Below are 57,671 nucleotides of genomic sequence, written 5' to 3'. Positions count from 1 at the left end.
ACTTCTGAAATGACGGTAGGAGCGAGACGGTGCGGTGCCGCCGCGATGACGGCGTTGGCTTTTTCGAGCGCATATGCCGGCGGGATCGACCACAAGGTCGCTCTGGATCAGAGCGGCATATGGAACCGCAACGTTCAGCTCGGACTTGAATATGCCGTGATCGCCACGACGGTGGGCGGATCTCTGTGGCTGGGGAACGACAGCGAGCTGGGCCATACCTTCTGGCAAACGGCCGACGCTACGGCGATATCGGCTGTCGCTGCACAAGGCATGAAGTACGCATTCGGTCGCCAGCGGCCCAACGCGGGCCAGGGACCTAACCAATGGTTCAGCGGCGGACAGAGTTTTCCAAGTGGCGAGGTCACCCTTCAGGCGAGTTTCGTGACGCCGTTCATCGTCAACTATGGTCGGCGTGACCCGTGGGTATGGGGACTGGAATTGTTGCCGCTCTACGATTCGATTGCACGCGTGAAAAGCCAGGCACATTGGCAGACGGACGTTCTCGCTGGCTGGGCGCTCGGCACGGCGGTCGGATACCTGAGCACGACATGGCAGACACCCTTGTTCGTCCAGATTCTCCCGCACGGTTTTACAGTTGGCTTTGCGAAGCGGTTCTAGCCCGGGCTGTGAATCGGCCGAGTGGTGTGCAAGTGAAAGCTCGTATTCTTCGCCTTCTGCCAGGTAGAACTTCTGCGGGCGCTGTCACGTTGGTGCGGTGTTCGCGTAACACGCAGCTACGAGACGATCCGCCGCTGGTGCGATAAGTTTGGCGCGCGCTTTGCCCACCGGGCGAAAGCGGCGCGCCACAAGCCGGGCAGCAGGTGGCACCTCGACGAGATGTTTGTCACCGCGAGTGGTGAACCGTACCCTGCTGTGGCGCGCCGTCGACGGGCACGGTGTGGAACTCGAGATCCGGCAGTGAACAGCCATCAACCCACCCGGGAGCGCGAGCGGCGCATCCGAGGCTCTCGCGATGCATCTCGTCGCTGTAAATTGACGGCGCCTTTCTGACCTGCCCCGTGGCTGACGGGAACTCTGTTTTGGCTAATGACCTTTGAGTGATGGTCTTCACTTACAGGAAGGCGTCCAGTGGGGCGACATACCTTCGCTGTTGGGGGTTCGCAGCCGGCATTCGACGGCGACGAAGTTTTGACAATGCATGGAGTGTCGCTTTGAAACGTCTGTTCGTTGTCACTAGCGGTCTTGCGAACTCCGGGAAACCTTCATACCTTGCCACGTAGTGCGTTGGCTGATCTGGTGCATTCGGTATCCTATTGATAGGTCTAATTCCAGCCCGCAACGTGTTTGCTTTGAAACAGATCGTCAGGAGAAACGTCATGCGTAAGATGCTCATCGTCGCTGTCGCAGCCGTCTGCATTGCGTCGTTTTCGCATGAAAGTCGTGCGTCTGGTGATGATGACTTCCCACAAGGACGTTGCAAGTTGCCACAAGGTACGGTCGCATTGGTGGAAAAGCAGTTGAGTACGGTAGTCAATCTGGCCGATGGCAATGGGGGGATCTTCAAGCCCAATCGGATGTGGGCGGCCATTGTCGATCGGGAAGGGCACCTCTGCTCGGTGATCGTGACCGGGGATGCCTGGCCGGGTAGTCGGGCTATCGCGATTGCGAAGGCCTACACTGCGAACGGTTTCAGCAACGATGCACTCGCTCTATCGACGGCAAACCTCTATGCGGCCACGCAGCCGGGCGGGTCTCTATACGGGCTGAACAATTCGAATCCTTTTGACGCGCGCTTCCTCGAACAGGGCAGCGGCATCGGACGCACGCTTGGTGGCGTCATTACCTTTGGCGGCGGTGTCGCACTTTATGCGGGCGGGAAAGTCATAGGAGGACTAGGGGTGAGCGGCGATAGCGCCTGCGCCGATCATGCGATCGCATACCGCATGCGCAAGCTGGCGGGGCTCGGAACTGTACCCGGCGGCGAAGGCCCGAATAACACGGATAACATCGTATATTCAACAAGCGGGTCTCCGATGGGCTTCGAGCACCCTCATTGCTTTCCGACCGACCTGAGCGCCGCTGCCATTGAGAACACACATTAGTCAACGTGTTGACCCGCTTGAATCGGTTGGCGGAGCGACTCTCACTGACGACGGCAATCATCGACTCGCGGCTGGGTCTGGCGAGCGAACGGGAACGGCACTAGTGAAAATCCGGCGCGCCGTGGCCGTGGTGCGGTTGGCCATCCCACGCTATGGCCAATTGCAAGGGCATCAGCAACGTATTGACTGGATGCAACTGGTCGGCTTCTCGCCGAGTGGTGTTGACATCAGGTTCGCATCCAGCCGGTGCTGATCGTTTCCGCCGGCTTGCCACATAGCTCGCACAGCCGACCGCTCATCATCTACCAGTTCGATCACGGCGCGTTGTCGCGCATCAACGCCCGAAGCACTGAAGCGCAGCGGTCCGAACTTTTACTTGACCTGCATCGCGACCACCTGCGGAGCGCCGTGCTGTGTACAGAGTTGCAGATGCGCTGCACGATACATCGATCAGTACGCGAATCACGGGTCCCAGCGCAAGCTATGATGAACTACGATGAGCTGGATGGGTCGTTGGTCGATGCGCTCATCGCGAAGCATAAATCTAAGCTGTCTGCGGCAAAAGAAAGGCAACAGGATCTTGTCGCGCGAGCTGCGCTCAACGATCTTCAAAAACGCGAACAAGCGCAGTCATTGCGCCGCAGCCTGCGGAGAATGGACTGCAATGAACTGCATCAGTGATCGTCGCGCGAAAGCTCGGAGACTGGCTGCATGACGTCTGGCATCGGTGCGGATCGGGCGGTATGCGCGTTGCCTGCCTCCGCGCCAACCGGTTCGTCTTGTACGCGGACCCGGCTAAGGAACGCGAATGCCGCGAGCGCGCACAACAGCGTAACGACCGTGAGTCCGTCGAGCAGACGGCCGAACGCCGCGTGATAGCTGGCCTCGAGCGTCGCGCGCGCAACGTCCGGCAGCCGCGCCGCGGCGTGCGCGAGGTCGCCCGTCGCGAGCCGTGCAGCCGCATCGGCGATGGCCGCCGGTTCCGCGTGCGGGACCGCCGCGCGCAGGCGAGCCTGCGCGAGCGCCGCGAGCAGCGCGCTCACCACCGCGAGCGCGACGCCTTCGCCCGCGACACGCGTCGTGCTGAAGATGCCGGTCGCCATTCCCGCGCGCGATTTCGGCACTACGCTCACCGACAGACCGTCCATCAGCCCCCACGGCATCCCCGCGCCGATGCCGATCGCTAGCATCGGCCCGATCGCGCTCGCCCCCGCACGGGTGCGCAGCGCGCCGGCGAGCGCGTACAGCCCCGCCGCTGCGATGACCAGCCCGATCCCCGAGATCGCGCCCGCCGACATCCAGCGCGTGAGTGTCGCTGCGACGAACGGCACGATCAGCATCGGAACAGACAGCGCAAGCATCAGCCAACCCGCGTGAACCTCGTCATAGCCGTCGACGCCGATGAAGCGCAGCGGCAACACGACGAGCAGCACGATGTAGCAGTAGCAGGTCGCGATCGGCAGTACCTGGACCCCGACGAAGCGCGGATAGCGGAACAGCGACAGATCCAGCATCGGTCGCGCGACGCGGGTCTCGACGATGACGAAGGCGACGGCGAACGCGACGCTCGCGGCGAGCAGCCCGACCACGGCCGCCGAAGTCCAGCCGCGAGACGGCGCCTCGATGACACCGCACGTGAAGCACGTGAGCGCGGCCGTGAACGTCACGGTGCCAACCCAGTCGAGCTGACGCGCGTGCGGATCGCGCGACTCGCGCATCCGCGGCACGCCGAACCCGAGCGACAACGCGCCCGCGAGCGCACCGGTCGCAAAAATCGCGCGCCAGTCGAACTGCGCGATCAGCCAACCGGCCAGCACCGGGCCGAACGCGAGGCCGATTCCGAACGTCGTGCCGAGCGCACTGAACGCGCGGGTTCGCGCGTGGCCGTCGAATTCCTGTACGAGCGCGGCGGTGCCGCCCGCGAGTGTCGCAGCGGCCGCCACGCCCTGAGCGGCACGCAGCAGATCAACGACCACGATCGACGGCGCGAAGCCGAGCGCGAGCGAGGTCAGTGTGAAGCCCGCGACGCCACACGCGAACACCCGCTTGCGGCCGAACCGGTCCGCGAGCGTGCCCGCCGCCATCAGCAGGCTGCCGAACCCGAGCATGAACGCGTTGGTGATCCAGTTCATCGCGACGGGGCCGCCGCCCAGATCGCGGCCGATCGCGGGCGTCGCGACTGCGCCTCCGGAGAAGGCGAGCGGCAACGCGAGCGCGGCCATGCAGATTGCGGCGAGCACGACGAGCCGCCTCGTCGAGTGGGGAGAATTCGTAGAGTCCATCGTCACTCCTGATGAGATACCGATGCCTGACGCATCCGGCCGAGCGACAAACGATATTCCCGATTCAATGTGCGAAAAACAACGTGCCTGTCCGCAGATACCGGAGGTAAATTCCTTAATGAATCAACTCATCAAGGATCGAACCGGCATGGACAACCTGAACGGCATCGTCGCGTTCGTGCGCACCGCGGAGACGCTCAGCTTCGTCGCGGCCGGACGCAAGCTCGGCATCTCGGCATCGGCGGTCGGCAAGACGATCGCGAAGCTCGAGCGTGGGCTCGGCGTACGGCTCTTTCACCGGACTACGCGCCGAGTCACGCTGACCGAAGAGGGACAGCGTTTCCACGAGCGCTGTCATTGGATTCTCGAAGAGTTGCGCGATGCGGAGGCCATGCTGTCGAAGGCAACGCAGATGCCGCGCGGCCGGCTGCGCGTGAGCCTGCCCGTGATCGGCTATCGCTTCCTGTTGCCGGTGCTGCCCGCGTTTAATCTGCGCTATCCGGACGTCGAACTGGATCTCGACTTCAATGACAGGCTGGTCGATGTCGTCGATGGTGGTTTCGACGCGGTGATCCGCAGCGGTACGCTCACCGATTCGAGCCTGGCATCGCGTCGGCTCGGACCGTTCCGATTCGTGCTGTGCGCGTCGCCCGGCTACGCCGCACGCGCGGGCCTGCCGCGCACGTTGGCCGAGTTGGCCAGGCATGGCTGCGTGCGCTACCGGTTCCCGACCACTGGCAAGCTGCAGTCGTGGACACTCACGGCGGACGGCGGCGAACCGCCGGGTCTGCGCGCCGTCATGACCTGCAACAACATGGAGGCGCTGCGCGGCGCACTGATCGCCGGCTTCGGCATCGGCTTTGTGCCGGATTTCCTTGTGCGCGACGCGCTCGAGCGTGGCGTGCTGGTCACGGTGCTCGACGATCACCCGATTGCGCCTGGCCAGTTCTCGATCCTGTGGCCGTCGAGCCGACAACTGTTGCCCAAGTTGCGCGTATTCGTCGACTTCATGTGCGAGCACCTGTTTCCGGCGTTGTGAAAATCGCTGTTCCATAACGCCGAAGCCGACGCGCGCTGGATCGTGGACGACACCGGCCAGGAAATTGCGTCGTGCTGCTTTAACGCGACCTTGAGAGACTATGCGCGCTTTGCGTTAATGCTTGCGCATGACGGATTCTTCAATGGCCGTCAGATCATTCCGCGGGAGTGGGTACTGGACGCAACGAAACCTGCCAGCCCGGGATCGTTTCTCGCGCTAGGTAAGGGAGACCACCCGATGCTGCGCTGGCAACTGGCGCAATGACCCGGGCGGATGACCGCGGCAAGCCCCGCGGCGTTCGCCGTATCACTGCTGATCCCGTTCGTCGTCCACTAGTCACGCCCACGGTACCGTCGCTCGGTTGCGTTCGCACTTCGGAGCCTTAAGCTCCGATGCCTCGCTCCGGTGCGCCGCGCCGGTGTTGAACAAAGGCCTTTCCTTATCTCTCTAACTGCATGGAGGTGAAAGTCATGGTCAGACGATTGGCGATATTCGCGCTCGGGGCGGACATCGCAGGTAACTTTAGGTAGCCCCGCGGTAGAACCACACGTATTGTGCGCCTCCAGTATTGGACCGATGGAGAGGACAATGACTCTGATCAGATGGACGCTGACGATTGGCCTGGTATGCGGATGCGGCCTGGCCGGTACGGGCAATGCAGCATCAAACGACCGGCTTTTAAAGCTGCTGCAATTGCAAACCTTGAATCGTCTGCAATCGGAGAGCGCGCCGACGAAGAAGAACGCTTCGGGCGACAACAGTGCGCGCCAGGATCGTGGGGCAAACCGTCCGGGAGCGCAGTCACAGCCAGACAATCGAGGCGTGCCCGGCAGCGAGCCGACGCGAAAGCCATAACGTGCGATTAAAACGTCGGCCCCGGACGGTCGGTCGCGACGCGCAATTGTGGCTTGCAAGGTGATCCGCAATCGCCCTAGGGCGCCTTCGTGCCGTTTCGGGAATGGGTCGGCCGGGTACACGGCTTGCTGTCGGTAATGCAACTCTGCCCATGCACTCCGAGGCTCGCATGATCGCGTTGCAACTCGTTCGCGTTACTGTGAATTTCCATAACGCTGCGGGTGGCTGCCAGGCATGTACTTAGAGATGCTGTGCATTTCCGCCTGGATCACTCATGCTTCCCCTGTCGAATCTTATCGAAATCTGAAGAACGACAACCGGTACCGGGGAAAACGATAAGGATCACTGTTTAACGAAATGCCTAAGCTATAGCAGCGTCCATTATTTCTTCCGGCACGCGCTCGAGGTAGGTCTATTCCGACGACGATGAGGGGAGGTGTACGATGCCGAGACACATCTGGACGAATGCATTGGCGACATCTGCGGCTATCGCGATCGCAGGTTGTGGTGGTAGCGGAGATCATCTCGACGTTAGCGGGCCGCGTCATGTCGCGGACATCGCCGTCCCAAACATCACGGCAGGCGTGAACTTCTCATTCGATATCGGTGCCGTTTCGGGTAGCCGATACTTTTTCACCGACAGGAATAACGCATCTCTGGATGAAATCGACATACCGTCGAAGAGCTTCGTCAAGACCATCCAGGGAACCGGTCCTCTCGCGTTCACGGGGCTTGGCCCCGGGCCGAGTTCGCAGACCGGTCCGGACGGCGCGACCCCTGTCGGCAACCTCATCTACGTGGGCGACGTGAACTCGGTGAAGGTGGTCGATCCCGCTGTTGGCGTCGTGACAAGCAAAATCACGGTCAGCACGACGGGCGTGCGCGCAGATGAAGGGTGTCTGGATCCCACGCACGGCATGTTTATGATCTCGAGCCCCGAAGAGACGCCCCCGTTCGCCACATTCATCAACACGGCGACGCAGACCGTCGTCGCCAAAGTGACGTTTACCGACAGCGCAGGCAAGCCCACCGCGGGCCTCGAAGCCTGCCGGTACGATGCCGCCAGCGACAACTTCTATGTGAACGTCGACGGAAGCACCGCGAATCCTCATGGCGAACTGGTGAAATTGCCAGGGGCATCCATTCGCGCGATACCGAACGCCGGCACGCAGAACTACACGACCCTTGCGGGCGTCGCGATGTACCCCGAAGGCAATTGCGATCCTACTGGGCTGGCACTCGGACCGGGAAACGATATCGCGGTTGGCTGCCGGGAAGGGACGACCGGCGCGCCCTTGCTCATGCAGATTCTTGACCGTTCGAACGGCGCGCTGGTGGCGTCCCTGAACGCGGGCGGCGGCGATCAACTCGAATATGATCCGTCCACCAATCGCTATTACAACGCGGCGAGCCGTTGGACGTCTTCTGGCAATGCGTCGACGAACGGCGCCTGCTCGGCGGCATCGCCATGCACGCCCGTGTTGACTATCGTCGACGCCAGCAACCGCAGTGTCGTTACCCGCCTGAACACGGGCAATAACGCGCATTCGGTTGCAGTCGACCCGGCGAGCGGGCTCATCTTCCTTCCCTACTCTTCGGCGACATCGCCGGCGGGGTGTCCGAGTTGCGCGGCAAACGGGTTCGTCAACGGCGGGGTGTCGGTATTCGCCGCTAAGTGAGGCGCAGATCCGCGTCGACCACGACAAGGTCGACGTCGGCCGGCTGAACGCCGGCTGCGGCAAGGCGCGCCAGGTACCGCGTATCGAGTTGGTGGAACACGGGGTTCGGCGGTCGACGCTCGCCGTTGCCGGCACCCGTGTCGATGACGATTGTTTTGCCACCCTCTGCACAATCCAGCTGTGCACGCTCAGGGCGAGCGTCTCACCGTCTTGCGAGACGTTCTCGCGGCCGATCCATGGCAGCACCAACGCAACGCTGTCCAACCTCGCCGGCGGTCAGCTCGGCACGGACGCGGACGGCAGTTTCTTCCTTGACGCTCCCTCGTCGCCAACCGGAGGCGGCAACCAGATCCAGCTCGTCTCTGGAGCCGCGTCTGTCTTCGCGCGCGATACGATCAACGAATGGGGAGTTCGACCGTTCAACAGTCTGGCGATCAAACGGACCCCGTCCTTTGCGGCGACTTCGAGCGTGGCGTTCGACGGCACCAATCTGGCCAGGTCGCTCGGCAATACGTCGCTCGAATTACGCGGCGGCGTGACGACAAAGTGGACGAAGAACATCGCCACGTATCTGTCCGTGAGCTACGTGACGAAACTTGGCGGACCGACGGCTCACGGCGTGGGCGGGATGGGCGGGATGGGCGGGGTCCGCATCCGGTGGTAATCAAACCTCATGGCAAACGGCTGCCTTTGGGGCTATGTCGGATTGAAAAGAGCGACTCTCGAGGACCGAGACGCCACCGATGCGAACCTCGCGGGATCCTATTCGCGATTGCCGGGAGGAACGATGCTTGCTGCTCCTGCGAAGTGACGTGCGTCGAAGGAGAGCATTTTCCACATGCAGCGGCAAAGGTGCGCACCACGAGTTGGTTCACGGCGCGGCGCAGGGAAGGAGACGTACCATGAGAAATCGGGCTACAACGCAGTCAATACTTCCTGCTTTGGGGATTTTGCTCGCCGGCTGTGTCGCTGGTGGCGTACCGTATGCCGGGCCGCACCTCACTTCGACAGAGTGCCGCGACCTGGCGGCGCTCAAGACAAACGCGCCCCCTACGATGGCGCAGCACCAAAGCGAACTCGCTGCGTTGAGGAAAGCGGGCTACGACCCGTCACCGTGGTCTGATGATCCGTATTACCCGGATGATCTGCAAGCGGCACAGCGCCTGGTCGACTATTGGTTCCAGACGGAGTGCCCGCATGTTCAACCCGGCTGAGATAGAGAGACCGAGGACCGGCCCCTTTCCAGCTCTATCGCCCCGAATCCGGCGCGAGCGCCACGAGGAGCGCATCCAGGCGCGCGTCAAAACGCGAACCGGAAATAAGCGTTGATTGAACCGCAACCGTTCATCGAGTTCGCGGCGTCGGCGGTAAAGCACAGTGACCGTGTTGGAGACATGCTGCTTGGATCGCAGTGAGGTCGGCGTCGGCGGCGTTATGCCAATCAGTTGTCGTCGCTTCGGATCGGCGGATGCTGATGGGGGACAGGCTCCGCGGAGTCTGCATCGGGAAGTTCGTCGTCCGCAGGTCTTGCCGGCCCCTCTGCGCCGGTGCTGGGCGCTCCACTGGGCGGGGAGTGCGTGGGGTCGGGAGGAGGTTTGTTAGTCGGCTCAGCGGATGGATCGGAGGACACGGCTTGCTCCTGCGAAGGGGTGTGTCTACCATGATAGACCCAATCCGCGCAGCGCCATTCAAAGACGGCGTTAACCTGTTGCAGACGGGCGGCGTTGGCGCGATTCGCCGCATCGGGCGCTTCATGCTCGCAGATCATGTGCCGGCGATCGGTGTCGCCCATTTTCGACTCGGTTCATCGACGGCTCACGTTCCGATCGACACATACAAGAGCACCATTGGCGCCTTCGAACCATTTGGCGTCGGTGCGCGTAATGGCACGCCGTAAGTGCAGCGCAAATCCAGAAATCTCGACCATTGGACGCGCACCCCCGCGCCGACGCTCGCGAGCAGACCCGGGTTATTCTCCGCTGGCTGGTCGATGGTGGTCCATACGCGGCCGGCATCGAAAAAGACAAAGGGTTGCACGACCGCGTTGCTCGCGCCGAGTGACACCGCAGGCGTGCGCAGCTCGGTCTGGATGTTCCAGCCGCGATCGCCCAGCGCGACGTATGGGACATAGCCTCGCACACTGGTCTCGCCGCCGAGCCCCATCTCCTCGCTCGGCAATAACGTGTTCGGGGTCCACTGAAACGTTCCGCTCGTCATCAGTGCGAAGCCAGCGCCAAGCGCGGTCGCGCGTGACGCAGTCAACTGCATGTAGATGTAACGGGCCGTCGCGCCCTGCCGCGCGGCCTCGAATGCCGCGTCGTTGTTGTTGCCGTCCAGTCCGCCCGGACTTGCGACGAAGCTCGCGGCAGCGTGCGCCGTGCCAGCATCAGTCGGCTTGCTGATGTCATAAAGCAGCAGGAACTGATGCACGTGGGTATTCGAGCTGAAAACCTGCGAGCCGCCAAATTCCAGATCGTTGTTGCTCCGCTTGAAGTCATATCCGATCTGGATCAACTGCGTCGTGTCCCTGATCGACGGCAGACGTAAGTCGTAGCGGAAACTGAGCTGCTCGGAAATGCCCGTTTGACCGTACGTGTCGGGCAGCCGTGGCGTGCTCTGTGCGTAGACGCCGAACAACTCGATACTGTCGAGCCACGGCAGGGGCGCCGTGTAGCTCAGCGCGTGAGCGGTGAAGCGAGCGCGGTTCGGGCGGCCTTCGATATCCGGATTGCCGCTGAAAAAGTCGTTGCTGGCCGTGAATTGATAGGCGATCTGCTGATCGAGACCAAACAGGTTGCCGTAGCCGATGCCTGCAAAAAACCGATCACGGCCGAGGTCCGGTACGCCTTCATTGTCGTAACCCGCGCTGACGCGCAGTGGCAGACGGTCTTCGGTTTGCAGTACGACGTCGGTCGTGTTCGCCGTCTCACCGGGTGCGAAAACGACATCGACGTGTCGATAAGGATTCGCGTTGAGCACGGCGAGTCCCGACGTAACTGCCGCTTGCGGTATCGGTGCGCCGGGTTCCAGCGGCATTTCGCGTTCGAGGAGCCGGCTCGAAAAGTGTGTATTGCCACTTGCATGAACCCGGCCCAGTCTGAATTCGGCGACGTCGATACGCACGATACCTGAACTGACATCCTGTTCGGGCACGTAGACGTCGACGAGCGGCTTACCCGCAGCCCGATAACGCTCGACCACGGCGCGGCGTATTTCGGCCAGGCGGCCGAAAGTCAGGGGCTTGTCGAGGTCTGCGTTGAACCTCTGCAGGAAGTCGGCGTCGAGGACCGGCAGTCCTTCCGCGACGATGCGTGCTCGCGGCATCGGCGAGGCTGCAGTAGAGGCGTGTGCGGGTGCGAAGACGAGCCCGGCAAGTCGTTCGACGGCGATCCGTGCGGACGTGGCCTCCGTCTCGGATGTCGAGGGTGACGACGCGCTTCGCGGCGCCTGCGGTGCAGGTTGCGGTGCGAGGTCGCGCCACGCTTGTGCCGCCACCGGCGGCGACTGCATGACGGCCGCAATACACGATGCGATCGTCAGGCGGCTAATGCGGTTGGCGTATCGCGCCTTCATCCCTCGCCTGGATAGAGTGCGCTGCGCCTATTGACCGGCAGGCACAGCGATAGAAATACCGGGAAATCCATGGCACGCAGAAACGCTCGCGCTTAGGCGGTATTGTCGCCGATGACTTCAACAGACAAGTAGTGCGGTGTCCCTGCCGCGCGTCAACACTGTGGGCCTAAATATCCCCACAATCGGCCATGATTTTTCGCAAGGTGTGGATATTTCCTCGCCGAATGACCGGTCATCGTCGATCGCCGGCAAACGGCGGCACAGGTGTGCGTCGCCTCAGGGCGCAACGACGAACGATGTATGCATGCCCATTTCATAGTGCCCCGGACGGTTGCAAATGAGCACGTAGCGTCCCGGCGCGAGCTTCAATGACAGGCGCTTGGTCGAACCCTGCGTCAAGTCCTCCACCTCGCCCATCTTATGGAACCGGCTTTCGGTGACCATGCCTTTGTGGACAGGTAGATGCGCGTCGTCCATGTCTGTCTTCAGCACCACGAACTCGTGTTCGGTATTGCCGTTCGCTGCGTTGTTCACCTCGAACGTGACGCGTCCGGCCTTCGCTGTGCCGGGATCGAGTTGAATCGTGTTGTCCGTGAGCTTGACATGGATCGTTGCGTCCGCATGACCGTTCAGCGGCACAACGCCGAGCGCCAGCGCCGCCAGCGCGAACGCAGCACGGTTTCTGTCGACCATGATGTTTCTCCTCGAAAAGGCCGCGTTGCCGCAACATGCGTCGAACCACGGTGCCGAGTTCGCGCTTCCCTTCACGCAACGGCGCAAGCAGGCTTGCACGCGTTGGGCGCGTGAATTCATCGCGAATGAAGGACCGTGGTCGCCAGTGCAGGCGAACCTCGGTAGTAGAACGACAGTGGGCTGCGAAATATTCCGCGCGATGGAGTTGCACATCCCGTTTTTTAATCGTCTTGGGCGAATGACGCGGCATTGCCCGACGGAGATTTGTCATGAAAGAGCGTATCGACACGAGCCGTCGCTGGGCTGCGATCTTACTCGTCATTCCTTTGATGGTCGCGATTACGGCGGCACTGGCCGTCCATCACAGCGCGACGGCTGCTGGCACTCCACTCACGGTCGACCTACCGTTGGCGCACGTCGCCGACATCCCGCTGCCAGGTCGCGCCACCCGGCTCGATTACGAAAGCTACGATCCTGAGCGGCATCTATTGTTCATCGCACATCTCGGCGATAGCGAAGTAATCGTCTTCGATACGCAAAACTCACGTGTTGTGGCCCGCATTGGCAACATCGCCGCCGTTCATGGTGTCCTGGTGGTGCCGGCAGACTCCCGCGTGTACGCGTCGGCGACCGGCACGAACGAAGTTGTTGCCATCGACGAGGCAACCCTGAAAATCACCGCACGTATGCAGGGCGGCGTTTATCCGGATGGAACGGCATATTCACCGGACACCCGGAAACTCTATGTATCGGACGAGACAGGCCGCGCGTCACGCCGCTTCGGTGAGCACACCACTGGTCTGCAGCACGCTGGTCTTAGAGCATGCTGAATTTCCCTGGACGATCCGCAAGTCGATCCATCGTTTCCACCTGCTCGGCTTCGACTTGCGCAGTTTCAGGTGCTGGCTCCGGGCGTGACTTCAGCCAAAGCCCGAAGTCGCGCATGACCTCGACGACGGGTATTAGCCTTTGGCCGTCCTCGGTGAGCTGATACTCCACTTTCACCGGCACTTCGGCAAATACCGTCCGTTGCACCAAGCCGACCTGTTCGAGCGCTCGCAAATCAAGCGTCAACATGCGCTGCGATATCCCCGGGACATCCCTGCGAAGATCGTTAAATCGCTTCGGCCCGTCTAGCAGATACGACACCAGCAGCAGACGCCAGCGACCACCCAGCAAGCGCATTGCCTCTTCAACCGAACATCCTGTCGCACTTCTTTTCATTAGCTTGTTCCGCCCAAGTATATTTTTTGTACCTATATCACAAACTTCTGCCTTCTTCATTTCTCATCCCTGTTGGGCGATATTAGCTGCCGCACCATAAAGATCACGGAACATGTTTTCGACCATGAGGAAAATGCCATGAAGCTATATCACGCAGCCGGTAGTTGCTCGCAAGCGATTTGCATTGTCTTGCAGGAAACCGGATTGAATGCGGAAATCATTAACGTCGATGCCCGTAGGCACCTGTTGAATGACGGGACGAGCTACTACCGGGTTGCCGAGCTGGGGTACGTGCCGCTCTTGCAACTCGATGACGGAACGTTTTTGCGCGAAGGACCGGTTATCGCACAGTACCTTGCCGATCAGCGCCCAGAATCGGGATTGGCGCCAGCTCACGGTACGATGGAACGCTACCGGTTGCTGGAATGGCTCAACTTCCTGACTTCGGAAGTTCATAAAGGATTCATTCCGTTGCTCTATGCGGTTGCAGCGGGAAAATATGTCGATACAGCGAGGTCGAAGCTCGAAAGCAGATACGAATGGATTGATCGACAGCTAGGCGGTCGGCAGTTTCTTATGGGCAGAGACTTCTCTATCGCTGACGCCTATCTGTTCGCGCTAACCGGTTGGGGCAAGGCGACATGGATGAAGTCTGTTTACAACGCAAACATTGACTTCAGTTCGCACCGTCATCTTCAGTCGTGGTACGAGCGCGTTAGGGATAGACCATCGGTGCAGAGCGTGCCGAGTGCCGACGTTTGAGAGGCACTGAAAAATGATGCCAAATGTTCTCGTGCGGCGACGGTCTACCGTCGGCAGCAACGGCGCAACGTTCACAACGGATGCACGGTATGAGAGGCGGCGATCACCGAATTGGCCCTTGCCACGGCCGCCAGCATCTCGTCGGTGCTGTTGACGATGAAGATTGCCACGCCCCCAATGGCGGTGGCGGCCGTGGTGCCGCTGCACGCAGCGGCCTCACATGGGCCACAGGAACACGTCGTGCACATGCGATGACGGGGCGATATCGACGTCTCGCCGCTTTATCTTGCCGTTGTAAGTAGCCGTCACGCTGTACCGGCCATGCGGTAGCGACGCCAGCAGGAACGGGCCCGTGGTGGTCGTCTTCAGCACCGTATGGCCGTGCATGTCGGAGACCTGCACCGGTACATTTGCAAGGTAGTCGTTCCCACTTGCCGTTTTACCCGCGAACTCTAGCGTGAGCGGATATGTCGGCATGACTTCCTTGATAGCCGCTGACTGGCCGAGGCCGATTCCGCCGGTCAGGAAGGTCACCTCTCCCTCATGTTGTACCGCGGGTAGAGCTTGAGATGCCGCGAACGCGTATTGAACGCTTGCGGCCAGTGCCAGAGCAGTAAAGCCCACTTTCACGACTGAAGTCCGTTTCATTTCGAGCTCCTCAAGATATGCGGCGGCGACATGTGTGTGCCGCCACCGCTCTGCTAACCCATGTCGATGGTGACGAACCTGCGTTGGCCATGACGCTGGACCAGCAGCGCAAGCGCATTACCGCTGTTGCCGACTTTCTGTCGGAACTGTGCGGGACTTGACACGTGCGTGCTGTCGACCATCAGGATGATGTCTCCCGGTTCGATGCCGGCGACCGCGGCGGGTCCCGTGCTCTTCTCTACGCGGACGCCACCTTTGACACCTGCGTCGCGTTGCTCCTGCGCCGTCAAGCCACGCACCGTCAATCCATCCTCGGCACTTGTCTGCGCGGTTGCCCCAGCCCCAGCAGCAGCGGCATTCAGACGGCCGAGCGTGACTGTTGTGGCACGGGTGGTGTTATTGCGCCAGTACACGAGTTGAACGGGCGTGCCCGGTTTGAGATCGGCTACGGCGACGGGCAGTTGAGTCGAATCGGAAATATCAGCCCCGTTCATCTTCAGGATGACGTCGCCTGGCTCGAGACCCGACTTCGCGGTCGGTCCTTGCGGATCGACCGAGCTGACAAGCGCGCCCTCCGGTTTGCTTAGACCGAACGATTTCGCGAGCGGCCAGCTGACATCCTGAATCGTGACGCCAAGGCGTCCGTGTTCAGCCTTGTGGTCGAGCCGCAGCTGTTGTACGACTTTCATTGCCTCATCGATCGGCAGTGCGAACGCGAGTCCTCTAACGTTGCCGATCTCGTTGATGACGGGCATTTCAATACCGATTACATTGCCATTCAGACTGAAAATGGGACTGCCTGCATCGCCGACATTTTCGGTCATGTCGGTCTGAACAAGCGGTGCGTATGACACGCCAGGCAGGGACCGCGCCATGTTGCTGATGATGCCCGCGGTCACTGTGTTGTTCAGTCCGTAAGGGGAGCCGATGGAGGCGACCCACTGACCGGCCTTGTTGTCCGACCGTGAGCCAATCTTGACGGTCGGCAGGTTCGCCGCGGGAATCTTGAGCAATGCGATGCCGCTGGCTGGATCGTTGCCGACCACTGCGGCTTTGAACTCGCGGCCGTCGGTCAGCGTCACTTTGATTCGGGTCGCACGGGCCACCACGTTCGAGTCGGTGAGAATATAACCGTTGCCGTCGATGATGAATCCGGAGCCGCTGCGCCGCGAAAGCGAACCTGTCGCGCCCGGGAGTAGTCCAGAGGAGAACTGCCGGAGCAGTGGCGCAAACGGATCGTCTTCGCGCCCGGCCGGGGGCCACAGAGGGGTGAGGGCCGCAGCGGGCTGTGCGGCTGTTGCGCTGATATTGACGACCGCTTTGCCGTTTTCGCTGACGAGGCGCGAGAAGTCTGTCGCTAGCGTTGGCGCCTCGTCTCGCCCAGGTGGTCTGCCACCGGGCAACGATGCGCCAGAATCGGCATTGTTGGGAGCGGTTTGCGCCATGCAGCCCGCGGACACCACTGCGGCCAGACATTCCGCGAGCAGGAGACGCTTAAAATTATCGCGTCGCATCACATTACCCTCTACACGAGCAGCTGAGACGGGTTCACGCGCCTGTGCAGTGCGTGCTCCACGCTGCTGTGAATTCAATCTAGGTCGGTACTTTTAAAACAACCTTAAAAGCACTGGCGGATTGAATTGCGATTCCGCTAGCGGTTACGGCCTTTGCGTCCTATAACGTAAAAGCAGCAAGGTCTTATTGGTTAGGCTTTACAACGTCCTTTCACCAGCGCACTTATTGCGCATCCTTCTGCCCCGCCCGGTACCAGCCTCGCGTCATTACCCACGCAGTCATCGAATAAGTCCGGCTTTGGGCACCCACGGTGCAACAAGCCAACTTCGCATGTGCTCGGCCATGCAGCGTCAGAGACGGTGCTGTATGGCATTTGGCGCAGCGAAAGCACGAATCAGCAGGAGCGAAAAAGTGTAATGCGACCGTCGCTCGCGCGTGGGGATGCCAATCCCCTCGTTATTCCGGGGTCGTATTGTTCGCAACGTTGACGAAAAAGAGGTGACGAAATGAAAGTGCAACTTTTAACTGTACTCAGTGCGGTATCCCTGTTCGCGGTGACCGGCGCCGCCCACTCGCAGCAAATGCAACCGTCGGGCACAACTGACCCGTCGTCTGCCCAGCAGTCCATGACAACTGCTCAGCCGGCCACCACTATGGATCGCACTCCTGACATGGGATACGGACCCCAGCCCGGCGGAAGCAGCGGTAGCGGCAAAGCCAGAAACGGTGCCCCATGCGTGGTGGGCCTGTCCTGCGATATCTATGAGGGCAGCTAGCACGCCTGAGGTCGCCGATGTGAGCTTGCCTGCTATTGGCCAGTTCAAGATTCCAATCCAATCGAACTTTGTGGAGTACATAGAGATGAAACCGCTAAAAGTCGCGGCACCCATCGCCGCGGTTCTCGCATTCGGATACGTCCAGGCGCAAGATATGGCCCCTGCAACCCAACCCGCAAATCCCACCGCGTCTTCGACAGACTCTGTGGGTGGTGTCGCCGCCACGAGGAGCGACGCTGGCGCGCCAATGGGAAAGACCCGCGCCCAGGTCAAGCATGAGCTCGAGCAAGCACGCCAATCGGGCGAATTCGACCGCCTGAACGCGGAGTATGGAGGGCAATAAAGCCGACTGCGCCGCGCGGCGAGTGCTGGCCCGCCCGGAGCCGGCCGCCGCGCGGGTCGATGATCCAAGAACTGACGCGCCTTTCCATCGGCACCCCGACGCAGATAGCGATAGCGGGCGGGCGCAAAGTCAGGCATGGAACGTGCTGCCCGATCACATCTTCGGGATGGCACGACATGAACCAGCATTGCAATACCGGCGACCATGCAGCGCCATGCGCCACGCCCAGCGACTCCCCTGGACCTGACGACTGGTGCAAGCAATGGGTGAGCACCGTTACCGACTACGCCGTGATCGGCCTTTCGCCGGAAGGGATCATCCGTACGTGGAACATCGGGGGCGAGCGCATTCACGGTTTTTCGGCGCATGAAGTCATCGGTCAGCGTTTCGACATTTTCCACACGCAGGAGGATCGCGACAAAGCCAGTGCCGCTGCGTCGCTGGACATCGCCCGAAAGACCGGGCGCTGCGAGTCGGAGGGCTGGCGCATCAGGAAGGACGGATCCCGGTTCTGGGCCAACGTCGTGATCACCGTCCTGACCGATGACACGGGTCGGGTGCTCGGCTTTGGCAAGATCGTGCGCGACATGACGGACAAAAAGAACGCGCACGACGCCGTCGTCGAGAGCGAGGGACGCTTCCGCATGTTGGTGAACGGCGTGACGGACTACGCCGTTTTCATGCTATCGCCCGATGGCATCATCACGAACTGGAATGCCGGTGCTCGCCGCATCAAGGGATACAGCGCCGAGGAAATCATTGGCTCGCATTTCTCGCGCTTCTATACGCCCGAGGATGTCGCGGCCGGCTTGCCGCAACGCGGACTGTCGATTGCAGCTAGCGAGGGTCGGTTCGAAGCGGAGGGCTGGCGCGTACGCAAGGATGGCAGGCGGTTCTGGGCGCATGTCGTGATCGATGCCATCCGCCACGAAGACGGATCGCTCGCCGGTTTTGCAAAAATTACCCGTGACATCACCGAACGCATGGAGGCGAACCGGGCGCTGGAGGAAGCGCGCAAGGCGCTGTTCCAGTCGCAGAAGATGGAAGCGGTCGGCAAACTGACGGGGGGCGTTGCGCACGACTTCAACAATGTCCTGCAGATACTGCGCGGCAACCTCGAGTTGCTCGACAACCGGCATTTCGGCGATGCGTGGACCCGCGAACGACTCGGGAAGGCGATCGCTGCCGTCGATCGCGGGTCGAAGCTCGCCGCGCAGCTGCTAGCGTTCGGACGCCAGCAGCCGTTACAGCCGGTCGTCATCAACCTGGCCTCCGCGCTGCGCGGTATGGACGATCTTCTGCGCCGGGCGCTCGACGAGACGATAGAGGTGGAGACGGTCGTTGCGGGAGGACTGTGGAACACACTCGTCGATATCCACCAGCTGGAGAACGTGATCCTCAATCTCGCCATCAACGCGCGGGATGCGATGCCTCATGGAGGCAAGCTGACGATGGAACTTTCCAATGCCATGCTTGGCGACGACTACGTCGCTGTCGTGCCCGACGTCGCGGCTGGCCAGTATGTGATGCTGGCGGTCACCGACACGGGTACCGGCATGACACAGGATGTGCTGGAACGCGCTTTCGACCCTTTCTTTACAACCAAACCCGATGGAAAAGGTACGGGCCTTGGGTTGAGCATGGCGTACGGCTTCGTGAAGCAGAGCGGCGGTCATATCCGGATCTATAGCGAAGTCGGCCACGGCACGACCGTCAAGCTTTATCTGCCCCGGTCGAGCCGGCCGGCAGTCGAACCGCCGCCGCGGGTGGTGCCTGCCCCAAAGGGCGGGACCGAAACGATTCTTGTCGTCGAGGACGACAGGAACGTGCAATCAGTCGCAGTCGAGACGCTCTCCGATTTTGGCTATCACGTGCTGAAGGCGGACGACGCGGAGCAAGCCCTCGCGGTGTTGCGCAGCGGTATCCACGTCGATCTCGTCTTTTCCGATGTCGTCATGCCGGGCCCTATTCGCAGCACGGACATGGCCGCACTGGCAGTCGTCCTGCTGCCGCATCTGAAGGTGCTTTTCACTTCGGGATACACGCAGAATGCCGTCGTCCATGGCGGTAGGCTGGACCCCGGCGTGGAGTTGCTCAGCAAGCCGTATAGCCGGGAGCAACTCGCGCACAAGGTGCGGCAGCTGCTTGACGGCCGGGACAGCATGCGCAGTGAAAGCTCGCGGTCGGCGGCGCCTGCGGACAGTGCAGTCCCCCTACGTATTCTGCTGGTCGACGATGACGTGAATTTGGCCCAGGCAATGAATGAACTGATCAGCTTGCTCGGCCATTCGTCGAAGTTCACTACGTCGCCATCGCAGGCGCTCGACTGGTTGCAGGATGAGCCGTTCGATGTGCTGATCACGGACCTCAGCATGCCCGACATAGATGGAATGGAAGTCGCGAAGCGGGCAACGGCAGGATCGCCGTCGATGTTCGTGGTGTTTTCTTCCGGTCACGAAATGCCGGTGTTACCGTCGTTGCCGTTTCGCTGGGCGGCGTTGCGCAAACCGTTCACTATCGACGAGCTCGGTGCGGTACTCAGTGACTTATGAGACCACGAATTTATGTTGCGGCGCGGCGAAAATAAGCCTATAACCATCCATGTGGATGTTGCTTGGATGGAAAAATGGAAAAACCCGCGTTGCGAAGCACGAGTCGGCCCAAGGGTGGCGAGTCGGAAAAAATTACGATCAACCTCGGCCCAATCGACCTCGGTCAAATCGATCTGCTGGTGGAAGAAGGCTTTTATTCGAACCGGACCGATCTGATTCGAACCGCTATTCGCAATCAATTGGCGCTGCATGCGCAGGTCGTTCAGGAAACGGTGACACGCCGTGCGCTTGTGCTCGGCCTGCAGCATTTTTCGCGGCAGGATCTCGAGGCAGTTCGTGCCGCTCATCAGCGGCTGACCATCCAGGTGCTCGGACTCGCCAGCATCGCAAGCGACGTCACACCGGAGCTCGCCCTCGCGACCATCGAAAGCGTCGCGGTGTTGGGGGCCTTTCACGCATCGACTGCCGTCAAGACGGCGCTCGCGGACAGAATCCGCTAGCAGCGCAACGTCCGACATTTAATCCTTAACGGACCGACACAATGAAACTCGAAGAAGGTTTTCTGAACTCGATGCGCGAAGCGATGACCTTGCTGCGCACTCGCGGCCCCGCCGAAGCTACGCGAGCGATACAACGTCTCGTGCGAGGCGAAACCGATGGCGTCATGAACGAGGCGGCGTCGCGCGGCACCACCTCGCAAGCCGGCCCCGAGGTGTTCGAAGCGCCGACGAAAAGAGGCGCTGAAACGCTCCACGCGCGAGAAGCCCGCGTTGACGTCGAGGACCGGGGACATTTCAGTACGCATGCTTATTCGAATGCCGCAGGTCGCCGCCAATACCGGCTGTATGTGCCGGCAGGCAGCCGCGACGAGCCGCTGCCATTGATCGTGATGTTGCACGGTTGCACACAGAACGCCGACGATTTCGCGGCAGGCACGCAGATGAATGCGCTGGCGGAGCGGCACCGATTTCTTGTCGCCTATCCCGAGCAGCCGCAGCAGGCCAACCCGTCGAAGTGCTGGAACTGGTTCAAGCCAGATGATCAGCGTTGCGAACGCGGTGAGCCGTCATTGATCGCAGGCATAACCCGCGAAATTGTCGCCGGCCACAACGTCGATCCCGCGCGCGTGTATGTCGCAGGTCTGTCCGCGGGTGGCGCAATGGCGGCGATCATGATTGACGCGTATCCCGAACTGTACGCGGCGGCGGGCGTGCATTCCGGTCTTCCGGCAGGATGCGCGCACGATCTTCCCTCCGCGCTTGCGGCGATGAAAGGCGGCAACCGTTCGAGACGGGCGCGGCAGGCCATGCACGATGCGGCTGCGTTACCGAAACGGCCGATGATCGTATTTCACGGCGACGCGGACACCACGGTTCACATACGGAATGCCATGCAGCTTGTTCAGGGTTTCGACGCACGACCGCATGACGGCCGCGAACAGCGTGGGAGCGATGCAGGTCGGCGTGCGTGCACGGTTTCCCAACTGGTTTCCGCGGACGGTATCGACGCCGAACTATGGACTATTCACGGAGCCCGGCACGCGTGGGCAGGCGGCAATGCGCGGGGCAGTTACACCGACCCCGCCGGTCCGGACGCGAGCGCGGAAATGCTGCGATTCTTTCTTGAGCACCCTCAGCGCCGGGCCGTGGAACTCGACATCGGCCCCGACCTTGCTGCATAGAATCCATGATCGATGCGCCGCATCGCGAGAATCCTCCCACTGCCTCGCCGATACATATCGGATGTGCCGGATGGGCGCTGTCGGCCAAGGTAGCGGCGCGATTTCCAGCGCAGGGTAGCCATCTCGAGCGGTATGCGCAGGTCTTTCCTACGGTCGAAATCAATTCGTCGTTCTATCGTTCGCATCAGCCGAAAACCTATGCTCGGTGGGCTGCCAGCGTGCCCGACGCATTCCGGTTCTCTGTCAAGGTTCCGCGGAGAATTTCGCACGAACTCAGATTGCGTGACGCGGATGCCGCCGTTAGCGAATTCGTGCAGGAACTGGCGCCGCTGGGTGAGAAATTGGGCTGCCTGTTGCTGCAGTTGCCGCCCAGCCTGGCGTTGGATGAGGTCGCGACAGGAGACTTCTTTTCGCTGCTACGTGGCCGCACGGCAGCGCATGTCGTCTGCGAACCACGCCACGCAAGCTGGTTTACCGAAGAGGGCGCGCGAACGCTGAAAAATGCCGGGATCGCTTGCGTGCGCGCGCATCCGTCGCCGGTCGCCGGGGTCGAACCGATGGGCGATCCGGGTACGCTGTACATCCGTCTGCATGGCTCGCCAGAGATTTACTACTCGGCATATGACGAGACGTTCATCGAAGCGGTGGCTGCGCGGATTATCGACGCTCGAAACTCAGCCACCGAGGTCTGGTGCATTTTCGACAATACCGCGCGCGGCGAGGCGGTTCCTAACGCTCTGACATTGATGGAGAAACTGGAGAAAGCCGCTTGCTGAGACAAGCGCAACCCGCGGCGCGGCTTTCATGCGATTTGCATCGAATAAATGCGCTCTTCGAGGGTAGAGACAGTGGTCGATCCAAACGCAAAAATCGCACGCAACCCGCGGATCGGCGAGCCCGAGTCTGACGCGTCTTCACGCGGCAGAGATTCTTTCCTATGCTTGAAGCAACGACGAGCCCGCCGGAGCCGCCATGGCCTCGCCGTAGGGGCGCGGGGGCGCACGCCTGCGCCGCCGGATCGAATCAAAAGCCGCCGTTCGCGCACGTTTTGACGGTTAACCGGTCGCCGGTCGGCCTGGATGGCAACGTTTGCATTTCCGAACACACAAACGGAGCATCGCGATGAAGCGGCGCGATTCACCTCAGCCGGTTACGATGTTCGAAGCTCTGATTCCGATTGCCGGCCTCGTCTTTCTCGTCGGTCTCTCGTTTTACCTGTTCGGCGATGGCGGTGCGAACGGGCCGAACCAGGTGGCGCTCGTCGTGGCGACCATGCTGGCCGTCTTTGTCGGCTGGCGTCGCGGTCATTCGCTCGCTTCGCTTGGCGAGGCCGCGAATGCAAGCGTCAGCTCCGGGATTGGCGCGATTCTCATCCTGTTCGCGGTCGGCGCGCTGATCGGCACGTGGGCGCTCTGCGGCACGATCGTCGCCATGGTCTATTACGGGCTGAAATTGCTGAGCCCGGACTACTTTTACGTCTCGGCGGCTGGAATCTGCGCGGTGATCTCGTTCGCCATCGGGACCTCGTGGACTGTCGCGGGTACGATCGGGATCGGCCTCATGGGCATTGCACAGAGCATGGGCCTCAGCCCTGCCATTACGGCCGGTGCAGTGATTTCCGGCGCTTATTTCGGCGACAAGTCTTCGCCGCTCTCGGACACCGCGAATCTTGCGGCCGCTGCCGCGGGTGTCGATCTGTATCAACACGTGCGCGAGACGCTGCTGACATCACTCATGACGATCGTCGTCACGCTGGCCGTGTTTTATCTGCTTGGCCGTCCGGGCGACTTCGATGCTAGCGCCGAGGTTGCAGCAATGCAGAGCGAATTCTATATATCGCCCGTATTGTTCCTGCCGCTCATCCTCGTCGTCGTGCTGACGCTGTTCCGGCTTCCGCCATTTACCACCATCTTTCTCGGTGCGCTCGCGGGCGCAGTGGTTGCGGTTTTCGTCGAGCCAGCGCGTGTCATCGCGTTTGCCTCGGCCCGAGAGGGCGTGCCGGCCCCGATTGCGATGCTCAAAGGCGTATGGCTTGCGCTTGGGAGCGGCTACAAGTCTACGACTGGAAATCCAGCGCTTGATACGCTCCTGACTCGCGGCGGTATGGACAGCATGTTGAATACCATCTGGCTGATCATCACGGCACTGGCATTCGGAGGGGTGGTAGAGAAGTGCGGTGCGATAGAACGCCTGATTGCCCCGGTAGCCGATTGGGCCAGGAGCGGTGGGGCGCTGGTCGGTTCCCTGGTATTGGCGACCATCGCGACGAACATCGTTACGGCAGACCAGTTCATCGCGGCCGTGCTGCCGGCCCGGATGTTCAGGAGTGCATTCGCGGCACGCGGCTACGCGCCCGTGGTGTTATCGCGTTCTGTTGGTGATTCGGCCACGACCACAGGCGCGCTGATCCCCTGGAATAGTTGCGGGGCGTTTATGGCAGTGACCCTTGGCGTGCCGACGCTCAGCTACGCACCCTTTGCTGTGTTTTGCGTGGTGAGTCCGTTGCTGACGGTGGCAATCGCCTATGCCGGCATCCGCATGCCACGTGTGCCCGCTGCCCAAACCCAAACCTCAACGGCAGGCGGACCGCCAACTTCAGTCCATGAAGACTCCAAACAGAATTGAGGCGTCTTTTCCTTCGAGTCGTGAGGCGCCCTCGCGCGTGGCCGGTATGCGCCGCGCGATGCGCCTCGAGCCTATTGCAAGCGTTCTTCCGTCCGACGGACCGGGTACCCACTCTGACCCGCAGTCGGCAATACTGTAAGGAGCAACCACGATGAAAATGCAACGAAACGCTCCCCGGATCGCGTCGACCCTGCTCGCCGCGGCGTTCACACTCGTTCAGGCAGGCGTCGCAGTGGCGCAGACGAGTGCTCCGGAGACCGCTAGCGAGATCCACAGGACCGGCATGCCACCGACGCAGCAGCAGGGCGACATATCGTTCGTCACCGGCGGAGTCGGTCGCGACGAGTCGACCGCGCTGCGGCAGGCACGAAGGCAGTGGCCGCTGTCTCTGCAGTTCACCGGTCCCGGTGCGAGCTATGTGGCCGACGTCCAGGTGCAAGTTGCCAAAGCTGGCGGCACGGCGGTGCTCGATACCACCTCGCATGGTCCGTACCTGCTGGCGCGGCTGCCTCCGGGACGCTATACGGTCAGCGCCACTTACAGCGGCGTGACGAGAAGGCAGAGCGTGAACGTCCGCGGTAATGGCAGCGCGCGTGCGACATTCGCGTTTCCGTCCAGCCACTGAGCGAGGTGCCGGCGGCGTGCCGAAGGTCGCGCGCGCCGCGTTCGGTGAGCAAGTCGCGAGGACCGAACCCGAGCCTTCTCATCGACTGCCTCACGCCTTGAGGGCGTCTTTCCCCTTCGGCCCGAGCAACGGCAAGTCGCGGGTCCGCACGCCGGTCGCGTCGTCGATCGCGTTCGCGAGCGCCGCGGCGGCCGGGCCTTGCGCCGCCTCTCCGACACCGAGGAATGGCAGGCCCGGCCGGTCGATCAACAGCACGTCCACGCGTTTGGGCACCGACGCGAAACGCATGATCGGATAAGTGCTCCAGTCGAAGCTCGTGATGCGTTGCCGGTCGAAATGCGTTTCTTCATAGAGCGTCCAGCTCGCGGTTTGCAGAATGCCGCCTTCGATCTGATTGCGCACGCCGTCCGGATTCACGATCTGCCCGCAATCGACGGCCGCGACGACGCGCTCGATGCTGAGCTCGCCGGTATCGCGCATGACCGTCACATCCATCGCGACGGCAAGGTAGGCCATCAGGTTCTTGTATTGGGCAAACGCAAAGCCGGTTCCCTGCGAGCGCGGGCTCGACCCGCCCGATCGCCCGGTGCGGGCTCGCCAGCCGAATTGATCGGCCACGGCGCGAATGACGTCACCGGCGCGCGGATCATCGAGATGCTTGAGACGAAATGCAACCGGGTCGGCGTGCGCGGCTCTGGCGAGCTCGTCGATGAAGCTCTCGATCGCGAACACGTTCATGTGCGCGCCCAGCGAGCGCATGGCGGACACGCGTATCGGCATCGTGGGCACGAAATGATGCTGCACGTGCAGACTGGGCACGCGATATAGCGGAATGCTGTTGCGATCGCCTCCGCCTTCCGGCATCGGAATCGGCTTCGGCGGCGCGGGGATGAACGGTTGCGCCAGCAGTTGCGCGGGCAATAGGCGCCCCGCATTCTCGATGCGGTTGTTATGCGTGTTGCTCCATAGCTCGTAACGCCACTCGGCAATCGTGCCGGTCGCATCGAGCGTGGCGCTCGCCTCGACGGTCATCGCCGGGCCGAACGGCTCCCACAGGTGTTCCTGTTCGCGCATGAATTGCACGCGCACCGGGCGGCCGGGCAGCTCGCGTGCGATGAGGGCGGCGTCGGCCGCGACATCGTCCGCGCCGTTGTGTCCGTAGCAGCCCGAACCTTCTACATGCACGCAGCGCACGTTATCGGGCGGCAAGGCGAGCATTTCGGCGATGCCCGCGCGCAGCGGGTAGACGCCTTGCGTGTGCGTCCACACGGTCATCACGCCCTGGTCGAGTTGCGCGACGGCGCATGATGGTCCAATCGAGCCATGCGTCAGATACGGCCTGGAATAGCGCGCCCGCCACGTCGTCCCGGGCACGGCCGCGCCTGTCGCTGTGTGCTGATCGGCCACCGCGATTTCCTGCGAAGGCAGCGACATCAGCAACGCGTGGATGTTCGCCGGATCGGGCAGGGGCGGCCCGGGCTGCCATTGCGCGGCGAGCGCGAGCTCACGCATCGCGAGGATCGCGCGCCATTCGTCGTCCGCCACCACCGCGAGATAGTTGCCGTTGCGCACGACCTTGATGACGCCGGGCAGCGCCTCGACGCGCCCGCTATCGACTGCAACGAGGCTCGCGCCATAAGACGGCGGCCGCACGACGCGGGCATGCAGCATGCCGTGCAGCCGCAGGTCCTGCACATAGCTCGCGCCGCCCGTCACCTTGCCCGGAATATCCACGCGCGGCAGCGCATGGCCAATCAGCGCGTATGACGATGGCGGCTTGGTCGCGGCATCGGGCTGTGCGTTCTGATGGAGGTTCGCGTAACGCGCGGCTTCGCCATAGGTCACGCGTCTGCCATCGGCGGCAACGACGGCGCCGTCGCTCGTCGTGAGGGCCGATGCGTCCACGCCGAGCTGCGAGGCCGCGCTCGCGATGAGCAGCGTGCGCACCTGAGCCGCGGCGTTGAGGATCGCGGTGCCGCTGTCCGCCATCGTGTGACTGCCTGCGGTGTAGCCTTCATTCGGCGTTGCGGCGGTGTCGGCGGTGATCAGCTCGATTGCGTGAGGCGCGAGATCCAGCTGTTCCGCGGCGACCTGCAGGAGCGCGGTGCGAATGCCTGTGCCAAGCTCCGCTTTGCCCGTGCATACGCTCACGCGGCCGTCAGGCGCGACCTTGATCCACGCATCGAGCAACGGCGTGGCCTTGAGACTGCCCGGCAGTTTCGGAGCGCTCGCCTTGAAGGTGCCCGCTTCGGTGGTGGTTTGCGCGAGCGCGGCCATGCCAGGCACGATCGCGAAGCTCACCATCAGCGAGCCGCCAACGATGAAGCGGCGCCGCGCCGGGTCGTCCGGGCCGCAGTGATGAGCGACGGGGAATGCGCGGCCGTCGCTCATGACTGTGCTCCGTCGTCCGCAGACGGCGAACCCGTCGCGACTTGCCCGATCGCCGCGAGAATGCGCATGTGCGTGCCGCAGCGGCACAGGTTCGGCTGCATGTGGCGGCGGATCTGTTCATCGGTCGGGTGCGGGGTCCGCTCGAGCAGCGTGTGCGCGCGCATGATCATGCCGGCGATGCAATAGCCGCATTGCGCGGCTTGTTCGCCGATGAACGCTTGCTGAAGGGGTCCCGGACGTTCCGCGGTGCCCAGTCCTTCGACGGTTAGCACTGGCCGATCGCCAACGGCCACGACCGGCATGAGGCAGGAGAACACCGGCTCACCGCCGACGCTCACCGTGCATGCGCCGCATTGACCGAGACCGCAGCCGAACTTCGCGCCATCGAGCTGCAACGGGTTGCGCAGCACGTAGAGCAGCGGCGTGGACGGGTCGACATCGACCGTATGACTGACACCGTTGACGTTGAGTGTAATCATCGTGGCAAGCCGTCCTTGCGAAGATGCGCGACCACGCCGGCGTCGAGCGAGGGCCATGAGCCGCGTGCGGTGAAGCGCTCGCGCGTGTAGTTGGCGAGCTCCGCTATCTGCGCATCCGTGAATGTGCCGGCGAAAGATGGCATGAAGGGCGCGCTATCGCTTTCCTGCCAGTCGATGCCATCGAGGATCACGCGAACGGTGTTGCGTGGGCTGTCGGCGTTCACGGCCGTGGAAACGGACAGCAGCGGTCGAGCGCCATCGTTCGACATCGGCGCGCCTGGCGCATGGCACGACGCGCAGGCCGCTGCGAAAAGATTCGCGCCGCCGCGGGGCTCGGTCGAAACGGGCACGCTCGCAGCGGAAGCGGGGGCCGAAGCGACGGCATGCTCAGGCACGCTTCGGGCCCCGGTTGGCAGCGCCAGCAGATACGCGGCAATCGCCTCCACGTCAGAGGCGGATGCGTCGGCGAGCATGCGCGTGACATCGCGCATCGGACCTGCTGCCGCTCCATGTGCGCTCGCGAGGCCGGTGCGCAGATAGCTGACGAGCTGTGCCTGCGTCCAGGGCGTCGGGCGTGACGCGAGGTCGGTGAGCGCGGGAGCGTCCCATCCCTCGATCGTGCCGCCTTGCAGCGCCTCGTCGCGGCGCTCCGCGCCGAGCCGGTTGAGCGGCGTGTGGCACGCACCGCAATGGCCAAGGCTTTCGACCAGGTAACGCCCGCGTGCGACGTCTGGCGCTTCGGAGGGGGACGGCGCTGCTTCGGCACCGGTATGCAGATAAAGCAGATTCCACACGGCCATGATGGGCCTGAAGCCGAGCGGGAAGATCAGCTCGTTGTGCGGCGTACGAGCGTTGACGGGAGCGCGGCTCATCAGCCACGCATACAGCGAGCCGATATCGGCATCGCTGATGTGTGTGAAGTGAGGATACGGGAACGCGGGATAGAGCAGATGGCCGTCGCCGGATACGCCGCGCCGCATCGCGCGTGCGAACGCGTCGAGCGACCAGCCGCCGATGCCGGTGTCGGTGTCCGGCGTGATGTTGGTCGAGTAAATGACGCCGAAGGGTGTTTTCAGTGGCACTCCGCCTGCGAGCGGTTGGCCGCCCGCCACGGTGTGGCACGTGACGCAATTGCCAACGGCTGCGAGCTTCGCGCCGCGCCGCACGGCCTCGGTATCGCTGCTGACCGCGAAGGGCGCGGCCACGGGCGTCTGCGCGGGCTCCCATGCACGCGCGGCGTGTCCGCCGCATGCGGCCATGAGGGCAACGAGAATAACGGCCACTCCTAACGTTGCCGCCCGTCTGCATTTCATCTAGCCTCCATCGCCGAGCCGCCCGCGCGTCATGGTTCCAGCCTACGTCGCGGCGCTGGTCGACGCAAGGTGCGTTCCTGACCCGCACGCGGAAGCGACGCGGCCGTGACCGCCCGCGCATTGTTCAGCCACGTTAGCTAGTCTTTTCAGCGGACGACTCTTTTTCCGACGTGAGACCCGGCCTACAGTGTCAGACTTCAAACTGGCATCAAGGTCATCATGCACATCGATACACCGACGGCTCCAGCATCCCTGGAAGAAAACGCAACATCCGCGGCCCAGTGGCTATCCGTCATAGCGGTAGCGGTGAGCGCATTTGCGTTCGTCACGGCCGAATTTTTGCCTGTCGGGCTGTTGCCGCAAATTGCCCACGATCTTGGCGTGTCGACCGGTGTCGCCGGTCTCATGGTCACCACGCCTGGCGTAATGGCCGCAATATTGGCGCCGACGCTGATCGTCAGCGCGGGTCGCATGGACCGGCGCTACGTTTTTCTGCTTCTCACCGCGGTGCTGCTGATCGCGAACGTGGTGTGCGCAGTCGCACCGAACCTGCCGGTCATGCTGGTGGGACGTGCATTGCTCGGCGGCGCGTTAGGGGGCTTCTGGACTTTGGCGACGGCCGCCGCTCCGCGACTCGTGCAAGCAAAGGATGCCGCTAGAGCGACCGCGACGATTCTGACCGGCGTGACCTGCGCAACCGTGATCGGTGTGCCGCTCGGCACCTTTATCGCGTCGTTTGCATCGTGGCGGATGGCGTTCGCCGCCACCGCGGGGCTCGTTTCGCTCGCGCTATTGGCGCAAGCGTTCCTCGTGCCCTCGCTGCCGTCGGCATCGGCGTTGCGGATCGCCGATTTCAAAACATTGCTTGGCCGGCCTCATACGAGGTTGAGCATGGTGATGGTCGGGCTCGTCTTCGGCGCGCATTTCTCGACCTACACGTACATCGCTCCGCTGCTCGAGCACGACTTCTCGTTGAGTGTCATCACGCTGTTGCTGTTCGGATTCGGTCTGATCGGCTTCTTCTCCAATGCGTTGACGTCGATGGTGATTTCGGACCATCTAAAGAAATCTGTCGCCGCGATGGTTCTGCTGCTATTGGGCGCGATGTCGTCGATGTTGCTGCTCGAGCATTCGCCGATCGGCGAGACTGCGGGGATGCTGCTTTGGGGAATCGCGTTCGGAGCGCTTCCGCTTTGCTTTAGCGTATGGATTCAGCGCGGCACGACAGACTTGCCCGAAGCGGGGTCGGCCATGTTCGTCAGCATCATCCAGGTCGCGATCGCCGTGGGTTCGGCAGTGGGGGGCACGATTGTCGACCGTGCGGGCGTTCACGCTGACTTCACGCTGGGACTTGGACTCGCGCTACTCGGCCTCGTGGCACTGCAACGGCTTGCTGTAATGGAACGTCCGGCCACGGCGTCTTCTCTTGATTGCGCCTGCGACGCGTCGGCTGACTGACGCAACAACGAACGGTACGGCGCGGGACCGCGCCGCGCTTGCCAGCCGGGGCGACGTCGCGGCCAGGAGACGCGATTCCTCAAGCCGCCGCCGTCTTCCCGGCTCACCGACGCGAAATCGGGAAAGTCCCCTCAAGCGCGCAGATTCGACACACATCGCTGCAGCACCTTGCGCAGCGTATCGACCGGAATTTCCGTCAAACCGTCCAGCATGGACGCCTCGAGCGTATCGATCGCCGAATCGCACTCCTGCAATACCCGGCGTCCTTCGTCGGTCAGGAACAGATGGATCAGTCGACCGTGGGTAGGATGTCCAACGCGTCCGACCCAACCGTTTGCCTCCATTGTCTTGACAACCTCGTTGGCCGACTGCGGCGTGATGAGCGAGCGTTCGGCGAGTTTCGCGTTGGTCATCGCGCCGCTGGCGCTGATGACGGACAGCGCAGTGAACTGAGGCAAGGTCAGCCCGAATTCGCCGAGCACATCGATAAAACTGCGTTTGAGCAATCGGTCCAACTGGCCGATCACATAGGAAACGCGGGCAGCTGGCGCACTGGCTTTCGTTGAACCGGCCAGTTTGGCATGGGGCGTTCGCCGCTTCTCCATTGTCTTGATCATTATCAGGTTGCCTTAGGTGTTTCTACCAGGCATATCATATTCTACTTTCAATATCAGGCATCCTGAGACTAGACTCATCATGGATTCCGAGGGACGCTTTTGGAAAGGTTCTGATAAATGGCGCGAGACCATTGTCAGAAATCTTCTCTTTCCCTTGGCCGCTTCGTCGAAGAACGAAGCGTAGCGCGCCACTGGCAATTCAATCAAAAAGGTGAAGGAGACGTCATGTCAAGCATTGCGAATCGGTCGAGTGCCGCAGGCTCCAGTACTGCATTAACGTTGGCACTATGCTTTCTCGTCGCGGTACTGGAGGGTATCGACCTGCAGTCCACCGGCGTCGCGGCGCCTCGAATGGCCCATGAGTTCGGTTTGTCGGTGAGCCAGTTGGGGCTCGCTTTCAGCGCCGGCATGTTCGGGCTTTTGCCGGGCGCCATGATCGGTGGGAGACTCGCCGACAGAATCGGCCGCAAGCGCGTTCTGATGATGTCGATGGCGGTATTCGGCATCTTCTCGATCGCGACCGCGCAAGTGTGGAGTTTCGAAAGTCTGCTCATTGCTCGCGTGCTCACGGGCATTGGGCTCGGCGGCGCGATGCCGAACCTGATCGCGTTGTCTTCCGAGGCGGTCGATCCGCGTCACCGCAATACTGCGGTCAGCGTCATGTATTGCGGTATGCCGCTCGGCGGCGCGCTTGCCGCGTTGATCGCGGTGCTGAGCGCGGGTCCTACCGCGTGGCGTCATATCTTTTACGTGGGCGGAGCCGGACCGCTGATCATCATTCCGCTGCTGATGCTGCTGCTGCCCGAGTCCCGTGAATTCGCCACGAGGTCGCGGGAATTCACTACGTCGGACAAGCCGCTTCTTTCGACGCGCGAAGTCCTGTTCGGCGAGGGGCGCGCCGCGGCGACGATCGGTATCTGGATCAGTTTCTTCTGCACGCTGATCGTTCTTTACTTCCTGCTGAACTGGTTGCCTTCGTTGACCGTGGGGCGCGGCATGAGCCGTTCGCAGGCCGGGATCGCGCAGATCTTTTTCAACGTCGGGAGTGTGATCGGCGTGCTGGGCATCGGTCTGCTGATGGACCGGTTCAGGCAAGGCCTGTCTGTCGCGGCAATCTATGCTTGTGTCGTCGGTGCATTGGTCGCGCTTTCGCAGGTCTCCAGTATCGAGACGCTATCCGTTGCCGTGCTGTTTGCCGGGATGGGTGTCGTCGGAGCGCAGTCGATGCTGTATTCGCTGTCCGCCGCCAGTTATCCGACCAGCGTACGCGGTACGGGTGTCGGCGCAGCGGTGGCGGTGGGGCGCGTCGGGTCCATTGTCGGCCCCGTGGCCGCCGGGCAATTGCTTTCGATGGGAAAGAGCTCTGCTCTCGTTATCGGCGCCAGCGTGCCGGTGACGATCATCGCGGCGATTACCGCATTGCTCGTCATCCGCTCCAACGCCGGGAAACGATAACTCGCCGTTGATGGACTCATCTGGCCCGGCGTTCTCGCGCCGGGCCATTTTCATGCGTCATTCGTCATGTGTCATGCGTCGGCCCGCAAGCCGAGCAACGTGACCGCGTTTTCTTTCAGAATGAGCGGCCTGACCTCGGGCTTGATGTCGAGCGTGTCGAAATCTTCGAGCCAGCGGTCCGGGCGGATCAGCGGGAAGTCGGACGCGAACAGCACCCTGTTGCGCAACAGCGTGTTCGCATACTTGACCAGCTCGGCCGAAAAGTACTTCGGCGACCAGCCCGACAGATCGATATACACGTTTGGCTTATGGAGTGCGATCGACAACGCCTGCTCCTGCCACGGCCAGGATGGATGCGCGATCACGATCTTCATGTCGGGGAAGTCGGCGGCGACATCGTCGAGGTAGATCGGCTCCGAATACTTCAGGCGCAAGCCGCCGCCGCCGCGCATGCCCGAGCCCATGCCCGAATGTCCACTGTGAAAAACCGCCGGTAGCCCGTACTCGGCAATCACTTCGTATAGCGGATACGCAATGCGATCGTTGGCGAAAAAGCCTTGCATCGTGGGATGAAACTTGAAACCGCGCACGCCGTGCTCCTCGATGAGCCGGCGCGCTTCGCGCGCGCCGAACTTGCCTTTGTGCGGATCGATGCTGGCGAACGCGATCATGATGTCCGGGTTTTTCCGCGCGAACTCCGCGACCTCTTCGTTCGAAATGCGACGACGCCCGATGTTCGCTTCGCAGTCGACGGTAAACATCACGAAGCCGATATTGCGCTCCCGATAGTGTTCGATCGTTTCGGGAATGGTCGGGCGGCGCCCCTGTTTGAGCACGGTGCCGAAGTATTTGTCGGCGGCTTCATCGAATTCTTTGGCAAACAGGTCGGGCGGTTGGCAGCACGACACCTCGGCGTGCACGTGGGTGTCGATGGCCTTGAGTTGATCGATGTTCAATGACGTCTCCTATCTGTAATCCAGGCTGAAACCCAATGCGAGGGTTGAACGGATCGGCCGCGCGGTTAGGGGTTTGTACCGACACATCCATATTGTACTTTACATATCAGGTCGCCTGATATTAAATTGCACTGAAGCCGCAAGGGCGGCATTGATACGGAGATGCAGATGAGTTACGAAGGACGCTGGGAAACGGTCAACGTCACGGTGGAAGGCGGAATCGCCTGGGTCGCGTTCAATCGTCCGGACAAGCGCAATGCGATGAGCCCGACGCTGAACAAGGAAATGATCGACGTTCTCGAAACGCTCGAACTCGACGCCGAAGCCCAGGTTCTCGTGCTGACCGGTGAAGGCAGCGCGTGGACGGCCGGCATGGACCTGAAGGAATATTTCCGCGAAGTGGACGCGGGTCCGGACGTGCTGCAGGAGCGGATTCGCCGCGACGCGAGCCGTTGGCAATGGCAATTGCTGCGCATGTATTCGAAGCCGACCATCGCGATGGTCAACGGCTGGTGCTTCGGCGGCGGCTTCTCGCCGCTCGTCGCCTGCGATCTCGCGATCGCCGCGGACGAAGCCGTGTTCGGCCTGTCCGAGATCAACTGGGGCATTCCGCCGGGCAACCTCGTGAGCAAGGCGATGGCCGACACCGTCGGGCATCGTGAAGCGCTGTACTACATCATGACCGGCGACACCTTCACGGGTGAGCAAGCCGCGAAGATGGGTCTGGTGAACAAAAGCGTGCCGCTTGCGCAACTGCGCGACGAGACGATCGCTCTTGCGGCGAAACTGCTGAACAAAAACCCGGTGGTGCTGCGCAACGCGAAGCATGGCTTCAAGCGTTCGCGTGAACTCACGTGGGAGCAGAACGAAGACTACCTGTACGCGAAGCTCGACCAGGCGAACTATCGCGATCCGGAAGGCGGCCGCGAACAGGGCTTGAAGCAGTTCCTCGACGACAAGAGCATCAAGCCGGGCCTGCAGGCCTACAAGCGCTAAGCGGCGCACTTCAGCGGGACCGACCGAGGAGACGAACACATGCATCAAACGAACCTGTTGATTGGCGGCGCGCCGCGTGCCGCGTCGAACGGCAAGACCTTCGAGCGCATCAACCCCGCGACGGGCGCGGTGGCCACCCGCGCCGCGGCGGCCACCGTCGAGGATGCCGATGCGGCCGTCGCCGCCGCGGCGCGCGCGTTCCCGGCATGGGCCGCGCTCACGCCCACGGAACGCCGCAAACGTCTGCTGGCCGCCGCCGAGCGCATGGACGCGCGCACGGCCGAGTTCATTGCGATCGGCGCGGCGGAAACGGGCGCGATGGCGAACTGGTACGGCTTTAATGTGATGCTCGCGGCCAACATGCTGCGCGAAGCCGCCGCGATGACGACGCAGATCGACGGCGCGGTGATTCCCTCCGACGTGCCGGGCAGCCTCGCGATGGCCGTGCGCCAGCCGTGCGGCGTGGTGCTCGGCATCGCGCCGTGGAACGCGCCCGTGATTCTCGCAACGCGTGCGCTGGCGATGCCGCTCGCGTGCGGCAACACGGTCGTGCTGAAGGCATCGGAAGGTTGTCCGGGCGTGCATGCGCTGATCGGCGAAACGCTGAACGACGCGGGTCTGGGCGACGGCGTCGTCAACGTGCTCACGCATGCGCCGGAAGACGCGCCCGCGATCGTCGAGCGCCTGGTCGCGAATCCTGCCGTGAAGCGCGTGAATTTCACCGGTTCGACGCGTGTCGGCCGCATCGTCGCCGAGCTTTCGGCGCGTCATCTGAAGCCCGCGCTGCTCGAACTGGGCGGCAAGGCGCCGGTGCTCGTGCTCGACGACGCGGACCTCGACGCTGCCGTCGAAGGCATCGCGTTCGGCGCGTTCTTCAATCAAGGGCAGATCTGCATGTCGACCGAACGTGTGATCGTCGATCGCAAGGTTGCCGATGCGTTCGTCGAGAAGCTGGTGGCGAAAGCGCGCACGCTGAAGGCAGGCGATCCGGCACAGCCGGGCTCGATCCTCGGCACACTGGAAAGCGAGGCGGCGGCGCGGCGCATTCGCGCGCTGGTCGAAGACGCCCGCGAACAGGGTGCGAAGCTGCCGCTCGGTTGCGAGGTGAACGGCGCGATCATGCAGCCCGTAATCGTCGAGAACGTCACGCGCGCGATGAAGCTTTACGCCGACGAATCGTTCGGCCCGGTGGTGACGGTTCAGCGCGTGGACGGTGACGAAGAGGCGCTGGCGGTCGCCAACGACAGCGAGTACGGCTTGTCGGCCGCCGTGTTCAGCCGCGACGTCGCACGCGCAATGAATATCGCGAAGCGCATCGAGTCGGGCATTTGCCACATCAACGGCCCGACCGTGCACGACGAAGCGCAGATGCCGTTCGGCGGCGTGAAAGCGAGCGGGTATGGACGCTTCGGCAGCAAGGCATCGATTCCCGAGTTCACCGAACTGCGCTGGATCACGGTGCAGACAGGTCCACGGCACTACCCGATCTAAATATCGCGGTCCAAGCCGCGCGGAGCGGTCATGCTGGGCCGCGTACCGACGAAATGAAGCTGGCCCTCCGCACGCGCGAAGAGGCGGCGTAAAAGGAGACAGGTGTTGGAATCAAACCAACGCCACGCAGGCGATGGCGCGGCGGGATACCGGCGCGTCGCTATCGGTTCTGTCTCGCCGCGTATCGAGCGACGAGGCGAATGCTGGTATATCGACACGCAGGAAGCACTCGGCGCTTACCCGGAGCGCTTCACCGACCGGCTCGCCAGCGGTGCGCGTGAGCATCCGGATCGGTGGCTGGTCGCGAGGCGCGATTCGGCCGGAGAGTGGCAGGGCGTGAGCTATGCGCAGATGCTCGAGCAAGCTCGCGCGATCGGCGAGGCATTGCTGCAGCGTGGACTGAGCGCGGAGCGGCCGCTTGTCATTCTTTCGGGCAACGGCATCGAACATCTGCAGATGGCGTTGGGCGCGATGTGGGCCGGTATCCCATACGCGCCTGTTTCGCCAGCGTACTCACTGTTGTCGGGCGACTACGGCAAGCTACGCCACGTGCTCGATCTGCTCACGCCCGGCCTCGTGTTCGCCGACGACATTAGCGCCTACACGCCCGCGCTGGATTCGGTACTGGCCACCGATGTCGAACGGGTGAGCGTCGTGCCCTGCGCGGCTCCAGGCGTTACACCATTTCAGACCATGTTGAATACGGTCCCGAGTAACGTGGATAGCGCACATGCGTTGGTGAGCGGCGATACCATCGCCAAGTTCCTCTTCACCTCGGGCTCGACTCGTTTGCCCAAAGCGGTACCCACCACGCATCGGATGCTTTGCGCAAACCAGCAGATGCTGCTGCAGACTTTCCCTGAGTTCGGTATCGAACCGCCGGTGCTCGTGGACTGGCTGCCGTGGAACCACACGTTCGGTGGTAGTCACAACGTAGGCATCGCTCTTTATAACGGCGGCACGCTGTATATCGACGACGGCAAGCCGGTCGCGGGCAAGTTTGATGAGACGTTGCGCAACCTGCGCGAGATTGCGCCCACGATCTATTTCAACGTGCCAAAGGGCTGGGAAGAACTGACAGTCGCGCTGGAAACTGACCTTGCATTGCGCGAGCGCTTCTTCTCGCGAGTCAAGATGTATTTCTTTGCGGGTGCGGGCCTCTCCAAGGCCGCATGGGAGCGGCTCGAGCGTGTGACGCTCAAGTATTGCGGTGAGCGCATCCGCATTATGGCGGGCCTGGGCATGACGGAGACCGCACCGTCGTGCCTCTTCACGACCGGCCCATTTTCGGGCGCGGGCTACATCGGCTTGCCTGCACCGGGATGCCGTGCGAAAGTCGCGCCACTCGACGGCAAGCTCGAGGTGCGTTTTCGCGGGCCAAACGTCATGGGGGGGTATTGGCGCGCTTCGCCGGAGCAGGCGCGCGACGTGTTCGACGAGGAAGGCTACTATCGCACTGGAGATGCGGTGCGCTTCGTGGATCCGCAGCGGCTAGAAGTTGGACTGGCCTTCGATGGCCGTATCGCCGAGGATTTCAAGCTCGGATCGGGGACTTTCGTGAGCGTAGGGCCGATGCGCGCGCGCATCGTCAGCGAAGGCGCACCGTACGTGCAGGACGCCGTCATTACCGGCCTGAATCGTGATGACGTCGGTGCGATGATCTTCCCGCGCCTGGATGCGTGTCGCAAGCTGGCGTGCCTCGAAGAGGCGGCCAGCGTGCGCGACGTATTGAATGCTGTGCCTGTGCGTGCCTTCTTCGCGAACCTGCTCCTGCGTTTGAACGCGAGCGCGACGGGGAGCGCCACTTTCATCGCACGCATGCATCTGCTCGAGCAGCCACCGTCGCTCGATCGCGGCGAGATTACCGACAAAGGCTCGATCAACCAGCGCGCGGTTTTGCAGCATCGTGCGGCACTGGTCGAGAGGCTGCATGCGGATGATGAACAAGAGACAGACGTGATATATGCAAACAAGGAGACGACGCGCTGAGTTTGTCGTGACATGCGTCGGTGATCGAACGTTCGATTGCATAACGTGCGAGAGGAGTCATCCAGTCGGACGAGGCCGGTGGCAACGATTCCTCTCGCACAGTCAGTGGCCTAGCTGCAGGTGAAGCTGGTTGCGGAATTCACGTCTCCTCCTTTATAGCGGGCGACCTTCGGGTACGCACACAGAGGACGTGTGCGTCCGGCACCCCAGTCGGTCGGCACTTCGCTATTCGGAATCGCGTTGGTCGTGTCACGTGCCGTTGCAACGACACGGTCCGGCGCTTGCCCTTGTTCGACCCATGCCACCATCGGCGTCAGCATGTCGAATTGATCCGCCGTCGGGCCGCCGCTGCAGTGATTCATCCCCGCCACCGTATAGAGGCGCGCAAAATTGCTCGCATCTCCGCCACTGGCCGTGGACAAACGCTGATACCAGTCGGTCGTATCGTTCGACGAAAACACCGGATCGCTCGTTCCGTGATACACGATCAACTTCGCGCCCCGGTCCCTCAAGCCGCTCAAATCCGTCTCGTTTGGCGGCGTCATGAACGACCACGAAGACTCGGCATAGGCACCGCTTGCCGCAAAGATTTTCGGCGCGTCGGTGTCCATGTTGAAGTTGAGTGCGTACGCGCCGATCGAGCTGAGAATCGAAGCGCTCTGCGGCGGCGAAGTGAACACGAAGGCTGCGGCGCTCGGGTCAAGGCTGATGGAGTTGCCTTGCTTCCACTGAGCCCAGCCGGTCCCGTTGACGCCGACGTCGTACGGAAAGCTCGTATACAGCGCGCTGCCACCGCTACTTTTCGCCCCGGAGAAAATGTTTCCGACGGCTTGCTTTTGCGCCGGGGTGAGGCACGTGCCATCGCGCCCATTGCTCGAACACGTCGGCACGTCAGTCGCCAGGTTGAAGTTCGCCTGGCACGCTTTGATGTCTTGCACCATGCCGTCCGCCACACCGTCCAGCGAATCGCACTTCGCAATGATCTTCGATGCGATGAGCTGCCGCTCCGTAGTCGTCAAGCCGGTCGTGATATCGGCGATTCCCGCCGAGGTTTTCGCGGTTGCAACGGTAGCCAGTTGCTGTGCGCTCCACATCTGCCCGATGGCTGCCTTTGGCAAATGAAAGCCCGGGTCACCTGCGACGATCCCGTCGTAATCCGCGAACGACCTGGCGGCGGCCACCATCGCATGACGGCCGCCGTTCGAGCATCCTTCGAAGTAGCTGCGATCGGGCGCCTTGCCATAGGCCAGCTTGATGACCTGCTTGGCCATTGGCGTGAGGCTAGCAACGGCCTTATAACCGTAGTCGAGGCGCGCCTGGGGGTCGAGACCGAACAATGGGTTTTGCGACGCCGAATGGCCCGCATCCGAACTGATCACGGCAAAGCCCATGTTTAACGCGTTGTTCAGCGGGCCACCGCCGCTGAGCACTCCGGTTGCCTGCGTCACGTTGCCGTCGAGGCCACCATTCGCTTGATAGAAAAAGCGGCCATTCCATGCGATAGGCAGCCGCATTTCAAAACCGATCGCATAAACCTGACCGTCGACTGTGCTCGTGCGTTGATTCATTTTTCCCTGGATCACGCAATGTTCGACCACGGGTTTTCCCGCCACCTTGAGCGTTCCGGCCGGCACGTCGGCGACGGAGGTGAAAGTCGTGTTGGCAAACGTCAGTCTGGCCGCAAGCTCGGCGCAGTTCCCCGACAGCGTCGCGGGTTGCGCCGCCGAGAGGCGAGGCAACTGCGTAGCACTGGTGGAAACAGAATCGGAGCTGCCGCCGCAGGCTGCCAGCGTCGCGGATACTGCCGATACACACATCGCAATCGTTGTTCGTTTCATGTCGTCCTCTCTTAGAACATGTGTTTAATGCCGACCATCACGCCCGTTTGCCCCATGCCCGCACCCGGCGTGGTCCCGCCACCGCCGCCGCTGACCGAATAACGCGCCTTGGTGCTGTTCGCAAGATACGCAGCCTGCGCATAGACTGATGAACGTTTGCTCAGCAGATAGGTGGTGCGCAAGGTCCCCATCGTGGCGCGGGTATCGTGGTCGCTATTGATGATGCGATACACCTCTGCGTCGACGAGAACCGCAGGCGTGACCGTGTACGAAGCGCCCAGAAAGAACAGGTCCGAGCGAACGTTCGGCACAGCCGGGGATTGAGTGACCACGCGGCGGCCCAACCAACCGGCGCCGATCTTCGCACCCGCGTACTGCGCATACGCGCTCAGTTGCGTACGAGCGTCCTTGTCCGCCGCGTTGATGAGCGGCGTCGTCGCAAGACCGTCGAAGAAGTTGGCGGCTGCAGTCGACCCGCCGCGTTGTTCTTCGTACGACGCCGCAGCACCGAAATATTGCGAGTCGTACTTGAGCATGGCCGACCAGTCGCGGCACTCCGTGGTACGCCCGGGAACCGAGCCCGTACAGGTGCCTTGTCCTGGCGAGTTGCCGGTTCCCGCCGCGTCCCGACCAAACGAATAGCCCACGCCAAGCGTGAAGCCTTTGTACGAGCCAATGTAGGTGACGGAGTTGTCGGCACGTGCATTCGGAACATAGGCATCTAGCGAGCCCATGCCGTAGATGTCTGGACCGATGATGTCCGCGCCCAGAACGGCGAGATAGGTCATCGTGTACTGGCGACCGAACGCGAGCGTTCCATAAGGGCTCTTGATACCGACGAAGGCCTGACGTCCAAACAGTCTGCCGCCCTGTCCCGAACTGCCGTCACGCACGTTGAAGCCGCTTTCCAGTGTGAACACCGCGCTGTAGCCGCCGCCTAGGTCTTCGTTGCCGCGCAGCCCCCAACGTGACGGAAACTCTCCCGTAACGGCAGGCATGCGAAAGACGCTGTCGCCGTTCGCGTTGGCGTGCGAGACGTACTCGATGCCGGTGTCCACGATGCCGTACAACGTGACGCTCGATTGCGCAAGGGCCGCCGTGCTCAGCGCGTACATCGCGCCGAACATGAGGACGTGAGTCGACTTCAATTGCATGTTGGTATCTCCAGACCGGTTGTGTGTTTTTGTGAATTGAGGCTACGGCGGGTTCAGTCTGCCGCTCGGGGCCGCGCAACATCATCAGCGCGACGATTGCAGCGATGAGCGCGGCCGGGGTGCTGGCGGCGATCACCGTGGAGGCACTGCGTCTCATCGCTATTTCAAAAGTCACCGCGGATCATTGCCCGGTATATCAGGTAGCTTGATATTGAGGGCAAAATAAAGCGCGTTCGCAATGGACGCGCCTACTCGTTATGACCGCTTGCATTTGATATCAGGGATCCTGACATTGCAAGCGCGAAATATTCGGTGAATACCCCTAGTGGGTGGTGTCTCGCGGCGCTAAGGGTTTATGCGGAACTTGCGTCATGTCGCTTTACATATCAGGGTGCCTGATAATAGACTGGACGCGTGCGGCAGGTGGGAGGATCGCGATCGGCTGGTTGGTTCTGCCGGCGCGAGGCTCGCAGAGCTTGAACAAATAATGGGGAGCACCACGTGCGATCAACGCACGCAAGGACAGGCCGGTGGCGGAACGCGTGAGCACGCGCGTCTTAACCGCGCTGATCAATACCTGTCCGCCACGTATTTGAACGGATAATCTGGCTCCTGATACCCGTCCGGCTTTTGCCGTTTCGGCAGCGTGACCTTCTTGCGAGCAGGCTGCTTATACGGAATTCGCTGAAGCATGTCGCTGATGATGTTCAGTCGCGCGCGACGCTTGTCGTTTGAATTTGCGACGTACCACGAAGCGTATTCAGTGTCCGATGCCGCGAGCATCGCATCGCGGGCGCGCGAGTAGTCGTACCAGCGGCTATAGGATTTCAGGTCCATCTCGGTCAGTTTCCAGAGCTTGCGACCGTCGTTGATGCGTGCCTCGAGCCGGCGGGTCTGTTCCTCGGGGCTGACCTCGAGCCAGTATTTGAGCAGGATGACCCCAGACTCGACGATCGCACGCTCCACGAGCGGAACCGCCTTGAAGAAGCTCTGCACGTCTTTCTCGGAGCAGAAGCCCATCACGCGCTCCACGCCCGCACGGTTGTACCAGCTGCGGTCGAAAATCACGACTTCGCCCGCGGCCGGCAAGTGCGGCACATAGCGCTGCAAATACATCTGGCTTTTTTCGCGTTCGCTCGGCGCAGGCAGCGCGACCACGCGGAACACACGCGGACTGACGCGCTCGGTCATCGCCTTGATCGTGCCGCCTTTGCCCGCCCCGTCGCGCCCCTCGAAGACGATGCAGACTTTGCTTCCCGTTTGCACGACCCATTGCTGCAGCTTGACGAGCTCGACATGCAAATCGAACAGCGCCTTGCGATAGTCCTTGGAAGACAGCGTCCTGTCTTCGACGGGCTGCGCGTTTTCCGACTTTGTTCTGGCCATACTCTTCTCCCCAGCGCGGACGGTTCCAGGGTATTACGCAATGATCCATTCCCAAGGTAAGGCACGGCGTGAAGCGGGGCCATACGACCTTGGTCCAATATCGTCGGCGTAGAGCGCGCTGTATGCTGCGGGCGTCTGCTCGCGCGTGCCCGGTCTGCCTGTCGTCGCCGCATCTCATCCGAATGCCAGCAAAGCGCGCGGGTTCATCGATGCCATCGCCGCGGGAGGCCGCATGGATGCCACCGGTCTGATGAAGCAGGAAAACCTCGGCGATAGGGCGCCGGTGCTCGATGTCGTCGATCGCGTGTGCGAGTTGTGTTTCGGCCTCTTCATGGCCCTGACGTTTGTCGGCACCGTATCGGCTGTGGGCGCGGGTACTGGCGCCGGGAACAAGATGTTCTACACCGCGCTCGGCTGCAATCTTGCTTGGGGTCTCGCGGACGCGGTGATGTACCTCGTGCGTACGCTGGTGGCGCGCGGCAGGCGCGTGACGCTTGCGCACGCCGTGCGAAGCGAGCGGGATGCGGCCACGGGCATTCAAACGCTTCGCGATGCGATGGCGGAATGGCTCAAACCGTTGATCGACGATACGGAGCTCGAGTCCATCCGCGGGCGGGTTGCCGCGCGGTCCGATCTGCCGCGGCGCGCCGTGTTCGTGCGCGACGACTTCATCGGCGCGATCGGCATCTTTCTGCTCGTAGTCTGTGCGACATTCCCAGTCGCGTTGCCCTTCCTGCTGTTGGCGAACGTCCCGACTGCACTGATCGTCTCCCGCGTATTGACCATTGCGATGCTGTTCGGCAGCGGCATGGCGCTGGGCCATCACGCGGGATTTCGCGGCTGGCAAGCCGGCCTGGCGATGGCGGCCCTCGGCGTCCTGCTCACCGTGGCGATCATTGCTCTCGGCGGATGATCGATGCCGGCGGGCCCGGGTCCCATCGCTGACTTAGCGTTTCGTGCATCCACGTCGCACCCGCTGTAAGACTAAGGTCCGATTCCGCATCCGTTCCAGCGTGACATCATGTATCTGCAAGCGTTGCAGTCGTCGCCTTGGGTGGCCATGCCGCTTCATGGCAGAGAAAAAGATCGAGGCTTCCAGACATCAGTACTGGCGAATCGCATCGTAACCAGAACGGAGGTCGATAGTGAACAGACGGAACTTTGTGCACACGCTCGCGCTTTCAACCATGGCTGCGAGTCTGACTTTAGCGGGTTGCACGACGACCGGAGGAAGCGGCGAGAGTCCCACGACCGATGCCGCCAAACGGCAGCAGATCGACGCGGCCGTGAACGGTGCGCTGTCGAAACTGTTCGATACGGTGCAAGGCTCGCACGAACTCATATCGAAGGCGCAGGGCGTGCTGGTGTTTCCTTCGGTGAAGAAGGCGGCGTTCATCGTCGGTGGCGAGTACGGTGAAGGCGCCTTGCGCGTCGGAGGAGCGACGGTGGGCTATTACAGTACCGCCGCGGCTTCGTTCGGATTCCAGGCCGGTGCGCAATCGACAGCCGTGTTCTTCCTGTTCATGACGCAGGATTCGCTCACGAAATTCCGAAATTCGGCAGGCTGGTCGGTCGGCGGCGATGTCTCGGTTTCGCTCCTGAAAGTCGGGGCTAACGGTGCGATCGATACCTCGTCGGCAACCGCCCAGGTCGTCGCGATAGTCTTGACCAACACGGGCTTGATGGCTGACCTGTCGCTCGCAGGCACCAAGGTCACGCGGATGAATCTGTAGCGAACCAGGCCACGCGGCGGCATTCGATCGTCATCGTGTTTCACGCGGCGGCGCCATGCGGCGCGTCGTCGCTCTATACGGCTTGCCAAAGCATTCTTATAGGGCGCGACTCTTCCATCGCGTGTTATCGCGGCTTCGTGACAGCGATGCCGCACGACACGCTTCGCATACGCAAGGCGGACGCACAGCGGAAAATTTTTGACGGGTTCACCACGCCTCGTCTCGTATCGTCCTTCCCATCGAGTGTTCTCACGACACGCTGCGAGTCCCAGGGTGGGCTCGATTCGCGGCGACGTCGCCTTTGATTCGCACTGGTCGTCGTGTGTGCGTGTGTGTTTGGCACCGGTAGCAAAGGCAAAGCGAAAGTCGGCTGCGCCAAAAAAAGCGGTTCGCCGAAGAATAAATTCGATTCTTTTTTGGCCGACACTTGAAATTAATACGTTTGCTAACGTTCTTCTCCGCGCATGCGACGCCGGGCGCAAATTGCGGGGGAATAATTAATTGCGTAACAAACACTGTCGGTTTAACGCGAGCCGACGGGACAATGCAGAAAATTGTTTAGGAGTTTCCCGAGCGAGCGGCATAAATTGCGGTCCCCGCGCGGTAATTGATTCTGGATGGCCTATACTGAGTTCCAGCCACCAGACGTGCGAAGTACCGATTGTGAGTCGATTGGTTCGAAACCTAAGATAAAGACGTCGCAGTTGTACGGAATCCGTTCGCACTGGACCCGGAGCTGTCAATGATTAATCTGATCGTGCACGGCAGACACCTGGCTTTCGGAGTAGCGGAAATGTTCATGGCCATGTACGCACAACCGCGCCAGTCAGTCCGAAGCCGCGCTTCACCAGTCGACACTGCGCGCACCGACGGTCTTCCACTGTCCGGGCACGGCGCTTCCAGCCAGTCCTTTCCCAGGCATCACCGGTTTCAACGCCTTCGCAACCTGCTTGGCGCGTCGAGCCGACAGAATATCCGCGATACCCACGAGCCGCCGCAATCGTTGCGGACATGGCAACGTTGTGCGGTCGCGTGCGCATCGTGGTTGCGCAGCGACGGCGATCGCGGTGCGCGACGTTTGCTCGACGCTAGAACGCCGCTGCGCGAAACGCTCGAAATGCTGCCGGTCCCGATCGTCACGGTCGATCAGCGCGACCGGATCGTTTTCGCGAACGCGCGTGCGGCGCAACTGTTCGGCTATACGAGGGAAGAGCTGATCTGTGCGCCGGCCTCCCGGCTGTTTCCGATCGATGGCATCAGCGCCGACCGTTCGGAGTTCGGCGATCATGGCGCGAAAATGAGAATCCCTGGTGTCACGACCACGCAGATCCTGATCGCGCGGCGGCGCGACGGCGGCGGCTTTCACGCGGAAGCCGAAACCACGCGCTGCCGCGTGCACAATCAGGAATTGCGGATTACCGCGATATCGGATTGCAGCGTCTGCGCTGAAGTCGATGGAAATACCAGGGAACTCGCGCATCTCTCGCGCGTTTCTTCATTGGGCGAACTGGCCGGATCTCTCGCGCACGAGTTGAAGCAGCCGCTTACCGCGATCCTGTTCAACGCGCAAGCCGCGCGCAAGTTCATGGATTCGGTGTCGACCAACGCGGTGGAGCTTCGCGAAGCGCTCGAAGATATCGTTGCGGACAATTGTCGCGCGAACGACGTGCTGCAGAAGATTCGCGCGTTGGTGCGCAAAGGCGATGTCGAATTGCAGTTGCTGGACCTCGGCAACGTCGTGCGCGACATCGCGATGCTCGTGCACAGCGATGCGTCGACGCGCGGCGTGCTCACGAACTTCGACATTCCCGAGAATCTGGCGCCGATTTGCGGCGATAAGGTTCAGCTTCAGCAGGTGATCCTGAACCTGCTGCTCAACGCTTTCGACGCGGTCAAAGATTGCCCTGCCACGGAACGGATCGTCGATACGACGGTGCGTGAGGAACCGGGAGGGCTGATACGGGTAACGGTGAAGGATCGCGGGCAAGGCCTCGGCATCGACAGCATGGAGCGGATTTTCCGGCCGTTTTTCACGACCAAGCCCCAGGGGCTCGGCTTGGGCCTTTCCATCAGCCGCACGATCATCACCGCGCACCGCGGCCGGCTGTGGGCGGAAAACAACGAGGGCAAAGGGGCGTCGTTTCACGTCATGCTTCCCGTGGCGACTGATATCCGACAGGCACCGGTGCTCTGACCATCATGGACCAGACCGCCACTCGCGTATTCGTCGTCGACGACGACGGCAGCGTGCGTTGCGCGCTCGCCCGATTGCTGCGCGCCTCGGGCTACCAGGTCGAATGCTTCGAGAGTCCCGAAGCCTTTCTCGAACGAGCCGATTTGACGAGCATGCCGGCCTGCCTCGTTCTCGACCTGCAGATGCCGGGCATGACCGGACTCGAAGTGCAGCGCAAGCTCGATCAGCTTGTGCCGATCGTATTTCTGACCGGGCACGGCGACATCTGCTCGAGCGTCGACGCGATGAAGGGCGGAGCGGTCGACTTCCTGCCCAAGCCCGTGCGCGACTCGCTGTTGCTCGTCGCGGTGGATCGCGCGCTCGCTCGCGCGTGCCTCGAAAGCAGGCGACGCCACGAACGCGAGGAAATCGAAGAGCGGATGCGGCATCTCACTCGCCGCGAGCGTGAAGTCATGGAACTCGTCGTGACCGGCCGCATGAATAAACAGGTCGCGAGCGATCTGGGCGCGGCCGAAAAGACCATCAAGATTCATCGGGCCCGCGTGATGGAGAAGATGAAGGCCCGATCGATCGTCGAACTCCTGCGGCTGGTGCAAAAGGCCGGCGCTTGCAGGGCCGACGAACCATAACCGCCCGAATCGGGCGCCCACTTCCACGTTGCCCTACCACTCTGGACGGTGTCGGCCGATACCGCTAGTGGACCAAAGTCTTATATCTCATTGGGCTTTCAACCATTACGCTAGCGCATCAGTGGTCCACTTCATGGAGCGACTGCGCGCTCGTGGCGTCATATGGTCAACCCTAACCAATTCGTTGCGGTGGTCGACGATGACGAATCGGTGTGCCGAGCCATCAAGCGTTTGCTGCATTCCGAGGGAATCAGGGCGGAGACGTTCTGCAGCGGCGACGAGTTCTTGAATGCGCTAACGGCTATCCCGTCGTATCGGCCTGCCTGCGTGATTCTGGACGTCCAGATGCCGGGAAGCAACGGTCTGGAAGTCCAGCGTCAGATCGCGCAAACGGGCGTGCCCGTCATCGTGATCACCGCCTACGACGATCTCTCCGTCCGCCAGAGCGCGTTTGCGGCGGGCGCGGCCGCGTATCTGCGCAAGCCTTTCACCAGCGCGATCCTGTTCAAGGCGGTCGAGATGGCCATCGGCGGTCCGCCGGCGCCATGAGGGTGCGTCATCGCACCGGACGATATGAGACCAAGGTCCGATTGTCGCCGCTTCTTCGGGCCACCAGACTGAACTCAGCCACGGCGTCGAACCGAACGCAGACTGCGCTGCACTGCACGCGGGACCGAACGGTGCGCGGTGCGTGCATGCGTCGGCGTGCGCCAGGCGCTGCGCGCGGTGCGGCGATGTTCAAGGATGAAAGCGGGAGCGCACGTGATGAAATCAAGCTCGGTTTGTCTCGCGATTCTTCTCAGCACCGTTGCGTTGCGGGTGGGCGCGGCGGACTTCGACGGCAGCAAGCGGCTGGTCTGCGCGACGATCGACGCGCACGCCTGCGATCCGGGCATCGCCTGCGCGCGCTCGTTGCCTGCGGACCTCGGCCTGCCGAAGTTCCTGACTCTCGACTTCGACAAACGCGTCGTCGAGGGTCCCGCGCGCACGACGCCGATGCTCTCGGTCAACAAGGACGCGGATCAGGTGCTCGTCCTTGGCAATGAGATGGGCTTTGGCTGGACGCTGGTCGTCGATTCGGCGGACGGTGAGATGACGCTGACGATCGCGAACAGAAACGACGCCTTCGTGCTGTTCGGCAATTGCACGACCTTATGATCAGGCGGAGTGCGCGATGAAAACCGTCCCCGTGTCCCTGGCCTCGCCGCGGCCGGATTCTCGCGGCGCTGTTACGTTGCTCGCCGTCGTCGCGGCGCTGGTGCTGCTCACGCTGCTGGCGTCGTGCAAGAAACCTGCTCCGGCGCCGGTCGCCGCCACGCCGGAAGTGACCGTGATGACGGTCACGCAACAGGACACGCCGGTCGACTTCGAATTCACCGCGCAAACGCAGAGTTCGCGTGAAGTCGAGATCCGCTCGCGGGTGGACGGCTTCCTCGACAAGCGCATGTACACCGAAGGCGCGGTGGTCAAGACGGGACAAACGATGTTCCAGATGGACCGCAAGCCGTTCGAGGCCGCGCTTCAGACCGCGAAGGGCCAACTGGCGCAGCAGCAGGCGCGCCTCGAAGTCGCCAAGGCCAATCTCGCGCGCGTGGAGCCGCTGGCGGCGCAGAACGCGTTGAGCAAGAAAGATCTCGACGATGCGCTCGGCAACGAGAAGCAAAGCGCCGCCGCGGTGATCGCCGCCCAGGGGGAAGTCGACACGGCGCTGCTGAACCTCGGCTACACGACGATCAAGTCGCCGCTGAACGGCCTGTCGAGTTTCGCGCGTCAGCAGGATGGCAGCTACGTGACGGCGACCTCGAACGGTTTGCTGACCTTCGTGTACCAGCTTGATCCGATGTGGGTGAACTTCAGCATCTCCGAGAACGAGATGCTGAAGTATCGGGACGACATTGCGGCAGGACATCTCCGATTTCCTGCGCACAACGATTTCACGGTGCATCTGATTCTCGCCGATGGCTCGGCCTATGCCGAGCAAGGCCAGATCGACTTCGCGAATCCGGCGTTCAATACGGAAACGGGAACCTTCCTCGTGCGCGCGGCCTTCGAAAACCCGAAGGGCACGCTGCGCCCCGGCCAGTTCGTGCGGGCCCGCGTTTCCGGCGCGATCCGGCCCAACGCGACGCTCGTGCCGCAGCGCGCGGTGTTGCAGGGCGCGAAGAGCCACTTCGTGTGGGTCGTCGATAGCGACTCGAAGGCGCATCAGCGTGTCGTCGAGGTCGGCGACTGGCAGGGCGATAACTGGTTCGTTTCGGACGGACTCAAGGCGGGCGAGCGCATCGTCGTGGACGGTGCGCAGCGCGTTACCGCGGATTCACGGCTGAAAATCATCAAATCCGTGGCGGCCGTGGCGACGGCTGCATCGCAAGGCGCCGCGGCAGCGCCCGCCGCCGAGTGACGGGGCAGCCGCCATGAACATTTCGCGCTACTGCATCGATCGGCCGATTTTCGCGTCGGTCATTTCGATCGTCATCACGCTCGGCGGCGCATTGGCGATGTTCTCGCTGCCGATCGCGCAATACCCCGACATCACGCCGCCGCAAATCACGGTGACCGCGACCTATCCGGGCGCCAGCGCCGAGGTCGTCGCGAACAACGTCGCTGCGCCGATCGAGCAGCAGGTCAATGGCGCGGACAACATGATCTACATGAACTCGTCCAGTTCGTCGACCGGCAGTATGACGCTCAACGTGTACTTCCAGATCGGCACGAACCCCGAACTGGCCCAGGTCGACGTGCAGAACCGCGTGAATCTGGCGCTGCCGCAACTGCCGCAATCGGTACAGGCGCAGGGCATTCAGGTACAGAAAAAGTCGCAGGCGTTCATGATGGTGATCGCGATCTATTCGCCCGCCAACCGCTACGATTCGACGTATATCGCGAACTTTACGAACATCTATGTGCTTGACGCGATCAAGCGGATTCCGGGCGCGAACCAGTCGAGTATCTTCGGCAATCCGGACTACGCGATGCGGATCTGGCTGAAGCCCGACCGGATGGCCCAGCTGGGCGTGACGGCCGCCGACGTGCAACGGGTCGTCGCGAACCAGAACCAGCAGTTCGCGGTGGGCAGTATCGGACAGTCGCCGACCAGCGGAGCGGTCCAGCAATCGTTCGCGGTCACGACCACGGGGCGCCTCGCCGAGCCTTCGCAGTTCGACAACATCATCGTGCGCGCCGCGAGCGGCGGCGCGGCGATCGTGCGGCTCAAGGACATCGGCCGCGCCGAGCTCGGCCAGAAAGACTACTCGATTCGCAGCCGCTTCCAGGGCAAGCCGGCCACCGTGCTCGCGGTGTATCAGCAGCCGGGCGCCAATGCGCTCGACGTGGCAAAGCAGGTGCGCGCGACACTCGCGGAGCTGAAGAAGTCGTTTCCGGAAGGCATGAGCTACGAAATCGCGATGGACACGACCGAGTTCACGCGCGCGTCGATCTCGGACGTGATCCATACGTTCTTCGAAGCGCTGGTGCTCGTCGTGATCGTCGTGTTCGTATTCCTGCAAAGCCTTCGCGCGACGCTGATTCCGATCATCGCGGTGCCGGTGTCGATCGTCGGCACCTGCATGTTCATGCTGCCGCTGGGCTTTTCGATCAACATGCTGACCTTGTTCGGCATGGTGCTCGCGATCGGTATCGTCGTCGATGATGCGATCGTCGTGATCGAGAACGTTGAACGCAACATAACGGTGCACAAGCTCTCGCCGAAAGCGGCCTCGAAACAGGCGATGGACGAAGTCGCCGGGCCAGTCGTGGCGATCGTGCTGGTGTTGTGCGCGGTGTTCGTGCCGGTCGCGTTTCTCGGCGGCATCACCGGTCAGATGTACAAGCAGTTCGCGATCACGATTGCGATTTCGGTGGTGCTGTCCGGCATCGTCGCACTGACCTTGTCACCGGCGCTCGCCGCATTGCTGCTGAAAAGCGCGCACCACGAGAAGAAGGGTTTTTTCCGCTGGTTCGACAATCAGTTCGCCCGCATGACGTCGGGCTATTCACGCGCGGTCAAGCTCATCATCAAGCGCTTTGTCATGGGGCTCGTGTTCTTCGCGGCGATGATCGTGCTGGCGGTGCTGATGATGCGCTCGATTCCGTCGGCGTTCCTGCCGCCTGAAGACCAGGGTTATCTGCTCGGCGCGGTCATCATGCCGGATGCGGCTAGCCTCGACCGCACCGGCCAGGTGTCGCAAGTCATCACTGACTATTTCATGAAACAGGAGGCGGTTGGCAGCATCACCACGGTCGATGGTTTCAGCCTGCTCGACAGCCAGAACAAGAACAATGCCGGCACCTTCTTCGTCGGTCTGAAGAGCTTCGACGAACGCTATACGCGCGCCAACCGCGCGACGCAGAACGCGCGCGCGGTGCTGCTCGACGCGTATCGCCACTTCGCGAACGTGCAGGAGGGCATTATTCTGCCGGTCAACCCGCCGTCTATTCCGGGGCTCGGCACGACAGGCGGCACGGAGGTGTGGCTTCAGAGCAAGGGGGATGCTTCCATCGCACAGCTCGCGGGCGTGGCCGACCAGTTCGTGCAGAAAGCGCGGGCGCGCAAGGAGCTGACCGGCGTCACGATGACGTTCAATGCGTCGTCGCGGCAACTGCTGGTCGACGTGGATCGCGACAAGTCGGAGACGCTCGGCGTGCCGGTCGAAGACGTCTATAGCGCGATGCAGACGATGTTCGGTTCGCTGTACGTATCGCAGTTCAATCGTTCGAGCCGGCTGTGGCAGGTGATTCTGCAGGCCGAGCCGTCGTATCGGCTGAAGCCCACCGACCTCGATCAGATCTTCGTGCGCAGCAGGAACGGCACGATGGTGCCGATCAAGTCGGTGGCGAGCTACCGCTTTGTGACGGGCCCGGACCTCGTCACGCGATTTAATAATTTCCCGGCTATCAAGGTCACGGCGAATGCCGCGCCGGGCTACAGCTCCGGACAGGTGATCGCGACGCTGGAACAGATCGCCGCGCAAATGCCGGAAGGCTACGACGTCGCGTGGAGCGGCGAGGCATTCGAGGAACGACAGTCGGGCGGCACATCCGGGCTCGTCTTCGTGTTCGGTCTCGTGATGGTGTTCCTGATCCTCGCCGCGCAGTACGAGAAGTGGACGCTGCCGTTCGGCGTGCTGATGGCGGTGCCGTTCGCGCTATTCGGCGCGCTGCTCGCGATCATGCTGCGCGGCCTGTCCAACGACGTTTACTTCCAGATCGGACTGACGATGCTGGTCGCGCTCGCCGCGAAGAACGCGATCCTGATCTTCGAATTCGCGGTGCTCAATCGCGAAACGGGCGCATCGGTATTCGACGCGACGATGACCGCGGCGGAAGAGCGGCTGCGGCCGATCGTGATGACCTCGCTCGCGTTCATTCTCGGTTGCGTGCCGCTCGCGATTGCCACGGGCGCGTCGGCCAACAGCCGCCATTCGATCGGCACCGGTGTGATCGGCGGGATGCTGGGCGCGACGGCGATCGCCGTATTCTTCATCCCGATGTTCTATTACCTGCTGGAGTCGATGTCCTCGCGCGCGAGCGGCGGCAAAAAGCCGAAACCGGACGTGCAGGCCAGCGGCGGCGTAGGACCCGAACCCACCACGTTGGCCGGGCCCGGCGCGTCGAGCGAGGCACCGTCCGCGCCACGGGAAGGTGAATGACATGCAAGCGACGGCTCCGGCGCGATTGCTCGCATCCATCATGCTGCTCGGGCTCAGCGGGTGCCTGCTCGGGCCCAACTACGTGCGCCCCGTGGTGGACGTGCCAGCCACCTATCGCTTCGCGCAGGGCGAGGCCGCGGGCATCGCCAACGCCGCCTGGTGGGAGCAGTTTCAGGACCCGGTGCTCGATCAGCTGATCGCCGCCGCGCTGCAGGACAATCGCGACGTGAAGGTCGCGGCCGCGCGGGTCGACGAGTTTCGGGGGCAGTTCGTGACCACGCGTTCCGCGCTGTTCCCACAACTCTCGGCGGGCGCCGACGCGTCGCGTCAACGCATCTCGCAGAACGAAGGCGTGCCGCTGCCCAGAGGCGTGAGCCCCATCTACAACCAGTTCGACGCGTCGCTGTCGGTGGCCTGGGAGATCGATCTGTTCGGCAAGGTGCGCCGGGAAACCGAGGCGGCGCGCGCGAATCTGCTCGCGAGCGAAGAGGGCCGCCGCGCCACGATTCTGACACTGGTCGGCTCGGTTGCTTCGGGCTACATCAATCTGCGCAGTCTGGACCGGCAGCTCGACATCGCGAAGGAGACCGTGGACAGCCGCGCGGAATCGGTGCGCGTTTTCGAGGCCCGCTTCCGCGGCGGCGAGGTCTCGCAGATGGAGCTCGCGCAGAGCCAGTCGGAGTATGAAGCCGCCCGGGTCACGGTGCCGCAGATCGAAGCGCAGATCGCCCAGCAGGAAGACGCGCTGTCGGTATTGATCGGCCAGAATCCCGGCGCGATTCTGCGCGGCCGTGAACTGGCGCAGATGGGCGCGCCGCAGATTCCCGAGGGGCTGCCGTCCGATCTGCTCGAACGCCGTCCCGACCTGCTGGAGGCCGAGCAGGCGCTGGTCGCGCAAAACGCGCTGATCGGCGCGGCACGTGCGCTGTACTTCCCGTCCATCTCGCTCACGGGGCTGTTCGGGTCGGTCAGCACGCAGTTCTCGAACCTGTTCACCGGGCCCGCGCGGGTCTGGTCGTTCGCCGGCAGCATCGTGCAGCCGATCTTCACGGCGGGCAACATCACCGGCCAGGTGCACCAGGCCGAAGCGCGCCAGCAGCAAGCGCTGTACTCGTACGAAAAGTCGATCCAGGTGGCCTTCCAGGAGGTCGAGGACGCGCTGGTGTCGGTGCAGAAGACGCACCAGGCACTCGATGCGCAAAACCTCCAGGTCGAGGCGCTGCACACTTACGCGCACCTCGCGCGGCAGCGTTACGAAGGCGGCTATACGAGTTACATCGAAGTGCTCGATGCGGAGCGGAGTCTGTTCAACGCGCAACTCAGCTATACGCAAACCCAGGGCGCGGTGCTGATCGCGTTCGTCACGCTCTACAAGGCGATGGGCGGCGGCTGGGTGCTCGAGGCGGAAAAACGCACGGTGCCGCCGCCCGCGGAGCAAACGACGCCGGCGATGGCGCCGGTCTCGCAGAACACGCCCGCGCCGGCCGGACTTTCGGCCGCAGTGGAGGCGAGATGAAGCGCAACGAGCTCATCGCCTGCGAAGAGTGCGACCTGCTTCAGCTCGGCGCGCCGCCCGCCGCCGGCGGTGCGTTACGCTGCCGGCGTTGCCGCGCGGAGCTCAGACGAGGGCGCTCGAACGGACCCGAGCGTGCGCTTGCCTTCACGTGCGCGTCCGCGGTGCTGCTCGTGATCTCGAACCTGTTTCCGATCGTCGGTCTGTCGCTGAACGGCCATATCGTGCAGGCCACCCTCGCGGGTTCGGTGCGCTTGCTGTATCTCCACGGCACGTGGCCGCTCGCGGTACTGGTCGGCCTGACGACGATCGTCACGCCCGTGGTGCAGACAGTGGCGATGCTCTGGCTGCTGCTGCCGCTGCACTTCGGGCGCGTGCCGTGGCGCGCGCCCGAGGGCTTTCGTCTGTTTCAGCTCGCACGGCCCTGGGGCATGACCGAGGTGCTGATCCTCGGCCTGCTGGTCGCGCTCGTCAAGCTCGCGCATATCGCGAAGGTGGTGCCGGGCACCGCGCTGTGGTCGTTCATCGCGCTGATGCTGCTGCTCGCGGCCGCGTCGGCGACGTTCGATCCGCGCGAGGTGTGGGCGCGCATCACCGAGAGAGGCGGCGCCCGAGCATTTCGATTGCCGCCGCTGCGCTTGCGCCGCAACGCCATGACCGCGTCCGCTTACGGACTGGTGCTATGCGAAGAATGCGGTCTGCTGCTCAAGCAGCCCGGCGGCGCTGGCAGGCATGTCTGTCCGCGCTGCAAGGCGCCGTTGCATCAGCGCAAGCCCGCCAGCCTGTCGCGGACGTGGGCGTATCTGATCGCCGCGATGGTGCTCTACATTCCGGCGAACGTGCTGCCCGTGATGGACACCAGTTCGCTGTTCGGCACGCAGAAGGACACGATCATGAGCGGCGTGGTCTATCTGTGGGTATCGGGCTCCTGGCCGCTTGCGCTGCTCGTGTTCATCGCGAGCATCGCCGTGCCGATGCTGAAGATTCTCGGCCTCGTGTATCTCGCGGTGTCGACGCAGTTTCGTTCGCAATGGCTGCCGGGTCAGCGCGCGCGGATCTATCGCGTGATCGAGCTGGTCGGGCGATGGTCGATGCTCGATATCTATGTGATCACGATGCTGGTCGCGCTGGTGCAGTTTCAGGCGCTGGCGACGATCAAGGCCGGGCCGGCGGCGATCGCGTTCGGCGCGGTCGTCGTGCTGACGCTGCTCGCGGCGATGTCGTTCGATCCGCGCCTGATGTGGGACGCTTTGGAGGCAAACCGTGTCCACTCCGAATGAAGATCCCGATCTGCCAGCCGCGGAGCCGGTGCCGCGCTCGCGCTGGCGAATGCAAGTCGTCTGGCTGGTGCCGATCGTCGCGGTACTGATTGGCGGTTGGCTGGCGGTGAAGGCCGTGATGGAGCGCGGCGAGCAGATCAGCATCAGCTTCAAGACGGGGGAGGGCCTCGAAGCGGGCAAGACGAAGCTCAAGTTCAAGGACGTCGATATCGGCGTGGTCGAAGCCGTCTCGCTGGCGCCGGACCACAAGCGCGTCGTGGCCAAGGCCGAGGTGACGCGCGATGTGTCGGAACTGCTTGTCGACAACACGCGCTTCTGGGTCGTGCGCCCGCGCATTTCGGGAGGTACGGTCTCGGGGCTAGGCACGCTGCTGTCTGGCTCGTATATCGACGTCGACTTCGGCGATTCGCAGAAGGCGGGCCGCACTTTCGTCGGCCTCGAGGCGCCGCCCGTGATCGCGAGCGACGTGCCGGGGCACGCGTACACGTTGCACGGAATTGGGCTCGGCTCGCTCGACGTGGGGACGCCCGTGTTTTTCCGCCGAATTCAGGTGGGCCAGGTCGCGTCGTACCAGTTGGACCCGGACGGCCGTGGCGTCACCGTGAAGGTCTTCATCAATGAACCGTACGACCGCTTCGTGAGATCCGACACGCGCTTCTGGCACGCCAGCGGTGTCGACATGGCGTTCGACAGCAGCGGCTTGCGCGTCGAAACTCAGTCGATCGTATCGATCATCATCGGCGGGGTGGCGTTCGAGTCGCCGCCCGACTCGCGGGTCGAGACGAGCGCCGATAGCAGCACCCCGTTCCAGCTGTACGACACGCGCGCCGACGCGATGAAGCTGCGCGATCGCATCGCCGACAAATACGTCGTGAATTTCACGGATTCCGTGCGCGGTCTGACGGTTGGCGCGCCGGTCGATTTTCGCGGCGTCGTGATCGGCGAAGTGACGGCGATCTATACGCGCTTCGATCCGGCCAACCGCCGTTTCAGCATTCCCGTCGAGATCAATATCTATCCGGAGCGCTTCACGTCGCGCTATCAGAACGACGGTGCCGGCGGACGCATCACGCGCGACCCGCGCGGGCTCGCGAACTACCTGGTCGGGCACGGCTTCCGCTTCCAGTTGAGAAGCGGCAATCTGTTGACCGGACAGCAGTATCTCGCGCTGGACTATTTCCCCGACGCGCCGAATGCGTCGATCGACTGGAGCAAGACGCCGCCCGAAATGCCTGCGACTCCGCGCACGCTGCAATCGCTGCAGGACTCGGTCACGCGTCTGCTCGCCAAAATCAACAACGTACCGTTCGAGGACATCGGCAACGACGCGCGCTCGACGCTGCGTACGACCAACGCGATGCTCGGGCAGCTCAACACGCAGGTCATGCCGAAAGCGCGCGACACGCTGCTGTCCGCGCAATCCACGCTCGACTCCGCGAATGCCGCGCTGCAGCCCGACTCGTCGCTACAGCAATCGACGGAAGACGCGATGCGTGAATTGACGCGCACCGCGGCCTCGCTGCGCACGCTGGCCGATTATCTGTCGCGGCATCCGGAATCGCTCGTGCGCGGCAAGTCGGAGGATAAGAAGCCATGAGATATACGGCCTGTCTGATTCTCGCGCTCGTCGGCGCTTTGCTCGGCGCCTGCAAGTCGCCGACGACCAACTTCTACACGCTGAGCCCCGACGGGTCGCTGACCAGCACCGGCGCGAGCCGGCCCATCGCGGTGGTGATCGGTCCGATCACGATACCCGACGTGGTGGACCGGCCGCAGATCGTCACGCGGATCGGCAACAACGAGGTCGAGCTCAACGAATTCGAACGCTGGGCGCAGCCGCTGAACGGCGGCATCGGCCGCGCGATCGCGGCCGACCTCGGCGCGCTGCTGAATTCGCAGCGGATTTCGGTGTTCGATGCGGTACACGATCCTGCCGTCGTCTGGCGCGTGCGGATCGACGTGATGCGCTTCGAGTCCGTGCCGGGGCGCGACGTCACGGTCGACGTGCTATGGGCCGTGCGCCCGCCAGGCAACGGCCGTGCCGTCACCGGCCGCTCGGTCGCGCGCGAGAACGTGTCCGGTCCCGGCTTCGAGCCGGTCATCGCTGCGCATGATCGCGCGCTCGCCTCGGTGAGCCGCGATATCGCCGCCGCGGTGCAGGCGAGCCCGGCGCAATGACGGGTCGCGCTATGCATAAGACCTTGGTCCGATTGCCA

Annotated in this window: 47 protein-coding genes and 2 pseudogenes (1 of these 49 only partly in view); 35 read left to right on the top strand and 14 right to left on the bottom strand. The window is 62.5% G+C overall.

The genetic code is table 11. From position 1 onward, the window contains the following. The 4 genes and pseudogenes from BJG93_RS27145 to BJG93_RS27130 all read left to right on the top strand — a co-directional run. A protein-coding gene (locus BJG93_RS27145) for a phosphatase PAP2 family protein (protein ID WP_231337531.1) crosses the window boundary here: on the top strand, positions 1 to 618 show its 3' portion. Its footprint begins 12 nt before the window's first position; 618 of the gene's 630 nt are visible here — the last part of the coding sequence; the start codon falls outside the window, past its left edge; it ends in the stop codon at positions 616 to 618. A gap of 114 nt (positions 619 to 732) precedes the next feature. After that, positions 733 to 913 (top strand): annotated as a pseudogene (locus BJG93_RS27140) (IS6 family transposase); the annotation flags it as partial. A gap of 424 nt (positions 914 to 1,337) precedes the next feature. Beyond that, positions 1,338 to 2,063: a GlcG/HbpS family heme-binding protein gene (locus BJG93_RS27135; protein WP_027195169.1), complete on the top strand. Its 726-nt coding sequence runs from the start codon at positions 1,338 to 1,340 to the stop codon at positions 2,061 to 2,063. A gap of 246 nt (positions 2,064 to 2,309) precedes the next feature. After that, on the top strand, positions 2,310 to 2,744 hold the full coding sequence (locus tag BJG93_RS27130) for a hypothetical protein (RefSeq protein ID WP_027195168.1): 435 nt from the start codon (positions 2,310 to 2,312) through the stop codon (positions 2,742 to 2,744). Here the strand turns inward: BJG93_RS27130 and BJG93_RS27125 are convergent. Next, the gene (locus BJG93_RS27125) at positions 2,738 to 4,345 is read right to left on the bottom strand and encodes an MFS transporter (RefSeq protein WP_034477987.1); all 1,608 of its coding nucleotides are present in this window, start codon (positions 4,343 to 4,345) and stop codon (positions 2,738 to 2,740) included. The genes BJG93_RS27130 and BJG93_RS27125 overlap by 7 nt on opposite strands. Before the next feature lie 148 nt (positions 4,346 to 4,493). Here BJG93_RS27125 and BJG93_RS27120 point away from each other — a divergent pair, with 148 nt between their 5' ends. From BJG93_RS27120 to BJG93_RS27095, 6 genes are all read left to right on the top strand, one after another. Then, entirely contained in the window at positions 4,494 to 5,384 is an 891-nt protein-coding gene (locus BJG93_RS27120; protein ID WP_027195167.1) for a LysR family transcriptional regulator, read from the top strand. Between the two features lie 42 nt (positions 5,385 to 5,426). Continuing rightward, positions 5,427 to 5,648 (top strand): hypothetical protein, encoded by a 222-nt coding sequence (locus BJG93_RS27115; protein WP_027195166.1) that lies wholly within the window; start codon positions 5,427 to 5,429, stop codon positions 5,646 to 5,648. A 324-nt stretch (positions 5,649 to 5,972) separates the two neighbouring features. Next, positions 5,973 to 6,239 carry a hypothetical protein gene (locus BJG93_RS27110; protein WP_034477983.1) on the top strand — a complete coding sequence of 89 codons (267 nt, stop codon included), beginning with the start codon at positions 5,973 to 5,975 and terminating at the stop codon, positions 6,237 to 6,239. A 443-nt stretch (positions 6,240 to 6,682) separates the two neighbouring features. Further along, positions 6,683 to 7,918, top strand: coding sequence for a YncE family protein (locus tag BJG93_RS27105; RefSeq protein WP_027195164.1), 1,236 nt, complete (start codon positions 6,683 to 6,685; stop codon positions 7,916 to 7,918). Positions 7,919 to 8,006: 88 nt separating this feature from the next. Then, positions 8,007 to 8,582, top strand: coding sequence for a hypothetical protein (locus tag BJG93_RS27100; protein WP_231337530.1), 576 nt, complete (start codon positions 8,007 to 8,009; stop codon positions 8,580 to 8,582). A gap of 238 nt (positions 8,583 to 8,820) precedes the next feature. Then, positions 8,821 to 9,132, top strand: a complete 312-nt coding sequence (locus tag BJG93_RS27095; protein WP_027195162.1) for a DUF4148 domain-containing protein — start codon at positions 8,821 to 8,823, stop codon at positions 9,130 to 9,132. Positions 9,133 to 9,733: 601 nt separating this feature from the next. Here BJG93_RS27095 and BJG93_RS27090 read toward each other — a convergent pair. Both BJG93_RS27090 and BJG93_RS27085 read right to left on the bottom strand, forming a co-directional pair. Beyond that, entirely contained in the window at positions 9,734 to 11,428 is a 1,695-nt protein-coding gene (locus tag BJG93_RS27090) for a ShlB/FhaC/HecB family hemolysin secretion/activation protein (RefSeq protein ID WP_231337529.1), read from the bottom strand. Positions 11,429 to 11,767: 339 nt separating this feature from the next. After that, the gene (locus BJG93_RS27085) at positions 11,768 to 12,184 is read right to left on the bottom strand and encodes a cupredoxin domain-containing protein (protein ID WP_027195160.1); all 417 of its coding nucleotides are present in this window, start codon (positions 12,182 to 12,184) and stop codon (positions 11,768 to 11,770) included. A 269-nt stretch (positions 12,185 to 12,453) separates the two neighbouring features. Here BJG93_RS27085 and BJG93_RS27080 point away from each other — a divergent pair. Next, positions 12,454 to 12,948 (top strand): annotated as a pseudogene (locus tag BJG93_RS27080) (YncE family protein); the annotation flags it as partial. A 52-nt stretch (positions 12,949 to 13,000) separates the two neighbouring features. Here the strand turns inward: BJG93_RS27080 and BJG93_RS27075 are convergent. Beyond that, on the bottom strand, positions 13,001 to 13,408 hold the full coding sequence (locus BJG93_RS27075) for a winged helix-turn-helix transcriptional regulator (protein ID WP_082194518.1): 408 nt from the start codon (positions 13,406 to 13,408) through the stop codon (positions 13,001 to 13,003). A 138-nt stretch (positions 13,409 to 13,546) separates the two neighbouring features. Here BJG93_RS27075 and BJG93_RS27070 point away from each other — a divergent pair, with 138 nt between their 5' ends. Further along, complete coding sequence (locus BJG93_RS27070) at positions 13,547 to 14,170, top strand: glutathione binding-like protein (protein WP_027195159.1); 624 nt, start codon at positions 13,547 to 13,549, stop codon at positions 14,168 to 14,170. A gap of 216 nt (positions 14,171 to 14,386) precedes the next feature. Here BJG93_RS27070 and BJG93_RS27065 read toward each other — a convergent pair whose 3' ends face one another. Both BJG93_RS27065 and BJG93_RS27060 read right to left on the bottom strand, forming a co-directional pair. Then, the gene (locus BJG93_RS27065) at positions 14,387 to 14,818 is read right to left on the bottom strand and encodes a peptidase associated/transthyretin-like domain-containing protein (RefSeq protein ID WP_034477979.1); all 432 of its coding nucleotides are present in this window, start codon (positions 14,816 to 14,818) and stop codon (positions 14,387 to 14,389) included. A 53-nt stretch (positions 14,819 to 14,871) separates the two neighbouring features. After that, positions 14,872 to 16,332 (bottom strand): trypsin-like peptidase domain-containing protein, encoded by a 1,461-nt coding sequence (locus BJG93_RS27060; protein WP_231337528.1) that lies wholly within the window; start codon positions 16,330 to 16,332, stop codon positions 14,872 to 14,874. Positions 16,333 to 17,511: 1,179 nt separating this feature from the next. Here BJG93_RS27060 and BJG93_RS27055 point away from each other — a divergent pair. From BJG93_RS27055 to BJG93_RS27030, 6 genes are all read left to right on the top strand, one after another. Beyond that, positions 17,512 to 20,004, top strand: coding sequence for a PAS domain S-box protein (locus BJG93_RS27055; protein WP_231337527.1), 2,493 nt, complete (start codon positions 17,512 to 17,514; stop codon positions 20,002 to 20,004). 74 nt (positions 20,005 to 20,078) lie between these two features. After that, a complete protein-coding gene (locus BJG93_RS27050) occupies positions 20,079 to 20,504 on the top strand; it encodes a CopG family transcriptional regulator (RefSeq protein ID WP_027195154.1) in 426 nt (141 codons plus the stop codon). 41 nt (positions 20,505 to 20,545) lie between these two features. Next, a complete protein-coding gene (locus BJG93_RS27045) occupies positions 20,546 to 21,685 on the top strand; it encodes an extracellular catalytic domain type 1 short-chain-length polyhydroxyalkanoate depolymerase (RefSeq protein ID WP_051374245.1) in 1,140 nt (379 codons plus the stop codon). A 5-nt stretch (positions 21,686 to 21,690) separates the two neighbouring features. Beyond that, the gene (locus tag BJG93_RS27040; RefSeq protein WP_027195153.1) at positions 21,691 to 22,461 is read left to right on the top strand and encodes a DUF72 domain-containing protein; all 771 of its coding nucleotides are present in this window, start codon (positions 21,691 to 21,693) and stop codon (positions 22,459 to 22,461) included. A gap of 346 nt (positions 22,462 to 22,807) precedes the next feature. Beyond that, positions 22,808 to 24,310, top strand: coding sequence for a Na+/H+ antiporter NhaC (gene nhaC / locus BJG93_RS27035; protein ID WP_027195152.1), 1,503 nt, complete (start codon positions 22,808 to 22,810; stop codon positions 24,308 to 24,310). Positions 24,311 to 24,461: 151 nt separating this feature from the next. Next, on the top strand, positions 24,462 to 24,935 hold the full coding sequence (locus BJG93_RS27030) for a carboxypeptidase-like regulatory domain-containing protein (RefSeq protein ID WP_027195151.1): 474 nt from the start codon (positions 24,462 to 24,464) through the stop codon (positions 24,933 to 24,935). A 90-nt stretch (positions 24,936 to 25,025) separates the two neighbouring features. Here the strand turns inward: BJG93_RS27030 and BJG93_RS27025 are convergent, their stop codons facing one another. The 3 genes from BJG93_RS27025 to BJG93_RS27015 are packed head-to-tail and all read right to left on the bottom strand — an operon-like array spanning position 25,026 to position 29,118. After that, a complete protein-coding gene (locus BJG93_RS27025; RefSeq protein ID WP_027195150.1) occupies positions 25,026 to 27,326 on the bottom strand; it encodes a xanthine dehydrogenase family protein molybdopterin-binding subunit in 2,301 nt (766 codons plus the stop codon). Continuing rightward, positions 27,323 to 27,805 carry a (2Fe-2S)-binding protein gene (locus BJG93_RS27020; protein ID WP_027195149.1) on the bottom strand — a complete coding sequence of 161 codons (483 nt, stop codon included), beginning with the start codon at positions 27,803 to 27,805 and terminating at the stop codon, positions 27,323 to 27,325. The genes BJG93_RS27025 and BJG93_RS27020 overlap by 4 nt, the downstream gene beginning before the upstream one ends. After that, positions 27,802 to 29,118 carry a cytochrome c gene (locus tag BJG93_RS27015; protein WP_027195148.1) on the bottom strand — a complete coding sequence of 439 codons (1,317 nt, stop codon included), beginning with the start codon at positions 29,116 to 29,118 and terminating at the stop codon, positions 27,802 to 27,804. Before BJG93_RS27015 ends, BJG93_RS27020 begins: the two co-directional genes overlap by 4 nt. A gap of 219 nt (positions 29,119 to 29,337) precedes the next feature. Between BJG93_RS27015 and BJG93_RS27010 the strand changes: the two genes are divergently transcribed. Next, positions 29,338 to 30,576, top strand: coding sequence for an MFS transporter (locus BJG93_RS27010; protein ID WP_027195147.1), 1,239 nt, complete (start codon positions 29,338 to 29,340; stop codon positions 30,574 to 30,576). Positions 30,577 to 30,707: 131 nt separating this feature from the next. On the opposite strand, the gene BJG93_RS27005 is transcribed toward BJG93_RS27010, so the two are convergent. Further along, the gene (locus BJG93_RS27005) at positions 30,708 to 31,193 is read right to left on the bottom strand and encodes a MarR family winged helix-turn-helix transcriptional regulator (RefSeq protein ID WP_027195146.1); all 486 of its coding nucleotides are present in this window, start codon (positions 31,191 to 31,193) and stop codon (positions 30,708 to 30,710) included. Between the two features lie 225 nt (positions 31,194 to 31,418). Between BJG93_RS27005 and mhpT the strand changes: the two genes are divergently transcribed. Next, positions 31,419 to 32,648 carry a 3-(3-hydroxy-phenyl)propionate transporter MhpT gene (mhpT, locus tag BJG93_RS27000; protein WP_034477974.1) on the top strand — a complete coding sequence of 410 codons (1,230 nt, stop codon included), beginning with the start codon at positions 31,419 to 31,421 and terminating at the stop codon, positions 32,646 to 32,648. Positions 32,649 to 32,719: 71 nt separating this feature from the next. On the opposite strand, the gene BJG93_RS26995 is transcribed toward mhpT, so the two are convergent. Continuing rightward, positions 32,720 to 33,604, bottom strand: a complete 885-nt coding sequence (locus BJG93_RS26995; RefSeq protein WP_027195144.1) for an amidohydrolase family protein — start codon at positions 33,602 to 33,604, stop codon at positions 32,720 to 32,722. 168 nt (positions 33,605 to 33,772) lie between these two features. On the opposite strand from BJG93_RS26995, the gene BJG93_RS26990 reads away from it, so the two are divergent. From BJG93_RS26990 to BJG93_RS26980, 3 genes are all read left to right on the top strand, one after another. Beyond that, positions 33,773 to 34,600, top strand: a complete 828-nt coding sequence (locus BJG93_RS26990; protein WP_027195143.1) for a p-hydroxycinnamoyl CoA hydratase/lyase — start codon at positions 33,773 to 33,775, stop codon at positions 34,598 to 34,600. Positions 34,601 to 34,639: 39 nt separating this feature from the next. Next, the gene (locus BJG93_RS26985) at positions 34,640 to 36,091 is read left to right on the top strand and encodes an aldehyde dehydrogenase (protein ID WP_027195142.1); all 1,452 of its coding nucleotides are present in this window, start codon (positions 34,640 to 34,642) and stop codon (positions 36,089 to 36,091) included. 105 nt (positions 36,092 to 36,196) lie between these two features. After that, entirely contained in the window at positions 36,197 to 38,080 is a 1,884-nt protein-coding gene (locus BJG93_RS26980) for a feruloyl-CoA synthase (RefSeq protein ID WP_027195141.1), read from the top strand. Positions 38,081 to 38,190: 110 nt separating this feature from the next. On the opposite strand, the gene BJG93_RS26975 is transcribed toward BJG93_RS26980, so the two are convergent. The 3 genes from BJG93_RS26975 to ppk2 all read right to left on the bottom strand — a co-directional run bounded on the left by BJG93_RS26975 (position 38,191) and on the right by ppk2 (position 42,458). Further along, on the bottom strand, positions 38,191 to 39,918 hold the full coding sequence (locus BJG93_RS26975) for a tannase/feruloyl esterase family alpha/beta hydrolase (protein WP_027195140.1): 1,728 nt from the start codon (positions 39,916 to 39,918) through the stop codon (positions 38,191 to 38,193). Positions 39,919 to 39,929: 11 nt separating this feature from the next. Further along, on the bottom strand, positions 39,930 to 41,072 hold the full coding sequence (locus BJG93_RS26970) for a porin (RefSeq protein ID WP_027195139.1): 1,143 nt from the start codon (positions 41,070 to 41,072) through the stop codon (positions 39,930 to 39,932). A 570-nt stretch (positions 41,073 to 41,642) separates the two neighbouring features. Then, the gene (ppk2, locus tag BJG93_RS26965; protein WP_027195138.1) at positions 41,643 to 42,458 is read right to left on the bottom strand and encodes a polyphosphate kinase 2; all 816 of its coding nucleotides are present in this window, start codon (positions 42,456 to 42,458) and stop codon (positions 41,643 to 41,645) included. Positions 42,459 to 42,690: 232 nt separating this feature from the next. On the opposite strand from ppk2, the gene BJG93_RS26960 reads away from it, so the two are divergent. The 12 genes from BJG93_RS26960 to BJG93_RS26905 all read left to right on the top strand — a co-directional run bounded on the left by BJG93_RS26960 (position 42,691) and on the right by BJG93_RS26905 (position 57,633). Next, positions 42,691 to 43,371 (top strand): hypothetical protein, encoded by a 681-nt coding sequence (locus BJG93_RS26960; protein ID WP_027195137.1) that lies wholly within the window; start codon positions 42,691 to 42,693, stop codon positions 43,369 to 43,371. 232 nt (positions 43,372 to 43,603) lie between these two features. Then, positions 43,604 to 44,191 (top strand): BPSL1445 family SYLF domain-containing lipoprotein, encoded by a 588-nt coding sequence (locus BJG93_RS26955; RefSeq protein ID WP_027195136.1) that lies wholly within the window; start codon positions 43,604 to 43,606, stop codon positions 44,189 to 44,191. Positions 44,192 to 45,269: 1,078 nt separating this feature from the next. Further along, the gene (locus BJG93_RS26950) at positions 45,270 to 46,385 is read left to right on the top strand and encodes a PAS domain-containing sensor histidine kinase (protein ID WP_231337526.1); all 1,116 of its coding nucleotides are present in this window, start codon (positions 45,270 to 45,272) and stop codon (positions 46,383 to 46,385) included. 5 nt (positions 46,386 to 46,390) lie between these two features. Then, positions 46,391 to 47,014 carry a response regulator transcription factor gene (locus BJG93_RS26945; RefSeq protein ID WP_027195134.1) on the top strand — a complete coding sequence of 208 codons (624 nt, stop codon included), beginning with the start codon at positions 46,391 to 46,393 and terminating at the stop codon, positions 47,012 to 47,014. A gap of 162 nt (positions 47,015 to 47,176) precedes the next feature. After that, a complete protein-coding gene (locus BJG93_RS26940; RefSeq protein ID WP_027195133.1) occupies positions 47,177 to 47,563 on the top strand; it encodes a response regulator transcription factor in 387 nt (128 codons plus the stop codon). A gap of 216 nt (positions 47,564 to 47,779) precedes the next feature. After that, a complete protein-coding gene (locus BJG93_RS26935) occupies positions 47,780 to 48,172 on the top strand; it encodes a hypothetical protein (RefSeq protein WP_027195132.1) in 393 nt (130 codons plus the stop codon). A 16-nt stretch (positions 48,173 to 48,188) separates the two neighbouring features. Then, entirely contained in the window at positions 48,189 to 49,415 is a 1,227-nt protein-coding gene (locus BJG93_RS26930) for an efflux RND transporter periplasmic adaptor subunit (protein WP_027195131.1), read from the top strand. Between the two features lie 13 nt (positions 49,416 to 49,428). Continuing rightward, positions 49,429 to 52,662, top strand: a complete 3,234-nt coding sequence (locus tag BJG93_RS26925) for an efflux RND transporter permease subunit (protein ID WP_027195130.1) — start codon at positions 49,429 to 49,431, stop codon at positions 52,660 to 52,662. Between the two features lies 1 nt (position 52,663). Continuing rightward, entirely contained in the window at positions 52,664 to 54,178 is a 1,515-nt protein-coding gene (locus BJG93_RS26920; RefSeq protein WP_027195129.1) for an efflux transporter outer membrane subunit, read from the top strand. After that, positions 54,175 to 55,455, top strand: coding sequence for a paraquat-inducible protein A (locus BJG93_RS26915; RefSeq protein WP_027195128.1), 1,281 nt, complete (start codon positions 54,175 to 54,177; stop codon positions 55,453 to 55,455). Before BJG93_RS26920 ends, BJG93_RS26915 begins: the two co-directional genes overlap by 4 nt. Then, positions 55,439 to 57,052: a PqiB family protein gene (locus BJG93_RS26910; RefSeq protein ID WP_027195127.1), complete on the top strand. Its 1,614-nt coding sequence runs from the start codon at positions 55,439 to 55,441 to the stop codon at positions 57,050 to 57,052. The genes BJG93_RS26915 and BJG93_RS26910 overlap by 17 nt, the downstream gene beginning before the upstream one ends. Next, positions 57,049 to 57,633, top strand: a complete 585-nt coding sequence (locus BJG93_RS26905) for a PqiC family protein (protein WP_027195126.1) — start codon at positions 57,049 to 57,051, stop codon at positions 57,631 to 57,633. Before BJG93_RS26910 ends, BJG93_RS26905 begins: the two co-directional genes overlap by 4 nt. Positions 57,634 to 57,671 lie beyond the last annotated feature (38 nt).

Origin of the sequence: Paraburkholderia sprentiae WSM5005, from assembly GCF_001865575.2 — a bacterium.
GTDB classification, from domain to species: Bacteria; Pseudomonadota; Gammaproteobacteria; order Burkholderiales; family Burkholderiaceae; genus Paraburkholderia; species Paraburkholderia sprentiae.
This window is presented reverse-complemented; position numbering and strand designations above follow the sequence as displayed.

Excerpts from the sequence above, each read along its gene's own strand:
- BJG93_RS27135 (WP_027195169.1), top strand. The coding sequence starts at position 1,338 with ATGCGTAAGATGCTCATCGTCGCTGTCGCAGCCGTCTGCATTGCGTCG.
- BJG93_RS26930 (WP_027195131.1), top strand. The coding sequence starts at position 48,189 with ATGAAAACCGTCCCCGTGTCCCTGGCCTCGCCGCGGCCGGATTCTCGC.
- BJG93_RS27095 (WP_027195162.1), top strand. The coding sequence starts at position 8,821 with ATGAGAAATCGGGCTACAACGCAGTCAATACTTCCTGCTTTGGGGATT.
- BJG93_RS27120 (WP_027195167.1), top strand. The coding sequence starts at position 4,494 with ATGGACAACCTGAACGGCATCGTCGCGTTCGTGCGCACCGCGGAGACG.
- BJG93_RS27005 (WP_027195146.1), bottom strand. The coding sequence starts at position 31,193 with ATGATCAAGACAATGGAGAAGCGGCGAACGCCCCATGCCAAACTGGCC.
- BJG93_RS26970 (WP_027195139.1), bottom strand. The coding sequence starts at position 41,072 with ATGCAATTGAAGTCGACTCACGTCCTCATGTTCGGCGCGATGTACGCG.
- ppk2 (WP_027195138.1), bottom strand. The coding sequence starts at position 42,458 with ATGGCCAGAACAAAGTCGGAAAACGCGCAGCCCGTCGAAGACAGGACG.
- BJG93_RS27070 (WP_027195159.1), top strand. The coding sequence starts at position 13,547 with ATGAAGCTATATCACGCAGCCGGTAGTTGCTCGCAAGCGATTTGCATT.
- BJG93_RS26990 (WP_027195143.1), top strand. The coding sequence starts at position 33,773 with ATGAGTTACGAAGGACGCTGGGAAACGGTCAACGTCACGGTGGAAGGC.
- BJG93_RS27045 (WP_051374245.1), top strand. The coding sequence starts at position 20,546 with ATGAAACTCGAAGAAGGTTTTCTGAACTCGATGCGCGAAGCGATGACC.
- BJG93_RS26920 (WP_027195129.1), top strand. The coding sequence starts at position 52,664 with ATGCAAGCGACGGCTCCGGCGCGATTGCTCGCATCCATCATGCTGCTC.
- BJG93_RS27050 (WP_027195154.1), top strand. The coding sequence starts at position 20,079 with ATGGAAAAACCCGCGTTGCGAAGCACGAGTCGGCCCAAGGGTGGCGAG.
- BJG93_RS27020 (WP_027195149.1), bottom strand. The coding sequence starts at position 27,805 with ATGATTACACTCAACGTCAACGGTGTCAGTCATACGGTCGATGTCGAC.
- BJG93_RS27065 (WP_034477979.1), bottom strand. The coding sequence starts at position 14,818 with ATGAAACGGACTTCAGTCGTGAAAGTGGGCTTTACTGCTCTGGCACTG.
- BJG93_RS27075 (WP_082194518.1), bottom strand. The coding sequence starts at position 13,408 with ATGAAAAGAAGTGCGACAGGATGTTCGGTTGAAGAGGCAATGCGCTTG.
- BJG93_RS27015 (WP_027195148.1), bottom strand. The coding sequence starts at position 29,118 with ATGAAATGCAGACGGGCGGCAACGTTAGGAGTGGCCGTTATTCTCGTT.
- BJG93_RS27030 (WP_027195151.1), top strand. The coding sequence starts at position 24,462 with ATGAAAATGCAACGAAACGCTCCCCGGATCGCGTCGACCCTGCTCGCC.
- nhaC (WP_027195152.1), top strand. The coding sequence starts at position 22,808 with ATGAAGCGGCGCGATTCACCTCAGCCGGTTACGATGTTCGAAGCTCTG.
- BJG93_RS27090 (WP_231337529.1), bottom strand. The coding sequence starts at position 11,428 with ATGCAGTCGCCGCCGGTGGCGGCACAAGCGTGGCGCGACCTCGCACCG.
- BJG93_RS26940 (WP_027195133.1), top strand. The coding sequence starts at position 47,177 with ATGGTCAACCCTAACCAATTCGTTGCGGTGGTCGACGATGACGAATCG.
- BJG93_RS27025 (WP_027195150.1), bottom strand. The coding sequence starts at position 27,326 with ATGAGCGACGGCCGCGCATTCCCCGTCGCTCATCACTGCGGCCCGGAC.
- BJG93_RS26935 (WP_027195132.1), top strand. The coding sequence starts at position 47,780 with ATGAAATCAAGCTCGGTTTGTCTCGCGATTCTTCTCAGCACCGTTGCG.
- BJG93_RS27055 (WP_231337527.1), top strand. The coding sequence starts at position 17,512 with ATGATCCAAGAACTGACGCGCCTTTCCATCGGCACCCCGACGCAGATA.
- BJG93_RS27040 (WP_027195153.1), top strand. The coding sequence starts at position 21,691 with ATGATCGATGCGCCGCATCGCGAGAATCCTCCCACTGCCTCGCCGATA.
- mhpT (WP_034477974.1), top strand. The coding sequence starts at position 31,419 with ATGTCAAGCATTGCGAATCGGTCGAGTGCCGCAGGCTCCAGTACTGCA.
- BJG93_RS27125 (WP_034477987.1), bottom strand. The coding sequence starts at position 4,345 with ATGGACTCTACGAATTCTCCCCACTCGACGAGGCGGCTCGTCGTGCTC.
- BJG93_RS27105 (WP_027195164.1), top strand. The coding sequence starts at position 6,683 with ATGCCGAGACACATCTGGACGAATGCATTGGCGACATCTGCGGCTATC.
- BJG93_RS26905 (WP_027195126.1), top strand. The coding sequence starts at position 57,049 with ATGAGATATACGGCCTGTCTGATTCTCGCGCTCGTCGGCGCTTTGCTC.
- BJG93_RS27060 (WP_231337528.1), bottom strand. The coding sequence starts at position 16,332 with ATGCGACGCGATAATTTTAAGCGTCTCCTGCTCGCGGAATGTCTGGCC.
- BJG93_RS27110 (WP_034477983.1), top strand. The coding sequence starts at position 5,973 with ATGACTCTGATCAGATGGACGCTGACGATTGGCCTGGTATGCGGATGC.
- BJG93_RS26915 (WP_027195128.1), top strand. The coding sequence starts at position 54,175 with ATGAAGCGCAACGAGCTCATCGCCTGCGAAGAGTGCGACCTGCTTCAG.
- BJG93_RS26960 (WP_027195137.1), top strand. The coding sequence starts at position 42,691 with ATGGATGCCACCGGTCTGATGAAGCAGGAAAACCTCGGCGATAGGGCG.
- BJG93_RS26945 (WP_027195134.1), top strand. The coding sequence starts at position 46,391 with ATGGACCAGACCGCCACTCGCGTATTCGTCGTCGACGACGACGGCAGC.
- BJG93_RS26975 (WP_027195140.1), bottom strand. The coding sequence starts at position 39,918 with ATGAAACGAACAACGATTGCGATGTGTGTATCGGCAGTATCCGCGACG.
- BJG93_RS26925 (WP_027195130.1), top strand. The coding sequence starts at position 49,429 with ATGAACATTTCGCGCTACTGCATCGATCGGCCGATTTTCGCGTCGGTC.
- BJG93_RS27085 (WP_027195160.1), bottom strand. The coding sequence starts at position 12,184 with ATGGTCGACAGAAACCGTGCTGCGTTCGCGCTGGCGGCGCTGGCGCTC.
- BJG93_RS26985 (WP_027195142.1), top strand. The coding sequence starts at position 34,640 with ATGCATCAAACGAACCTGTTGATTGGCGGCGCGCCGCGTGCCGCGTCG.
- BJG93_RS27010 (WP_027195147.1), top strand. The coding sequence starts at position 29,338 with ATGCACATCGATACACCGACGGCTCCAGCATCCCTGGAAGAAAACGCA.